At 56.3% G+C, this 57,671-nt stretch carries 44 protein-coding genes and 1 tRNA gene (1 of these 45 running past the window's edge); 25 read left to right on the top strand and 20 right to left on the bottom strand.

Annotated features, from left to right (window positions below; genetic code table 11):
- Together J4D97_RS19780 and J4D97_RS19775 are read left to right on the top strand one after the other, a co-directional pair.
- A protein-coding gene (locus J4D97_RS19780; RefSeq protein WP_185281184.1) for a TVP38/TMEM64 family protein crosses the window boundary here: on the top strand, nucleotides 1-288 show its 3' end. Its footprint begins 435 nt before the window's first position; the window shows 288 of its 723 coding nt (coding positions 436-723); its start codon lies beyond the left edge, outside the window; its stop codon occupies nucleotides 286-288.
- A gap of 113 nt (nucleotides 289-401) precedes the next feature.
- Nucleotides 402-475, top strand: a tRNA-Arg gene (locus J4D97_RS19775).
- A gap of 111 nt (nucleotides 476-586) precedes the next feature.
- Here J4D97_RS19775 and J4D97_RS19770 read toward each other — a convergent pair.
- Entirely contained in the window at nucleotides 587-781 is a 195-nt protein-coding gene (locus J4D97_RS19770) for a hypothetical protein (RefSeq protein ID WP_208309074.1), read from the bottom strand.
- Between the two features lie 181 nt (nucleotides 782-962).
- On the opposite strand from J4D97_RS19770, the gene J4D97_RS19765 reads away from it, so the two are divergent.
- From J4D97_RS19765 to J4D97_RS19750, 4 genes are all read left to right on the top strand, one after another.
- Nucleotides 963-3,431 carry a TonB-dependent receptor gene (locus J4D97_RS19765; RefSeq protein ID WP_208309073.1) on the top strand — a complete coding sequence of 823 codons (2,469 nt, stop codon included), beginning with the start codon at nucleotides 963-965 and terminating at the stop codon, nucleotides 3,429-3,431.
- Nucleotides 3,432-3,449: 18 nt separating this feature from the next.
- On the top strand, nucleotides 3,450-4,724 hold the full coding sequence (locus J4D97_RS19760) for a PepSY-associated TM helix domain-containing protein (protein WP_208309072.1): 1,275 nt from the start codon (nucleotides 3,450-3,452) through the stop codon (nucleotides 4,722-4,724).
- Between the two features lie 172 nt (nucleotides 4,725-4,896).
- Nucleotides 4,897-5,910 (top strand): NAD(P)/FAD-dependent oxidoreductase, encoded by a 1,014-nt coding sequence (locus J4D97_RS19755; RefSeq protein ID WP_208309071.1) that lies wholly within the window; start codon nucleotides 4,897-4,899, stop codon nucleotides 5,908-5,910.
- A 166-nt stretch (nucleotides 5,911-6,076) separates the two neighbouring features.
- Nucleotides 6,077-6,412, top strand: a complete 336-nt coding sequence (locus J4D97_RS19750) for a 2Fe-2S iron-sulfur cluster-binding protein (protein ID WP_185281189.1) — start codon at nucleotides 6,077-6,079, stop codon at nucleotides 6,410-6,412.
- Nucleotides 6,413-6,506: 94 nt separating this feature from the next.
- On the opposite strand, the gene J4D97_RS19745 is transcribed toward J4D97_RS19750, so the two are convergent.
- From J4D97_RS19745 to J4D97_RS19735, 3 genes are all read right to left on the bottom strand, one after another.
- On the bottom strand, nucleotides 6,507-6,956 hold the full coding sequence (locus J4D97_RS19745; protein WP_208309070.1) for a hypothetical protein: 450 nt from the start codon (nucleotides 6,954-6,956) through the stop codon (nucleotides 6,507-6,509).
- Between the two features lie 148 nt (nucleotides 6,957-7,104).
- A complete protein-coding gene (locus J4D97_RS19740; RefSeq protein WP_208309069.1) occupies nucleotides 7,105-13,395 on the bottom strand; it encodes an alpha-2-macroglobulin family protein in 6,291 nt (2,096 codons plus the stop codon).
- A gap of 130 nt (nucleotides 13,396-13,525) precedes the next feature.
- Nucleotides 13,526-14,137 carry a DinB family protein gene (locus tag J4D97_RS19735; protein ID WP_185281192.1) on the bottom strand — a complete coding sequence of 204 codons (612 nt, stop codon included), beginning with the start codon at nucleotides 14,135-14,137 and terminating at the stop codon, nucleotides 13,526-13,528.
- A 145-nt stretch (nucleotides 14,138-14,282) separates the two neighbouring features.
- On the opposite strand from J4D97_RS19735, the gene J4D97_RS19730 reads away from it, so the two are divergent.
- The 7 genes from J4D97_RS19730 (at nucleotide 14,283) to J4D97_RS19700 (ending at nucleotide 22,191) form a co-directional block, all read left to right on the top strand.
- A complete protein-coding gene (locus J4D97_RS19730; RefSeq protein WP_208309068.1) occupies nucleotides 14,283-15,299 on the top strand; it encodes a ComEA family DNA-binding protein in 1,017 nt (338 codons plus the stop codon).
- 77 nt (nucleotides 15,300-15,376) lie between these two features.
- Nucleotides 15,377-16,240: a hypothetical protein gene (locus J4D97_RS19725; RefSeq protein ID WP_208309067.1), complete on the top strand. Its 864-nt coding sequence runs from the start codon at nucleotides 15,377-15,379 to the stop codon at nucleotides 16,238-16,240.
- Nucleotides 16,241-16,503: 263 nt separating this feature from the next.
- Nucleotides 16,504-17,385, top strand: a complete 882-nt coding sequence (locus J4D97_RS19720; protein WP_208309066.1) for an SDR family oxidoreductase — start codon at nucleotides 16,504-16,506, stop codon at nucleotides 17,383-17,385.
- Nucleotides 17,386-17,593: 208 nt separating this feature from the next.
- Entirely contained in the window at nucleotides 17,594-18,172 is a 579-nt protein-coding gene (locus J4D97_RS19715) for a biliverdin-producing heme oxygenase (protein WP_208309065.1), read from the top strand.
- On the top strand, nucleotides 18,154-20,469 hold the full coding sequence (locus J4D97_RS19710) for an ATP-binding protein (RefSeq protein WP_208309064.1): 2,316 nt from the start codon (nucleotides 18,154-18,156) through the stop codon (nucleotides 20,467-20,469). Before J4D97_RS19715 ends, J4D97_RS19710 begins: the two co-directional genes overlap by 19 nt.
- Nucleotides 20,466-20,912 carry a response regulator gene (locus J4D97_RS19705; RefSeq protein ID WP_185281198.1) on the top strand — a complete coding sequence of 149 codons (447 nt, stop codon included), beginning with the start codon at nucleotides 20,466-20,468 and terminating at the stop codon, nucleotides 20,910-20,912. Before J4D97_RS19710 ends, J4D97_RS19705 begins: the two co-directional genes overlap by 4 nt.
- Nucleotides 20,913-20,922: 10 nt before the next feature.
- Nucleotides 20,923-22,191 carry an ATP-binding response regulator gene (locus J4D97_RS19700; protein WP_208309063.1) on the top strand — a complete coding sequence of 423 codons (1,269 nt, stop codon included), beginning with the start codon at nucleotides 20,923-20,925 and terminating at the stop codon, nucleotides 22,189-22,191.
- 97 nt (nucleotides 22,192-22,288) lie between these two features.
- Here the strand turns inward: J4D97_RS19700 and J4D97_RS19695 are convergent, their stop codons facing one another.
- Nucleotides 22,289-23,893: a hypothetical protein gene (locus tag J4D97_RS19695; RefSeq protein WP_208309062.1), complete on the bottom strand. Its 1,605-nt coding sequence runs from the start codon at nucleotides 23,891-23,893 to the stop codon at nucleotides 22,289-22,291.
- Between the two features lie 268 nt (nucleotides 23,894-24,161).
- On the opposite strand from J4D97_RS19695, the gene J4D97_RS19690 reads away from it, so the two are divergent.
- Nucleotides 24,162-24,353: a cold-shock protein gene (locus J4D97_RS19690; RefSeq protein WP_185281201.1), complete on the top strand. Its 192-nt coding sequence runs from the start codon at nucleotides 24,162-24,164 to the stop codon at nucleotides 24,351-24,353.
- A gap of 96 nt (nucleotides 24,354-24,449) precedes the next feature.
- Here J4D97_RS19690 and J4D97_RS19685 read toward each other — a convergent pair whose 3' ends face one another.
- Nucleotides 24,450-24,944: a gliding motility lipoprotein GldH gene (locus J4D97_RS19685; RefSeq protein WP_208309061.1), complete on the bottom strand. Its 495-nt coding sequence runs from the start codon at nucleotides 24,942-24,944 to the stop codon at nucleotides 24,450-24,452.
- Between the two features lie 7 nt (nucleotides 24,945-24,951).
- The gene (gene ricT, locus J4D97_RS19680) at nucleotides 24,952-26,634 is read right to left on the bottom strand and encodes a regulatory iron-sulfur-containing complex subunit RicT (protein WP_208309060.1); all 1,683 of its coding nucleotides are present in this window, start codon (nucleotides 26,632-26,634) and stop codon (nucleotides 24,952-24,954) included.
- A gap of 220 nt (nucleotides 26,635-26,854) precedes the next feature.
- Between ricT and J4D97_RS19675 the strand changes: the two genes are divergently transcribed.
- Entirely contained in the window at nucleotides 26,855-27,319 is a 465-nt protein-coding gene (locus J4D97_RS19675; RefSeq protein ID WP_208309059.1) for a MaoC family dehydratase, read from the top strand.
- A gap of 128 nt (nucleotides 27,320-27,447) precedes the next feature.
- Here the strand turns inward: J4D97_RS19675 and J4D97_RS19670 are convergent, their stop codons facing one another.
- Nucleotides 27,448-28,650, bottom strand: coding sequence for an acetate/propionate family kinase (locus tag J4D97_RS19670; RefSeq protein WP_208309058.1), 1,203 nt, complete (start codon nucleotides 28,648-28,650; stop codon nucleotides 27,448-27,450).
- Between the two features lie 163 nt (nucleotides 28,651-28,813).
- On the opposite strand from J4D97_RS19670, the gene J4D97_RS19665 reads away from it, so the two are divergent.
- Complete coding sequence (locus J4D97_RS19665) at nucleotides 28,814-29,305, top strand: hypothetical protein (RefSeq protein ID WP_208309057.1); 492 nt, start codon at nucleotides 28,814-28,816, stop codon at nucleotides 29,303-29,305.
- Between the two features lie 25 nt (nucleotides 29,306-29,330).
- Here J4D97_RS19665 and J4D97_RS19660 read toward each other — a convergent pair whose 3' ends face one another.
- From J4D97_RS19660 to rsfS, 8 genes are all read right to left on the bottom strand, one after another.
- On the bottom strand, nucleotides 29,331-30,272 hold the full coding sequence (locus J4D97_RS19660) for a DUF808 domain-containing protein (protein ID WP_208309056.1): 942 nt from the start codon (nucleotides 30,270-30,272) through the stop codon (nucleotides 29,331-29,333).
- 192 nt (nucleotides 30,273-30,464) lie between these two features.
- Nucleotides 30,465-32,558: a phosphate acetyltransferase gene (gene pta / locus J4D97_RS19655; protein ID WP_208309055.1), complete on the bottom strand. Its 2,094-nt coding sequence runs from the start codon at nucleotides 32,556-32,558 to the stop codon at nucleotides 30,465-30,467.
- A gap of 323 nt (nucleotides 32,559-32,881) precedes the next feature.
- The gene (locus J4D97_RS19650) at nucleotides 32,882-34,135 is read right to left on the bottom strand and encodes a DUF6600 domain-containing protein (RefSeq protein WP_208309054.1); all 1,254 of its coding nucleotides are present in this window, start codon (nucleotides 34,133-34,135) and stop codon (nucleotides 32,882-32,884) included.
- 125 nt (nucleotides 34,136-34,260) lie between these two features.
- Nucleotides 34,261-35,208 carry a hypothetical protein gene (locus J4D97_RS19645; RefSeq protein ID WP_208309053.1) on the bottom strand — a complete coding sequence of 316 codons (948 nt, stop codon included), beginning with the start codon at nucleotides 35,206-35,208 and terminating at the stop codon, nucleotides 34,261-34,263.
- Entirely contained in the window at nucleotides 35,162-35,947 is a 786-nt protein-coding gene (locus tag J4D97_RS19640) for a UDP-2,3-diacylglucosamine diphosphatase (RefSeq protein ID WP_208309052.1), read from the bottom strand. Before J4D97_RS19640 ends, J4D97_RS19645 begins: the two co-directional genes overlap by 47 nt.
- Complete coding sequence (locus tag J4D97_RS19635) at nucleotides 35,925-36,578, bottom strand: LutC/YkgG family protein (RefSeq protein WP_208309051.1); 654 nt, start codon at nucleotides 36,576-36,578, stop codon at nucleotides 35,925-35,927. Before J4D97_RS19635 ends, J4D97_RS19640 begins: the two co-directional genes overlap by 23 nt.
- 243 nt (nucleotides 36,579-36,821) lie before the next feature.
- Nucleotides 36,822-38,945 carry an ATP-dependent zinc metalloprotease FtsH gene (gene ftsH / locus J4D97_RS19630; protein WP_185281212.1) on the bottom strand — a complete coding sequence of 708 codons (2,124 nt, stop codon included), beginning with the start codon at nucleotides 38,943-38,945 and terminating at the stop codon, nucleotides 36,822-36,824.
- A gap of 77 nt (nucleotides 38,946-39,022) precedes the next feature.
- Complete coding sequence (gene rsfS / locus J4D97_RS19625) at nucleotides 39,023-39,409, bottom strand: ribosome silencing factor (protein WP_185281213.1); 387 nt, start codon at nucleotides 39,407-39,409, stop codon at nucleotides 39,023-39,025.
- 44 nt (nucleotides 39,410-39,453) lie between these two features.
- On the opposite strand from rsfS, the gene J4D97_RS19620 reads away from it, so the two are divergent.
- The 5 genes from J4D97_RS19620 (at nucleotide 39,454) to rlmB (ending at nucleotide 46,391) form a co-directional block, all read left to right on the top strand.
- Nucleotides 39,454-40,215, top strand: coding sequence for a biotin--[acetyl-CoA-carboxylase] ligase (locus J4D97_RS19620; RefSeq protein ID WP_208309050.1), 762 nt, complete (start codon nucleotides 39,454-39,456; stop codon nucleotides 40,213-40,215).
- A 326-nt stretch (nucleotides 40,216-40,541) separates the two neighbouring features.
- Nucleotides 40,542-40,940, top strand: a complete 399-nt coding sequence (locus J4D97_RS19615) for a T9SS type A sorting domain-containing protein (RefSeq protein WP_185281215.1) — start codon at nucleotides 40,542-40,544, stop codon at nucleotides 40,938-40,940.
- Between the two features lie 214 nt (nucleotides 40,941-41,154).
- A complete protein-coding gene (locus J4D97_RS19610) occupies nucleotides 41,155-44,148 on the top strand; it encodes a glycosyltransferase family 117 protein (protein WP_208309049.1) in 2,994 nt (997 codons plus the stop codon).
- A 159-nt stretch (nucleotides 44,149-44,307) separates the two neighbouring features.
- Nucleotides 44,308-45,513: a GWxTD domain-containing protein gene (locus tag J4D97_RS23920; RefSeq protein ID WP_208309048.1), complete on the top strand. Its 1,206-nt coding sequence runs from the start codon at nucleotides 44,308-44,310 to the stop codon at nucleotides 45,511-45,513.
- Nucleotides 45,477-46,391 (top strand): 23S rRNA (guanosine(2251)-2'-O)-methyltransferase RlmB, encoded by a 915-nt coding sequence (gene rlmB, locus J4D97_RS19600; RefSeq protein WP_208309047.1) that lies wholly within the window; start codon nucleotides 45,477-45,479, stop codon nucleotides 46,389-46,391. Before J4D97_RS23920 ends, rlmB begins: the two co-directional genes overlap by 37 nt.
- Before the next feature lie 164 nt (nucleotides 46,392-46,555).
- Here rlmB and J4D97_RS19595 read toward each other — a convergent pair whose 3' ends face one another.
- Together J4D97_RS19595 and J4D97_RS19590 are read right to left on the bottom strand one after the other, a co-directional pair.
- Entirely contained in the window at nucleotides 46,556-47,644 is a 1,089-nt protein-coding gene (locus tag J4D97_RS19595) for a mannose-1-phosphate guanylyltransferase (protein WP_208309046.1), read from the bottom strand.
- Nucleotides 47,645-47,774: 130 nt separating this feature from the next.
- Nucleotides 47,775-48,752, bottom strand: coding sequence for a KpsF/GutQ family sugar-phosphate isomerase (locus J4D97_RS19590; RefSeq protein ID WP_185281220.1), 978 nt, complete (start codon nucleotides 48,750-48,752; stop codon nucleotides 47,775-47,777).
- A gap of 174 nt (nucleotides 48,753-48,926) precedes the next feature.
- Between J4D97_RS19590 and recQ the strand changes: the two genes are divergently transcribed.
- Entirely contained in the window at nucleotides 48,927-51,125 is a 2,199-nt protein-coding gene (gene recQ / locus J4D97_RS19585; RefSeq protein ID WP_208309045.1) for a DNA helicase RecQ, read from the top strand.
- 174 nt (nucleotides 51,126-51,299) lie between these two features.
- Here the strand turns inward: recQ and J4D97_RS19580 are convergent, their stop codons facing one another.
- Nucleotides 51,300-51,722 carry a BrxA/BrxB family bacilliredoxin gene (locus J4D97_RS19580; protein WP_187318832.1) on the bottom strand — a complete coding sequence of 141 codons (423 nt, stop codon included), beginning with the start codon at nucleotides 51,720-51,722 and terminating at the stop codon, nucleotides 51,300-51,302.
- A gap of 178 nt (nucleotides 51,723-51,900) precedes the next feature.
- Between J4D97_RS19580 and J4D97_RS19575 the strand changes: the two genes are divergently transcribed.
- The 3 genes from J4D97_RS19575 to J4D97_RS19565 all read left to right on the top strand — a co-directional run bounded on the left by J4D97_RS19575 (nucleotide 51,901) and on the right by J4D97_RS19565 (nucleotide 55,515).
- Nucleotides 51,901-52,194 carry a hypothetical protein gene (locus J4D97_RS19575; protein WP_187318831.1) on the top strand — a complete coding sequence of 98 codons (294 nt, stop codon included), beginning with the start codon at nucleotides 51,901-51,903 and terminating at the stop codon, nucleotides 52,192-52,194.
- Nucleotides 52,195-52,342: 148 nt separating this feature from the next.
- Nucleotides 52,343-53,401, top strand: coding sequence for a tetratricopeptide repeat protein (locus tag J4D97_RS19570; RefSeq protein ID WP_208309044.1), 1,059 nt, complete (start codon nucleotides 52,343-52,345; stop codon nucleotides 53,399-53,401).
- Nucleotides 53,402-53,514: 113 nt separating this feature from the next.
- Entirely contained in the window at nucleotides 53,515-55,515 is a 2,001-nt protein-coding gene (locus J4D97_RS19565; protein WP_208309043.1) for an OmpA family protein, read from the top strand.
- A gap of 32 nt (nucleotides 55,516-55,547) precedes the next feature.
- On the opposite strand, the gene J4D97_RS19560 is transcribed toward J4D97_RS19565, so the two are convergent.
- Complete coding sequence (locus J4D97_RS19560) at nucleotides 55,548-57,071, bottom strand: hypothetical protein (RefSeq protein WP_208309042.1); 1,524 nt, start codon at nucleotides 57,069-57,071, stop codon at nucleotides 55,548-55,550.
- Nucleotides 57,072-57,671: the final 600 nt, after the last annotated feature.

Raw genomic sequence — 57,671 nt, 5'->3', positions numbered from 1 at the left:
CTACCCTTCGCCCTGATGACGTTCGTGCTGGCTATCCTGGGAGTGGACCGCACCCGATTTTTGGGCGCCAGTGTGTTGGGCATGCTGCCGCGCAGCCTGTTTTTTTACTGGATAGGCACACAGGCGCAGGATGCACTGTCACTACTCCACAATCCTGATACGGGCACCACTGGCAAAATACTGGTGCTGGTGCTGCTGGCTGTAGCTGCACTAGGTCTGTACTACGTTTTCAACCGGGCCGTGCAGCGTGCTTTGGACCGGCAGGTGGAAAAACACGAAAATTATTAAATCTGAAAATCAGTTGCTTGCACATTTTCTTGCGTTTTTTCGTCTTTAAATTGTCACGCGGCTTGTTTTCCGGGAAATTCTGCTGTTATCTTTGCACACCGTAACAGAAAAACGGTCGCGTAGCTCAACTGGATAGAGCACCTGACTACGAATCAGGAGGTTTGGGGTTCGACTCCCTACGCGACCACAAGAAAAGGCCCTCAGAGTAATCTGAGGGCCTTTTTCGTTATACTGTATACTACATCTCCCATACTCCCTACCCGGCTTACTACCTACGCAGACGGCGCTACGGGCGCTTCTAAAGCAGGCTTAGGTAGCACTTTACTTTTGTCTGGGTTTGCATAGGGAAGGTGTAGCGAGTATCCAGGAACAGAATTTCCACGTTGAGGTCCAGCATACAGTTTTGCACCGTTGCTAGTGTGGCTAACAACGATTGTCCGTCCAGCCAGATATGCATTGCCATGGCGCATGCAATCTGCTGCTTGATCATCATAGCTTCTCTAACAAAATTTCTTGTATGCTGCAAGCTGAATGCAATTCACCTGTTTATCAGCATGATGCAGTATAGCCTGACATTGATTGAGACAGTGTACATCTATTTATAATTAGACTAAGTATAAATAAATAAAATCCAGCTTGTAGCTTTGCGGTATCATTCGCCTACCGTTTACTCTATGAGCATACCACTTCCCTCTTTGTGTCGCGCTTTCTGCGTTTTTGTTTTGCTGCTTAGCAGTAGTTTCATCGCTACTGCGCAACAGGGCACCGTTCAAGGCCGCATTACCGATGGCAACGGCCAGCCTACAGCTGGCGTTTCGGTAGGGCTACAAGGCACGTCGCTGGGTATGGCTACTGATACCAACGGAGATTTCCGGATTGGAAACATTGTGCCCGGCACCTACACCCTGGGGGTGCGTATGGTAGGTTTTGTAACGCAGGAGCGCGTGGTAACGGTATCGGCCGACCAGACAGTGACGGCCAACTTCGTGCTGAACCCATTGAACCAGCGCTTGCAGGAGGTAGTGGTAACGGGCGAGCACGACCGTTACAACCGCAAACAAGCATCTGAATCGCTACGCCTGGGCGAACCGCTTATTGAGGCGCCACAGAACATTCAAGTAGTAACCAGCAAACTGCTCGCCGATCAGCAGATTTTTAACCCCACGGAAGGCGTAACGCGCAACGTGAGCGGCGTGATTGCACCTGGCCACTGGAATAATGTGTACGCTCGCATCACCATTCGTGGGTTCAACTCGGGCTTCGGTTCGTTGCGCAACGGCATGAATGTGGGCAACTACTTCGGACCGCTGATGGAAGATATGTCGTTTGTAGACCGGATTGAGTTTGTGAAGGGCCCCGGCGGGTTTTTGATGGCGAATACCGAGCCTGGTGGTTTTTATAACGTGGTCACTAAAACGCCTACCGGCACAGGCCGCAAATCGGTGGGCCTCACGCTGGGCAGCTTCGGCACGTACCGCGCTACCACCGACATCGACGGCAAGCTCAGCAACGATGGCAAGCTGCAATACCGCCTGAACCTGATGGGTCAGACCAGCGACTCTTATGCTGGCTACGAGTTCAACAACCGCGTGGTCCTGGCGCCTTCGCTGCGCTACCTGCTCGACGAGCGTACCACCATCACGGCTCAATACACTTACCAACGCTCGCAGTTTTCGCAAGCCGGCAACTACTTGTTCTCGCCCGACGGCTTCAAATCCGTGTCGCGCAACGTATCGGTATACGACCCGCTGATGGGCAAATCGAACGTGAACGACCACAGCTCTTTCTTCACTGTAGAGCACCGTTTCAATGATAACTGGAAAGTAACGGGCCAGGTTTCCTACCTCTCCTACAAGATGCGCGGCCTGTCGACGTGGGTGGCCGATAGCTCCTTTGTGGCTACCCCTACCCGCTCTAAGCGCCTGATTGGCCCGAATGTACTGCAACGCTCTGTGAGCTCCTACGACGTAGACAACACCAGCACCCTAGGCCAAGTATTTGTGAACGGCAACGTGACGACCGGCCCGGTTCAGCACCGCGTTATTGTGGGCTTCGATGCCTCGAACAAATCGTACGACGCCGATTTCGCCTTGTACGGTACCATGGCCCTTGACCTCAACCGTCTGGACGACCCTACCTACACGCAATACCCTACCTCGGCGCCTGCTACCCTGGGCACTCCCAATCGTTCGCAGAGTCTGAGCCGCAGCGGACCTTATAAAGGATACCTCCGCTACGCCGGCGCTTATGTGCAGGATGAGTTGGGCTTCTTCGATAACCGCCTGCGTCTGACGCTGGCCGCTCGCTACTCTAATAACTACAACGTGCGCTCCCGCGCACAGGACGATGTGGTGACGCCCCGCGTGGGCCTGAGCGCCACAGTGGCCCCCAGCACTTCCGTGTATGCCCTCTACGACCAGTCGTTTATCCCAGTGGCGGGAGTTGATGTCAACAACGTGCCCTTCGACCCGCAGCGCGGCCGCAACACCGAGGTAGGCGTGAAGCGTGACTGGATGGACGGTCGTTTCTCGTCGACCGTGACGGCCTTCAACATCACCAAAACTAATGTGCTGGCACCCGACAACAACCGAGACAATCTGGCCCGCAACCCCAACTCACAGATTCAGGTAGGCGAAGTTCGCTCGCGGGGCGTTGAAGTTGACTTGACTGGTGAGTTGCTACCCGGCCTCAATGTGGTGCTGAACTACGCCTACCTGGACCCGGAGGTAACCAAGGACAACCCGCGCCGCAACACTGCCGGCGACATTGTGGCGCCCAGCAACCAGGGCCGCAAGCTGGGCGGCGCGGCCAAGCACACCAACAACGGCTGGCTCACCTACCGCTTTCAGCAGGGCGCCCTGCGCGGCTTTGGCCTCTCGGGTGGCTACCAGTGGCAGCTCGACCGTTACGCCGGTCTGGGTGGTGTGGGCCTGCTGCTACCCGACAACTATTTCCGGCTGGATGGCGGCATCTCGTGGCAGAACGAGCGCATGAACGTGAACCTGCTGGTGAATAACCTCACCAACCGCTACAACTACAGTGGCGCCAGCTACTACGCGGGCACTGCCCGCACGGGGGCCTTCTACTCCTGGCAGGCCGAGGCACCCACCAATTTCCGCCTGAATATCGGCTACAACTTCTAACCGCTAACCCCTCAGCGCATGACGTCCAAGAAACTCGTCGGTAAGCTGCACCTCTGGCTCGGACTCTCGTCCGGGCTCGTGGTGTTTATTGTGGCCCTCACGGGCTGCATCTATGTGTTTCAGAAGGAGCTTTTTGACGTCCTGCACCAGGATTTGGTGCGCGTAGAGGCGCCCGCCCAGGCCCAGCCGTTGCCGCTGAGCGTGGTGTGGGAGAAAGCGCAAGCGGCCCTTGGACCCGATAAACCGCTGCAAAATGGCACCGCCTACAGCGACCCTACCCGCGCCTGGACGTTTATGACCTACAAGGGCAACGCCGGGCAACCCTACTTCGGGAGCATGATTGAGTACCACCGCACGGTGTACGTGAACCCCTACACCTGCCAGGTGAACGGCGTGCTCGATAATAAGTACGAGTTTTTCCAGGTAGTGAAATGGTTGCATTGGGGCCTCTGGCTAGGCGCTGCCGGCGAATACATTGTGGGGTGGAGCACCCTGATTTTTGTATTCCTGCTCCTTTCGGGGTTGGTGCTGTGGTGGCCCAAAAACAAAGCAGCCCGCAAGCAGCGCTTCACGGTGAAGTGGAATACCACCCGCAAGCGCCTAAACTACGATTTGCACAACACGGTGGGCTTCTATCTTACGCTGGTGGCCCTCATTATTGCTCTCACCGGCCTCACATGGTCGTTCAACTGGATGAAGCAGGGCGTCACCTACCTAGCCACCGGCCAGACCGAACTCCCCGGCGGGCATGGCGGCAAAGGCAAGAAAGGTGGCAAAGAAGGCGGCAAGCCCGACCTCTCGCTAGCGGCCCAACTGGCCCCGCCCCCCACGGCCGTCGATGCGGCCCTGCGCGACGCTTGGCATCGCCTACCCCAGGCCAAAGCTATTTCGACGGGCAAGCCTACTCCCGAACAGCCGGTTGTACTGCGCGCCGCGCTGGGCAACAACCGCTACCAATCCGGCCAACTGACCTACACGGCGGCGGGACACTTCGAGAAAGTGGAAACCTACCGCGAGAAGCCGAAGGGCGAGTTGCTGGTGATGATGAATTATGATATTCACGTGGGTTCAGCCCTTGGGATGCCCGGCAAGATCATCACTTTTCTGGCTAGCTTGCTGATTGCTACCCTACCCGTCACGGGCTTCTACATCTGGTGGGGCAAGCGCCACAAGCAAAAAGCTACACACCGACCCGCTGCCGCAGGCACTGTAGTGGAGCGCCGCCGCATGGCACGCCCTGTACGCCCTGTCTATGCGGCCTCGGCGGCAGTGCGCGCTCCAGCCGAAGCGTAAGGCGGGCAGTGCTATCTTTGCGGCCGGCCCCACGTAGTGAGGGTAGCAAGATGGCATCCGTTGTCGTTTTTCACGTGCAATCTGCTGTTTTCGGCCAACGATTTTCGCTTTCTGTTTGTTAAGATAACGTCCTGAACGGACGCTGTTTGTTCTTCTTTTTTCGCTGTTCCCGATGAGTTCTATTTCCACCGATATCTGCATTATCGGCGCTGGCCCGGTTGGGCTGTTTGCTGTATTTGAAGCTGGCTTGCTGAAGCTGCGCTGCCACGTAGTAGACGCCCTACCCCAGGTAGGCGGGCAGCTCTCCGAGATTTATCCCAAGAAGCCCATCTATGATATCCCCGGCTTCCCGTCGGTGCTGGCCGGCGATTTGGTGCAGAACCTAATGGAGCAGATTGCCCCCTTCCACCCCACCTTCACGCTGGGCGAGCGGGTAGAAAAGTTCGAGAAGCTCGACGATGGCTCTTTCCACCTCACGACCACCGATGGCACCGATATTCACTGCAAGGCCATTGCCATTGCGGGCGGTCTGGGTTCGTTTGAGCCGCGCAAACCGGCCGTGGAGTCACTGGAAAGCTTTGAGGGCGGCAAAGGCGTGTACTACATGGTGCGCGACCCCGAGCACTTCCGCGACAAGCGTCTGGTGATTGCCGGCGGCGGCGACTCGGCCCTCGACTGGACTATCTTCCTGGCCGATGTGGCCAAGGAAGTAACGCTGGTACACCGCGGCACCACCTTCCGCGGCGCTGCCGACTCGGCCGAGAAGGTGAAGAACCTACACGAAGCCGGCAAAGTGCGGCTGGTGCTGAGCAGCAACGTAACGCACGTGCACGGCAACGGTAGCCTCTCGCACGTGACCATCACCGGTAACAACGGCGAGCCGGAGCAGGTGTCGGTTGATGCCTTTGTGCCTTTGTTTGGCCTCACGCCTAAGCTTGGCCCTATTGGCGAGTGGGGATTGGAGATTGAAGACAACGCCGTGAAAGTAGATACCCTAGACTATTCTACCAACGTGCCCGGCATCTTCGCCATCGGCGACATCAACACCTACCCTGGCAAGCTAAAGCTAATTTTGTGCGGCTTCCATGAAGCGGCTCTCATGGCCCAGGGTGCCTACAAACACATCTACCCCGATAAAAAATATGTGTTGAAGTACACCACTGTGAATGGGGTGCCTACGCTGTAAGTGGTGGCTGTCAGCAAATAATTTCGGCTAAACTGTTAAACTCGCAGCGGGCGGCAGGTAGTGCACACGGCAACGTAGGCGCTACCCGCCGCCCGCTGTTACCTTTGTGGGGTAGCTACCCCTGGGATAGCCGCCCCCTACCCTCTGTTTTACAACCGACGCCCTTATGAGTTTAGACGCCACCGAAGTCCGGGTATATGTGGAAGATGCCCCCGGCCAGCGCACCGAGATTGTTGCCCCCACCGATATGGGCCTGAGCCTGATGGAAGTGATGAAGGCTTCCGGCTACGACATTCAGGCCACGTGTGGCGGCATGGCCCTGTGCGGCACCTGCCACGTGGAGGTGCTGGCCGGCCCCGCCCTCCTGGAGCCCAGCGACGACGAGATGTACATGCTGGAATCTTTACCCATCCTCACCGATGCCAGCCGCCTGTCGTGCCAAATCCGCATCACGCCCCGCCTTGATGGGCTGGTGGTACGCCTCATGCCGCAAGACGCGTAGGCGCCCTACCCTACTTGCTTAAAAACGACGAAGGACGAGCCATTGCGGCTCGTCCTTCGTCGTTTTATCATACGTTTATCTACTTGATACGCTGTTATCGGCGGCGCTTGCGTGCGGTGGTATGATGGACCGTTGTTTTGCGCGTGGTGGTTTTCTTACGAGCAGTGCTACTGCGGTGCGCCGAGCTGGTACGCCGACGATGGTACGTGGTGTGGTGTGCGGGAGCGGCGGGTTTTGCTTCCGGCTCAAGAGCGGCCGGGGCTTCTTCTGGCACGGCCGGACCGTGCACTTCGGGCGTAGTGGTGGTTTCCTCGACTTCTTCGGCTGTTTGTAGTGCGGCGGCGCGGCTGCGACGGGTAGGCATCAGCATATCGCGCTCCACCCGCTCACGCGCCGTCAGGTTCTCCTCACCCGGCAGTACCGGCGACACGGGAACAGCAACTTTTCCTTCCAGCACGGGGGCCGACGTTGTTTTTACAGGGCTTTGTGCCAGTACCGGCGCGCTGCATAACAGCAGGCCGGCAAGCATCAGACTCTTATTCATCAGCATCACTTTTGAAATCCTAAGAAGCTACAAAATTACGATGGAATGGCTCCCCGCACAACCCAAAACCCTGCCAAGCACCTCTTCTCTAGCCGAAGCACCGCTTTCATACTCAATTTATTACCCTGCTTTTTGCTCGTTTGATCACCTAGCGTTGCGGTGCAATCTGCACCCGCTGTCCGGTCGAATGAGCCGAAAACTCCGGCGCATACAAGCACTGCAACTGCGACAAACCACCCGAGAAATTGCCCGCCTGCGCGGCCCGCAGGCGGTATTCGAACGTGTGCGTGCCCTTAGGGAAATAGCTGATGAAGAAGTTGGTGGCCGCATCGCGCGGGCTCTCGTAGTAACCCAGCCCCGACTGGTACTGGTAGCCCGAAAGCTGGTTCATCAATTCCAGCCCGGCAGCGCGTTGATCTTTCAGATGCACATACTCCAGGTCGCGGTCGGAGCGTAATACCAAGCGTACCACCAGCACGTCGCCTACCCGCAGGGGCGTGGCAGCAGTGAGGGGCTCCAGCACCGGACCACCCGCCGTGCGCTGCTCCCGGAACAGCTGACGTGTGAGCTGCAAGCCGGTAGCGACGGGCGTAATCTTATCCACCTGCTCGAAATACTGCCAGTACAGCGCGCCCCAGGCCACCCCGGCATCGGGCTTGGTCACGGTCACGCGGCCTTGCGCGGGTTTCACCTCTGTGCCCAGCCACGTATTCTTGAAGTAACCAGTGCCGGCTTCCAGCTTGTTCGGCGTCACCAGCTCGCTGCCTACCGTCACTTGGATGGACTGGGTAGGCGTGAGCCAGTCGGAACCGCGCAGCAGCAGGGCGTAGCAGGCATCGGCGGTAGCGCGGGTGCTTTCCCAGTTGCGAGTTTGCTTCTGCTTGAGCAGCCAGAGCTTCATCTCGTCTACGGCTTGCTGATTTTGAGCTACTTCGTCGTAGGCTTCAATAAGGGCGGCCTGAGTTTCAGTGGGGGCCTGTTGCCAGTAGTAGCCGGCGCGCACGTCTTTCCAGTACATGCCCAGTTCGGGCGAGTGCAGGGCGTTTTCGGTAAGGGCCTTCATCACCTGCTGGGCGGTTTTTGGGTCGCCGGCGCGGTGCAGCGTGAGGGCCGCCAATCCTTGCAAATAGCGGTTTTGCTGGGGCCAATAAGTAACCAGCTGACTTTGGTAGTATGGCGCGGCCGCTTGCATAGCATTAGCCACGGCAGGCTTTTGCCAGAAGCTGCGGGCGTACAACGCCTGCACCTGGATAGGGCTTAGGTGGTTTTCTTTCAGGTTAACGTTTTTCTGCTTGCGCAAATCGGCGTAATCCTCCTGCAACTGCCCATCGAGGTAGGCCAGCGCCCTACTGAGTACTTGCTGCGCCTGCGGATTCTGCGTGGCGTCAAAGGCATTCAGCTTGCGTAGCTTGCCAAACCCGGCCACAATGAGCTGTGTGATATAGCGGTCGGCGGGCATCTTCTCGAACCATGGAAACGCGCCATCGGGTAGCTGCATTTGGGCCAGCTTGGCCAGGGCGCGGGTGGTTTCGGCTTGCAGGCGGGACTCGTCGAACAGCTCGGCGAGGCGACGCATGCGCTCGGTGTCGGTCTGGGCGTCGCGCACCCAGGGCGTTTCTTGCAACAGCAGGGCTTTCAGCTCCTGGTTTTGTTCGAGCTTGCTGGTGAGAGCCTGCTTGTCGCCGCTTTGGGCGGCGCGCTGCCACTCGACCAGCACTGGTTTGATGCGCGGGTTCTGCTTCAGAATACTGGCCGCCAGCAGATTGGCGTAGAGGCGGCTGAACACCTGCTCCGAGCACTCGTAGGGGTACTCCATGAGGTAGGGTAGTGCCTGCACGGCATACCAAGCCGGATTCTGCGTCATTTCCAGCGTGAGCGAGTAGTTACGCCGCGTAGGCGAGGTGGTACTCGTCAGCTTCTGCAAGTCGAACGTTTTGGTGCCCGCGCCGGCTATCGGGAGGGGTAGGCTTTCAGTGATGAGCAAGCGGTTGGGCAATACCGGCAGCGTGTTTTCCTCGCCGTCGGATACGGTTTGATGGTTTTTGGCTTCTCGGCGAGCTTTTCGTCTGCCTTTTAATTCTTCATTCTTACTTTTTAATTCTCCCTGCGCTACCACCCGGTAGGTAATGGCCTCTAGCGGTACCTGCCCCTCGGCGGTTTCAGGGATAATGATGTTCCAACTGAGGGCCATGCTGGCGTTGCCGTTCAGGCTGAACGGCTGCTGCGATGGGCTCACAATCAGTTCTTTCAGCGGCTGTTGGGTGCGAGCATCAAGTAGGAACAACTGTGCGTTACCGCTCGTCGCCTGCTCCGTCAGGTTGCTAATTTTGGCCGACAGCGTGAGCTGATCACCCTGGCGGAAGAAGCGCGGGGCATTAGTGGTTACTTGTAGTTGCTTCTGCGTGACGAGCGTGCGGGCCAGCGTGCCGGTGTGCAGCTGCTGGTCGTGGGCCAGGGTCAGGAGCTGCCAGCGCGTCACGGCTTCGGGCATCTGAAATTCCAGCACGGTTTCGCCTTTATCGTTGGTGCGCAGGTCGGGCAGCCAGAAAGCCGTTTCGCGGAAGTCGGTGCGGGTAGGGATAGTGGAGAGGTCAGAAACAGGTTGGTCCTTTGTGGCAACAGCGCCGGTTATGTTGGTACGCTGCTGTGTGCCGTAGCCTACTACTTCGTTGAGTTGTTGCGCGTCGGCTGTCATGGGTGCCGCGGCAACAGATCTTGCACCTCTTATCCTTATTGTAGTACCATTAGCAGGCGTGTTATACGGTTTGGTATCAATAACCTCCCTTACTGGCTCATGCATACTTTTTAGCTGAATCCGGCCGTACTCCCACCAGTTCAGGTCAGGATAATCACTTTCCTTAATCTGTGGAGCAGCAACTTGATTGTACAGTAAGTCAAGGCTGTGCCGTACTGCGAATTGCCCATTCCAACTCGGTATCGAAAAGAAATAGTCACCCGAGAATTCCAGAGGCTGGAACTGGTGCATCCGAAACATATCCAGCGACTTATCATATAATGTCGCCAACAGTTCCGCTTTCGCCGGTTTGCCATTGGCCTGATGGATGGTGACGCGCCAGGTTTCCTTCTCGCCGGGTTGGAGCTTGTCGCGGAAGGTGGCAATGCTGAAGCGGAGCGGAGCGGGGGGCGTAGATATGTGCACAACGGCATTGTGCTGATATAGCCGGTTGTCGCGCACTTGCAGAACGTGCGCGTAGAGCAGCGTGTTGTTGAGGCCGGCGGGTGTGGGCACCGCTACCCGCCGCTGCTCACCGGCTTGCAGCGTCAGCCACTCGCGGCGCAGTGGTTGGCCTTTGGCTTCTACCTCCAACAGCACGCGGGCGCCGGCTTCGCTGCTGCCTACCAGAAACTCCGCCTTTTGACCGGGCTGTACGCTGTCCTGCAAGCTCACAAACCAATTGGGCATAGGGTAGGGCAATGTAGTAGCGGCGGGGTCGAAGAGCGTGAACATCTGCTCAGTTTGCGCCGGCGGTGCGCCGTTCGGATGGGGCGCGGTGGCGGTCAGCACGTAGCGGCCGGGGGCTTGCTGGGTCAGCTGCTCGCGCAGGTTCAGGGTAGGGCTTTGCTCGGTGTCAAACTCCTGGGTCAGCACGAGCGTACGGGGCCACTTGCTGGCGTCGTCCTCGTTGCCGTACGGGTCGAGCGGGAACTTCTGCTTAAACTCTGACCGGCTTAGGGCTGTGGTATCGGGCTGCTCCCACGAGCGAGGGCGCAGCCCGCGGGTAGGTGGCGTAAGGCGGTAGAGGCGTACTTGCCCACGGGCGGGCACGGCTTCGCCGGCTGCGTTGGTGCTCAGCAGCTGTAAGGGAGGAAGGGCAGTGCGGTTTAGCAGTTCTGGTACGTCGTTGAAGCGCAACGTGAGGGCACTAGTGCCAAGGCTCACCATTTGCTGACCAGTGCGGGTTTCGCCAGCAACGTCGGTCACATCGGCCGTCACGGTGAAGATATAGCCCGGCTGCCAGCGGCAGTTACTCCCCAAACCGGTTGTATCGGCTTGGGCCGTGAAGTCGATAGTAAAACGGCCACTGGCGTCCGTTTGAGTCGTACCGTTGGTAATCTCCACCTCGGCGTGGTCAGTAAGGTAAGGAGGCATACTACGCCCGTTCCGCCCACTGAGGTAGGGCCGATAGAGCGGCCACACTGTGCGTCGCACCACGCGGTACTGCACCGTGGCCCCGTCAATGGCCTGGCCGGCGTAGGCGGTAGCGGTGCCCTGCGTTGTCAACTGCTGGCCTAGCACGGGCGTACTCTGCACCGGCGCAAACGTCACCTGGAAGGTAGGGCGCTTGTAGTCCTCCACCGAGAAATACATGCTGCCGTGGTCGGTTTCCAGGTGCATGTTGCCATTTAGCAGGCCAGTAGGAAGTACAAACGAGCCGTGGAAGGAGCCGAAATCATTGGTCGTAAAGCTCAGCGTTTGCACCGTTTGGTTGTTCACGTCGCGCAGCCGCACCGATATAGGCTTGTTGGTCAGCAGGCGGGTACTAGTGGTTGGCAGTTTGGCTTTTCCTGTCTTGTCCGGCATGTCGGCGGTAGTGCCGAAAGTGGTTTCCGTGAGGATGCCTTTGAAGTACACCGTCTGGCCGGGCCGATAGATGGCGCGGTCGGTGAAGAGTGTCGTCCGATACTGAGGTTGCTGGGCTTCCTGCTGCTGCCGGGCATAATGATAGAAATTGTCCCGCACCAGCAGTGAGTCCTTACCCTGAGTCAACAGCAAAGCATTTATGCCGACGTTACGGTCGTTTTTTATATCTACCGGAATCTGCACTATGCCTTCCGCATCAGTTGACGAGCTGCTGCCGCGCCGCTGTTTTTGCAAGGTTGTTTTCTGGTCGAAATACAGAAAGAAAGGCGTCACCCCTACCCCAGCCAGCGGTAATCCGGTTTGGCGGTGCATTGCCAGCAATTCTAGCCCTTCGCCGTTGGCTGCCTCGCGTCGTACATGGCTCAGTTCGCTCACACTCAATTCTGAGTAAATAGTGGTTACGCCCTCCCGCTCCTGGGTAGGGTTGTCGGCCGTCGTGCTCAGCACCACCAAATAGCGGCCCAGCGGCAGCGCCGGCCCAGCTTGCTCTACCGAGTGATGCTGATAATCCTGCGGACTGGGGAAATCCATCGTCCATGCAGCGGCGGGTGCGGCACCCAGGGCTCTGGCGTAGCGTTTGGCAAAATCTGGCATCTCATACTGCACATCCGCTTGCCGCACAGCCTGCGCCGTGCTGATGCGGTAGGCCTTCGCGTATATGTGCCGCAGATTTCGCTGCTCCACCCGCAGCAGCCATGGCTGATTGGGCAGCACCACTTCCTCGGTTACGAAGCTCAGTTCCTGCCGCTCGATGCGCTGCCGCAACGCCCGCGCCCGTTGCCCCCCGCGTGACTTCGGAAATTGCTTTTCGGCCTGCAATGCTAGCTCGCGGGCTTGCGCCGGCTGGGTTTCTTCCAAATTATCAGCCGCAGCTACCAGGAAGTCCGTGCTAATGGGCAGCGCCCGGTGCGCTTCAGCGTCGCGTAGCAAGGCTGTCCGGTAAAGCGAATCCTTAGTAGCAAACGCGGCGTGCTGCCACACGAAGCGCAGGCGCTGCAAATCCACATCGGCCAAGGCCGCTTGGTTTTTGGTATCGGTGAGGCGGAACTGCGTGAGCTGCTGCAACACCCGTAGCGCGTGAAACTGGCCGTTGAGCGAGTCGGCTTTGGGCGCTTGCAGGGGTAGGCGGGCAAAATCGGCGGCAGGGCTAAGCAGGGCCGGGTTCTTCAACTCGAACTGCTCGGCGGGACGCGTTACGTAGAACTCGTCGTTTTTGAGGCCATCTACGGCGCGGTGGGCCAGTAAGTCGTAGAGGGTAGGGCGTAGGGCACGGCCTTCGGTGTCGCCGCCGCGAATGGCGTAGCCGAGCTTGGCAAGCTGTAATTGCTGCTGACGCTGCGGCTCATCTTCAACCGAAGCTTGGTAGTGCGTGATGATGGCGCTGCCGAGGCGGGCAGCGTCCCAGGTGGCGAGGCTGTCGGTTTGGGCGGCGCCGGGCGTGCGGTCGTAGAGCTGGTAGCGGTGCTCCTGGTAGTAGCTGGCGTAGAGCTGAGCCAGCAAGGAGTGCAAAATAGGCCGGGCCGGAAACCTGGCCGTTTGCAGGTCTTTTTCGACTAAGGCAATGGCCTTTTCGTCGGCGTTTTCCTCTTTTTCTTCCAGGATGCGCAGCTTGTAGAGCAGGGCGCGCAGGTACTCGGGCGTGTCTTGTTGGCGGCGGGCTTGCTGATAAATTTCCTCTACCAGCTTACCAGCCGAGGTGGTTTGGTCTTTCTTCAGCAGCGCATCAATCTGCTGCCATTTCTTTGGGTTGGGGCCATCGGGAGGCGACGTGAGGGCGGAGGAGCCGGCAGTAAACATCAGCAACAGGCCAAGCGTGAGCAGCAGAAAGTAGCGCATAAGGCAGAAACGGAAAGCGGAACAAGTTTATGCATTTCAGATGCAGAACCTGATCGGATTCCATACGGCGCTACTCATTTTGTTTTTGATACAGTAGAACGGCATGCTGAGCTTGCCGTTCTACTGTACCCTATTTGCCGCCTTCTAGCACGCGCTCGGCCTGGGCAATGTGGCGTTGGGCGTGCACCACCAGCAGCTCCAGCTGGTCGGTGAGACGCAGGCGCAGCAACGGGATTACCACGTTGGGGATGCGGATGGAGTTGATGTTGACTTCGCGCGCCTGTTGCAGCAGCGTCAGCAGCTCATCGGCCTGCCGGTTGAACACTTCTATTACCGTGCGCGGCAGGCGGGAGCCGCTGGGCGCGTACTGCTGGGGCGTTTTGGTAGCTTTTTCGCTGGCCGGCACGCGCATGGCCTCGGTGAGGCGGCGTCCTACTAGGCCGCGCTTCACGGTGTCGGCGGGGCGGGAGGTGCGGGTTTGGGCCTGTTGCAGCTTGTGCGCTATCACGGGCAGGTAGAGGCCTCCAATGATGTTGAGATGCTCCAGACACTGCCCCACGCTCCACTTGCCAGGGCCGGGCCGACGGTTCAGCTGGTCGTCGGTGAGGGGCCGAAAATCCTGCGCTACGGTGTCCTGTAAGGCGCGCAGATCGGCCGTGAGCTGGTCGAGGAAGTCGGTGGTGCGGGTAGCGGGCTGGCTCATAGCGGGCGGTGGCCGGAGGCTGGCTCCGGGAAGGAACATCGGAAGAAACAGTAATGATACGGCAGCGGGGGCGTAGAGGCAACTATGCGGGCGGGTTTCCGCGCCTGCATAGTTGCCGCGGCCCGATTTTAGATAATCATTCTCTGGCTATTGCCTTTATGCTCTATCGCTAAGCTACAACTCTATGCCCGGCCTCAAGCCCGCTCCTACCCCACGCAAACGTGCTGCCTGGCTGCCTACACTCGTGCGGCGCTACTTTGGCTTTTCGCGCCGCGAAACCTCTGGCTTTCTGGTCCTGCTATTGCTCCTGCTGGCATGGTTGTTTGTGCCGATGCTGCTGCGGCCCGCCCTACCCCACTACAACCCAGCGGCCGACCAACGCCAACTCGATCAACTGACCACTGAGCTGGCCGCCCGGCGCCAGCCCGAAGCCGCCCGCTACGCCCGCCGCGCCTACCCCAGCCGCTACCCCGTAGTGCCCCAGGTGGCGCTGGCTCCCTTCGATCCTAATGCCCTGACGGCCCGCGACTGGGAAGCCCGCGGCCTGCGCCACTTTCTAGCCGAGCGCCTGGTGCATTTTCGCGACGTAATAGGCGGCTTCAAAGCCAAAGAGCAAATCCAGCGCACCTACGGCCTGCCCGATTCGGTGTACCAGCGGTTGGCGCCCTACATGCAGCTACCCGAAACGCTGCCCGCCCGCGGTGCCTACGCCAACCGGGAAAAAGCCTTCGACCGGAAATTTTCGGAGCGGGCGCCCTACCCTGCCAGCAAGTTTCCGCGCAAGCCTACCCACCTGGCGGCCTTCGATCTGAACACGGCCGATACCACCCAGCTCATGCAGATTCGCGGCATCGGGCGGGGATTGTCGGCGCGAGTGGTGGAGTACCGGGCGCGGCTGGGTGGCTTTGTGCGGGCCGGGCAGTTGGCCGAAATCTATAGCCTGCGCGACGCGCCCGACCTGGTAGATAGCCTGCGCAAATACACCTTCGTGACGGGCAGCTTCGCCCCTACCCCCATCGACATCAACAATGCCCCCTTTGAGCTGCTACAGGCGCACCCCTACGTGGGCAAGCGCCTGGCGCGGGTAGTAGTGGCTTACCGCCAGCAGCACGGCCCCTTCCGCCAGGCCACCGACCTGCGCCAGATTCGCATTTTGGACGAGGCCACGTATGAGAAGCTCTTGCCTTACCTGCGTCTCTAGGTGCAATGGGAGCATCTGCGCTGGCACGGTCTACGTATGCGGGGCAACTATTCTGCCTTTCTGTACCTCACCACGCCATGCGCGACCTTCCTCGCAACGCTTTATTTTCCCTAGGGCTATCCTGTATACTACTAAGCGGGTGCGGTGAAACATCAACTCGCGGCGAGTTTGTGGATGTGAGCCGGCGCTATACCGTGGAGCAGGTAGGGCGGCTGCCGAAAAGCAAAGTGATGGAAAACTCGGGGCTGGCGCCGGCCAACAAGGTAGGCGACCTGTGGACCCACAGCGACGGCGGCAACAGCTCCCGCCTCTACCAGATTACCCGCCAGGGCGACTTGCTGAAAACCCTGGACCTGGCCCCGCTCACCAACATCGACTGGGAAGACCTGGCCCACGACGATGAGCAGCGCCTCTACCTCGGCGACTTCGGCAACAACCAGAACAAGCGCCGCAACCTGGCTATCTACCGGCTCAGCGGCCCTACTTTTCGGCAAGTCGATACCATCCGGTTTGCCTACTCCGATCAGCGGGCGTTTCCGCCCAAGAAAAGCCAGCGCAACTTCGATTGCGAAGCCTTTTATTACTCGCAGGATAGCCTCTACCTATTCACCAAGAACCGCAGCCCTGAGGACCTGTGGGTGAAGCAGTACGTGCTGCCTGCTAGCCCCGGCACCTACGTGGCCCGGCTGGCCGATAGCCTATTGCTCGATACGTGGATTACGGCCGCCGACCTCAGCCCCAATGGCCGCACGGTGGCCCTGCTGGGGCAAGGTCGGGTGTTTCTGTTTCAGCGAGAGCACGGCAAACGATTGTTCGACGGTGCCAAGCAAATGCTGCGCCTACCCATTGACAACCAGGTGGAAGCTCTGTCGTTTCTCAACAATCATGATTTTATCATCAGCAGCGAGAAAGGCCGGCTCTACCAAGTAACGCAGCGGTAGCACCTGCCCCGGTTGGCTGTTTTGCGCCTGTTGCCGTAAGAAACAGGTATGCGCTGTCAAAGCATCTGTCATCCTGAGCATGTGGCGCATCAAGCCAGTGCCAAAGGACCTTCTCACGCCAGAACGACTGACGTACCAACGGCTCGTTCGACTGGCATAAGGTCCTTTGGCACTAGCTTGATGCGCCACATGCTCAGGATGACATGCGTATTCCGTCTGACATCCATCAGCTTCACAAACTCGCAACTCATAATTCCTATATCATGGCATCTACCATTCTGGTTACCGGCGCTACGGGCACCATTGGCACTGAACTGGTAAAAGCACTGGCCAACCGTGGCGTCACGGTTCGGGCGGGCGTACACTCAATTATTAAAGGTGACCGGCTGAAGCACCTCAACCCCGATGTGCAGCTAGTGGAAATAGACTACCACAAGCCCGAAACGCTGGCCGTGGCCCTGACCGGGGCCGAGCGGGTGTTCCTGCTTCCCCCGCCTACCTCCGACCAAGTGGAACTGGCCCGACTCTTCATAGACGCGGCCCAAAAAGCCGGCGTGCGGCAGCTGGTGCAGCTTTCGGCCGCCGGCGCTGGCCGCGACGCGCAAATCGAAATTGACCGCCGCCACCACGAGATAGAGCAACTAGTAGCCGCTAGCGGCCTGACGTACGCCACACTGCGCCCCGAGGGCTTCATGCAAAACTTTGTGGAGCAGCACTGCGCTACCATCCGCGACGAGGGCAAGTTCTATATGCCCTTGGCCGAAGCACAAGTAGCCTACATTGATGTGCGCGACATTGCCGCCGCCGCCGCTACCCTACTCACCTCCGACCCCGCTACCCATGCCGGCCGAGCGTACCACCTCACTGGTCCGGCGGCTCTCACTGGCCAGCAGGTAGCCGAGGCGCTCAGCCAGGGCACCGGTCGGGAAGTAACTTATGTGCCGGTTTCGGATGAAGATGCGCGCACGGCCATGCAGGAGCTGCCCGCCGAGCGGGTAGAGGAATTGCTGGCGCTATATGCTGACTACCGCGCCGGCCACGCCGCCACCGTTACCGATGAGGTAGCCTCCCTTGCCGGCCATGCGCCCCATACTATTCAGCAGTTTGCTAATGATTACAAGGCCCTGTTTCAGCCGGAAGACTAGTTGGTTTTAAATAGGAGTGTCAAGGCGCGTGTCATCCTGAGTAGCGCGAAGGACCTTATCACGTGCGAACAACAGACGTTGCAACGACTTGCTCTACTGTGACAAGGTCCTTCGCGCTGCTCAGGATGACACGCGCCTTGACAACTCGCAACCGGAAACTTTTCAGCTGAGCGGTTACTTTTACTGTTCTTTTCCATCCCATCCGCTTATGTCCGCTACTGCCGAGCATCCTGCTATTCTGTCCCAATTGCGCGTTGAAACCCGGCCGTACCATGATGCGCTGGAGCAAAACACGTTCAATCAGGAGCTGACGGCAGGAACGGTTTCGCAGGCGGCTACGGCGCATTTTCTACGCCGGATGTATGGTTTTTTGCAGCCCTACGAAACCCAGCTGCGGGCACATGCCGCCGCATTTGGGCCAGAATGGCAGCTAGACCAGCGCTACCGTGCCCACCTGATTCTGGAGGATTTGACGCAGACCGATGACGCGTCGGTGCCGGCGCTTTGCCCTACCTTGCCACCGCTGCATACCCGTGCGCAATTGCTGGGCGCTATGTATGTGCTGGAAGGCTCTACCCTGGGCGGACAAGTGATTCGGCGGCAATTGGCCAAGGCCGACATTCCGCTGCAAGCCTATTTTACAGGCTACGCAGAGCGCACAGGGCCAATGTGGAAAAGTTTTTGTCAGCTGCTGACGGCAGCGGCTACCGCCGAGGAGCAGACAGAAATTGTGCCGTCGGCCGTGCTTACCTTTCAACACTTACACGCGTGGATCAGTCAACCGTAAGCTCTACCAGCGAACTTTTGTCGGACATGCCGACTACCCTCACCAACTGTGACCGGGAGCCGATTCATATTCCAGGGTCGGTGCAGCCGTATGGATTTCTGCTGTGCCTGGATGAGCAGACGCAGCACGTGGTGCAGGCCAGCGCAAACACGCAGTCTCTGCTCGGCATTCCAGCTGAGGAGTTGCTAGGTGCGGGCCTGGAGCGGCTGCTCCCCCCCGCGCAGCTAGCAGAGCTAGATGCCCTGTGGCCTACCCTCACGGAAACGCCCAAACTGCTAGGCGTGCAACTACACCACACGTCCGAGCAACCCTTCTACAAGCTCATCGTGCACCGCTACGATGGTCTGCTGTGGGCCGAGTTCGAGCCGGTTGATTCCAACAGCCCCGGCGTAGTGGATTTAACTACCCTGAACACGGCCCTGGGCCAGATGCTGAGTGCCACCACCGTGCTCGACTTCTGCCAGCACGCCGTGGAGCAGGTGCGCAGCATCACGGGGTTCGACCGGGTAGCTATGTACCGCTTTGCAGCCGACGAGAGCGGTGAAGTAGTAGCCGAAGCCATCCGCCCCGACCTAGACCCGTGGCTGGGCCTGCACTACCCCGCTACCGATATTCCGCAGCAGGCGCGGGCCATGTACCTCAAAAATTGGCTGCGCTTCATTCCGGATGCTTCTTACCGGCCGGCACTGCTGGTGCCGGTGCGCAACCCCACCACGGGCCGCCCCCCCGATATGACGCACGCCGTGCTGCGTAGCGTGTCGCCCATCCACCTAGAGTATCTGCATAACATGGGCTCGGCGGCCACCATGACCATTTCCGTCATTCGGGAGGGAAGGCTGTGGGGCATGATTACCTGCCACCACCTTACACCGCATTTGGTGAGCTACGAGCTGCGGGAGCTATGCCTGTTTATCGGCAAAACCTTTTCGGCCATACTTCCTACCAAAGAAAAGCAGGACCAGCAGGCCTATCAGCTGCATCTTCAGAAAACCCAGGCGCGGCTGTTTGAGCAGATGAACAGTTCGGCCGATTTCATAACCGGCTTATATCAGCACACAGCCACGCTGCTGGATGTATTTGCGTGTGGTGGCGCTGCTATTTGCTTTGAGGGCGAGATTGTTACGTTGGGCTCCACTCCTACCCCCAACCAGATACAGGATGTAGTAGCGTGGCTACGACAGCATGCGCCGGAAGATGTTTTCCATACCGATTCCTACGCCCAGCTCAATCCCGACGGGGTAGCTATTCGGAGCACGGCCAGTGGCATTCTGGCCATCACGCTGGCCCAGGCGGCCAACGACTATATCCTGTGGTTTCGGCCCGAGCAACTCCAGACCGTTACGTGGGCTGGCCGCACGCAGAAGGTGGAAACCAAGGCCGACGGTCAGATTTTTCTGTCGCCGCGGCAGTCGTTTGAGGCTTGGAAGCAAACGGTAGAAAACACGGCCGCCGCCTGGTTGCCGTTGGAAATAGAAGCAGCCCAGGAACTGCGCCTGCACATTGCCGATATCCGTCTCAAGATTTTCAACGAGCTGCAAGCCCGCGCTATCAGCCTCAACCGCCTCAATGCCGAGCTGGAACGCAGCAACGACGAGCTGGACTCCTTCGCCTACGTGGCCTCGCACGATCTGAAAGAGCCCTTGCGCGGCATTCACAACTATTCCATTTTTCTACTCGAAGACTACGCCGACCGCCTCGATGCGGAAGGCGTAAGCAAGCTCCAAACGCTGGTGCGGCTCAGCCAGCGCATGGAGGCACTTATTGAGTCGTTGCTGCAAATTTCGCGGGTAGGCCGCCTGGACCTCGTACCCATCCCGACGGATATGAACGAGCTGGTAGGCGGCGTGCTGGAGCTACTGGCTCCTCGCCTGGAACAAACCCACACCACCGTTACGGTAGCTGGCCCGCTCCCTACCATCCTGGCTGACCCAATCCGTTTGGGCGAGGTATTCAATAACTTGATTACCAATGCTATGCGCTATAGCAACGACCCGGAGAAATACGTTACCATCGGGGTAGCCGCGGCCAATGCCTCCTCTGTAGCAGATTTTCCGTCACCGGAGCAGTTTGATGTGTTTTACGTGCGCGACCAAGGCATTGGCATCGACCCAAAGCACCACGAAAATATCTTCAAGATTTTCAAGCGGTTGCACTCGCAGGACAAATATGGCGGCGGCACGGGTGCCGGCCTCGCCATCGCCAAAAAAATGATTGAAAAACATGGTGGCAAATTGTGGGTTGAATCCGTACTTGGACAAGGTGCCACCTTTTATTTCTCTCTTCCCAAAGCTCTATGATAGTTCCCTTCACCCAACCCATCCTGGTGGTGGAAGATAGTCTGGAAGATTTTACGGCGCTGGGACGGGCCTTTCGCAAACATGCCCTCCCCAACCAACTGCTGCGCTGCGAAGACGGCGACCAGGCGCTGGAGTACTTGCAGGGCTACGGCAAGCACCCCGATTGGCCTGCCCATCTGCCGGCTTTCATCTTGCTTGATCTGAACATGCCCGGCACCGATGGCCGGGATGTGCTCGATGTACTCAAGCATGACCCCCGGTTGCTGTCTATTCCGGTGATTGTATTCACCACTTCCGCCAACCGTCGCGACGTGGAGGAGTGCTACCGCCTGGGTGCCAATAGCTACCTCACCAAGCCGATTGAGTACACCGTGCTCGAAGAAAAAGTTGAATTAATTATCCAATATTGGCTACAGTCGTCGCAGTTGCCGCTTTCTATTTAAGCTTCTACCCTTGAAAAAGATTTTACTCATTGATGACAATGAGCAGGACCGGATGCTCTACAAACGCTACCTCGACAAACAGGCTGGGCAGGAGCGTATGACCATTTATGAGGCCGATTCGGGGGAAACAGGCGTGGAGCTATTTGAAACTCACCGCCCCGATTGCGTTCTGCTGGATTATAACTTATTGGATACCGATGGGCTGGAAGTGCTGGCCGAGTTGAAGCAGCGCACGCCGCTTAATACGCTGTGCGTGGTGATGATTACGGGCGGCGGCAGCGAAACCCTGGCCGTGCGCGCCCTCAGCAGTGGCGCCCTCGACTACTTGGTAAAGCAGCAATTCGACCCCGAGTTGCTGTATAAAACAGTTATCCACGCCATTGAGAAAAACGAGTGGCGCCAGTACCAGGCCCAGTATCACGGCCAGTTGCAGGCCGTCAACCAGGACCTGCGCGATTCACTAGCCGAGCTCACGGCCGCCCGCCAGCAGGTAGACGACACCAACGCCCAACTGCTGGCTGCCAACGAGGAGGTGCGCCTGCGCAACCAAGAACTGGCTACCGCCAACCAACAACTGGCCCGCACCAACGCCGACCTCGACAACTTTGTATACGCGGCCTCGCACGATTTGCGGCAGCCCGTGAATAACCTGCGTGGCCTGTTCGACGAGCTACGCCGCGCCGCCACCTTCCACGACCCCGAGGAAGGCGTTCTGCTCCGCCTGATTGACGAATCGTTGCAGAACCTCACCTCTACTATTACCGATCTGGCGGCGGCTGTGCAGGTGGAGCGCCTACCCGGCACGCACGTACAAGAGGAGTTGGATTTGCCTTCGCTCATGGCCGATGTGCTGCAAACCCTGCGCCCGCAGCTGCTAGCCGAACAGGCCACGGTTTCCACTGATTTCGACGCCCTACCCTCGTTGCAGTACGTGCGCAGCAATCTGCGCACCATCTTGCTCAACCTGCTGGCTAATGCGCTCAAGTACCACCACCCCGACCGGCGGCCTATCATTCACCTGCGCACCCAGGTGCTCCACGATGCCTCCGTACTCGAAGTGCGGGACAACGGCCTGGGCATCGACCTGAAGCGCCACGGCGCCGAGTTGTTTCAGCTGTTCCGCCGCTTCCACCCCGATGCGGGCGAAGGCACCGGACTTGGCTTGTTCTTGGTAAACCGCTTGGTGCAGTCGCATGGAGGGCATATTGAGGTGGAAAGCGAAGTAGGGCAAGGCACTACCTTCCGCATCTACCTGCAAAAGCATGAGCATCCTGAATAAGAAGTGTAGGGCTTTCCTATTATCCTACCCTCCTAGCAACAAAAAGGCCTCCCCATTGTGGGGAGGCCTTTTTTAGTGGTGTTCAAATGAGGCGCGCTTAGTTGCGGTTTTCATCATCGTTGTCCCGGCCACGGTTGCGGCGGGGAGCCGAGCCGTAGTCCGAATCGTTGCGCTGGTTGCGGTATTGGTCGCGGCGCTGCTCCCCGTAGTTCTGCTGGTTGCGGTCCTCGGAGCGGTAGTCGCCACGGTCGGGCGAACCCTGCCAGCTGCCGTTCTGGTTGCGGTTCGCGGAGCCGTACTCATCGTTGTAGGAACCGCCCTGCGAGCCATAGCCGCTGTTGCTGTTGCCGCCATAGCTGTTGCGGCCGTTGCCGTAGCCGCCCCGGTCGCGCTCATCCGAGCGGTTGTAGTCGTTGCGGTAGCTGTCGTTGCGCGAGTTGCCGCCGTATTGCTCATCGTTTTGGCGGCCGCCACGCTGCTGGTCGCCGTAGTTATTCGAGCGGCCATAGCCGTTGCCGTAGTTATTACGGTCGGGGCCTTGCTGCGAGCCTTGGTTGTCGTAGCCGCCGCGCGACGAGCGGTAATCTTCATCCTGGTTGCGGTACTCGTTGCCATAGCTGCTGCGGTTGGCATCGTAGCCCCGGTTTTCGCCGTAGTTGCTGCCGCCCATCGAAGAGTTGCCGTAGTCGTTGCTATAGCCGCCGCGACCCTGACGAGAACCGTTGTCGTTCTGGAAGCCGCCTTGGTGGTTGTTGTCGTTGCGATAGTTGCCTTGCTGATTGGATGAATTGTTCATCCAGCCTTGCGAGTTGCCACGGTAGTCATCGTTGCCGCGCTGGTTGTTGCGGTTATTGTCGTCGTTATAGCGATTCTGATTACCGCGATTCTGATTATCGTACGAATCACGACGTTGATTTTCGTTGTTCATAGCATTAGAATTTTGGGTGGAAGAATACGACCGGTTATAAGCTCCCTGGTAGCTACGGTCGTAGTCACTGCCGTAGTGCGGGGCATTGCGTCGGTCGCGGTTGTGGTCGTCTTGGGGATGGTAGCCGCCGGAGCCGTAGTTGCCACCATAGCGCCGGTCTTGTTCATCGTTGTAGTAGTTGCCGCGGGTTTGGGGCTCGCGGTACTGGTTTCCATAGCCACCATTTGTACCGCCGTAGCCCTGGCTGCCAAACTCGCCGCGGCCGGCGCCGCTGTCTTCATTCTCGCGGCGCTCATGGTCGCGGTACATATCGGTGGTACTGTTGCTGGCATCGTCCACATTGCTGTTGCCAGCTACATTGGTTAATGCCTGCTTGCTGCTGTCCGATTTCTTGTCTTTGTCTTTGCCGCTGGCTTGTGCCATGGTAGGCTGCTTCTTGTCTTTGTCCGTCGAAGACTTAGCGTTGTTCTTCGACGATGAAGCCTTCATATCGGCCGGATTAGCTTCCTTATTTTGCTGGTTGCCTTTCTCGCCCGTTACAGCGCCTTTGCCTACGCTCATTTCCGAGTTAGCCAGCGACTGGCTAGACACGGCATTCTTCTCTTTATCGTCGCCGGATTTCATGCCGGGAGTTTCTGGCTGATTGGGATTGTTCGCCAATGTCTGGCTGGCGTCGGCACCCATCTTGGCATCCTGCCCCGTTTTGTTGGTCAGGGAAGTATCGTTCGACGAATTATTATCCTGGTTGTTCTGGTTTTTCTCTTTCGTTTCCATGGTGTGGGGGTGGGTTTGGTGAGAAAATAGGTGGGTGGATGTTTATTTTTATACGCGCCGGTTTCTCTCTGAGTTAAGCTTAGGCCTAGAAAAATCTTGGCTTATCCTCTTCACGAACAGCAAATTCCAGTGTTGTAGCCTACCTCGCTACAGCCAAGCTGCGTCATATTCCGGCCACGATTTCGTCTGCTTCTGGTGCAGCAGCGAATACAGAAATACCCGTAGATTTACCCTCGATTCGCTAACTCAACCATTACCATTGCATCCCATGAAAACGGGTACCGTAAAATTCTTCAACGAAGCCAAAGGCTACGGCTTCATCGTGCAGGATGATACCAACCAGGAAATTTTTGTACACCAAACCGGTCTGATTCACGAAATCCAAGAGAACGACCGAGTTTCTTTCGATGTCATCGACGGCAAGAAAGGCCTGAACGCCGTGAAGGTAGAGCGCATCTAAGCGGCTCACTTTTTGGCTGAGTGCCAACAAAAAGCGCCCCGGCTCACGTGAGCCGGGGCGCTTTTCATTTATGCAGGGTAGGTAGTTAGAAGCGTACTACTGAGCGGTAGGACTTTTTACTACGCGCACGCCTACCGCCATAATATCGGGTAGCTGATCCTGGCGCATATACTGCTCCAGCATCACTTTGTAAGTACCCGGCCGGTGAAACTGCTGCCGGGGCAGCGCCAGAAACTGGTGGTCGAAGATGTCGCCGGCGCCGCTACCCAGTGGCTCGCCGGTTTGCGGGTCCATTAGAATCATCTGGTGCAGGAGCCGCGAAATCTGCTTGCCGTCGGGGCCTATCAGTGTGTGCCGCACATACAGGTTGTAGTAGCCGTACGACGACGTGTTGCGCACATTGAAGTACACATCATACCGTTGCGTAGTATCCTCAATCTGAAACTCGAACGTGGGCTTTTCCTGTACCGCCCACGTGCGGTCATCAAAATCGAGGTTTTTCTCAAACACCTGATCGGGGTTACAGGCTGCCAGTAAGGTTACCAGCACTAGCCCCAATAGCAACGATGGAAAACGAAAATAACGATGCATACAAGAATTAGGAAGCCGCAGGAGGGGTAGGAGGTGTGGGCGCATCGCCGCCGCCTGTGCGGCCGGGCCGGTCGCCGCGCCGACGGTTGCGGTCGTCGCGGTGGCGGGGGTTGCCGTTGGGGCGAGCGGAGGCTTCGCCGCCGTCGGGCGAGGCTGCACGGGGCGGGCGCCGGTCGTTGTTGGAGCGGGGCGGACGTTCCTCGCGAGGGGCACCACCTTCTGGGGTAGGGCGCCCTTCGAGGCTCTGAGGCCGTTCTGCTTTGTCGCCTTTTTCGCCGCGGCCACGGTTGTTGCGGCGGTTCAGCGGCTTGGCAGCCGCGCCACGCGGCCGGCGGCTTTCTTCCGATGCTCCGGCTGCCTCGCCAGCTGAGGGGGTAGGCGCCTCAGTATCGGGTGCGGCCAGCCGGGGTGGCCGGTCGCCGCCACGGGTGCGCTCAGAGCGTTCTGGTCGCTCCGTTCGTTCGGGCCGTTCAGGACGCTCTGCTCTTTCTGGACGCTCTGAGGTAGCCGACCGGGGCGGACGCGCCGGACGGGCTGTGTTTTCCACTTCGCCGGGGCCGCCTTTGCGCTTGCGCTTGCCGCGTTTGGAGGCGGCAATCTTATCGTCGAGGCGGTCGAGGCTACCCTCTACGATGGCCGAGAGGTCGGGCGCTTTGTCTTCCTCGCGCACGGGCGGCAGCAGGTTTTCGGGCTTTTCGCCGCGCTTGTTCATCTCCTGCACTTCGCGCACACGCTCAACAGGCAGCATTACCCAGTTGTTGTCGCCGCGGAAGGCAAACCACATGCGCTTCTTGAAGATGTCGGTCTTCTGCAAAAACGCGTCGCCGCGCTCGGTTTGCAACGGGCGCTGCACCTGCGGAATATCCTTCAGGGCATCGAGGTAGGTGTCTAATTCGTAGTTCAGGCAGCACTTCAGGCGCCCGCACTGACCCGAGAGCTTGGCTGGGTTCAGGCTGAGGTTCTGGTAGCGGGCCGCAGTAGTGCTCACACTCTTGAAGTCGGTGAGCCAGGTGGAGCAGCACAGCTCCCGCCCGCACGAACCGATGCCGCCCAGGCGGCCGGCCTCGTGGCGCAGCGAAATCTGGCGCATCTCCACCCGCACCCGAAACTCGTCGGCCAGACGCTTGATCAGGTCACGGAAATCCACCCGGTCGTCGGCCGAGTAGAAGAAGGTGGCGCGGGTGCGGTCGGCCTGGTACTCCACGTCGGAGAGCTTCATTTTCAGGCGCAGTTCTTCTACCACCGAGCGGGCTCGGAACATGGTACCGGTTTCCAGGTCGCGCACGGCTTCCCAGCGCTCCACGTCGTCGGGCGAGGCAATGCGCAGGATGTTGCGAATCTCCTTGCTGTCGGTGGGTACCTTTTTCTTCTTCATTTGCAGGCGCACCAGCTCGCCCTTCAGCGACACGTGGCCCAGGTGCCAGCCATTGCCGGCCGCTTCTATCACCACGGCATCACCTGTGGTGAGCGGGAGGTAGGAAGCGTTGCGGTAGAAGTCTTTACGACCACCTTTGAAACGGATTTCGACAATGTCGAACCCTTTAAAATCACTGGGCAGGTCTACGTCCTGGAGCCAGTCGAATACGTTTAGTCGGTTGCAGCCGCCAGAACTACAGCTCCCTTTGGAGCCACAGCCCCCAACGGACGTAGTAGAGCAGCCGCCCCCGGAGGAACAGGAAGTGCAAGCCACGGCTAATAATCTATCTATGATGAGGCGGCCTAAAGCCGCACGAAATCGGGTTTCAACAAAGATACAGAATTAGAGGGTACGGGGGTAAGCCGTCTATTTTGGGGTGAACTACGCCGAAAAGTAATCTTGTAACCAGCAGCCTGCCCTACCCCGTACGCACGGCAACTGTGCACAACTGCCTATACTTGCAGCATCAACCTACACTACTCTTTCTCGCACCATGAGCCAACTCACCATCCGTAGCCTCGCCGAACTCCTGCAACACGAAGGGCAGGAGCTGGGCATTTCGGACTACTTCACCATCACCCAGGAGCAGATCAACCAGTTTGCCGCTGCTACCCTCGACCACCAGTGGATTCACGTGGATGCCGAGCGAGCCAAAACGGAGTCGCCGTTTGGGGCACCCATCGCGCACGGCTACCTTACCGTCTCGCTCCTACCCTACTTCTGGAACCAGATTATCGCCATTGAAAACCTGAAGCTCCAGGTGAACTACGAAATAGAGCAGCTGCGCTTCAACCAGCCCGTACTCGTGGATAGCCAAGTGCGTTTGTATGCCAAATTACTATCCGTGAAAGATTTGCGCGGCGTCGCCAAAGCCCGCATTGAGGTAAAGATGGAAATCAAAGGCCAGAAGAAACCCGCGTACAACGGCGTGATTACGTTTTTGTATCATTTCATGTAGCCATCCTTTTTCGTGTCATCCTGAGCGTAGCGAAGGACCTTATCACGTGAGAACGATAGACGTAACAACGACTCGTTCATGCGTGATAAGGTCCTTCGCTACGCTCAGGATGACACGAAAAAGGATGGCTACCCTTCCACCAACGCCGCGCACTGCTGCGCTATTTCCAGCTCCTCGTTGGTGGGCACCACCAACACCTTCACCCGCGACTCAGGCAGATTGATTTCGCGCAGGCCGGGCGCCCGGGTTTGGTTCTTGACTTCGTCGAGCTGAACGCCGAAGAACTCTAGATGCTGGCAAGCCAGTTGGCGCACCAGTGCGTCGTTTTCGCCTACCCCGGCCGTGAACACCAGCGCATCGAGGCCGTTAAGCACAGCGGCGTAGGCACCAATGTATTTGCGGATGCGGTAGGTGTAGAGGTCGTAGGCCAGTTGGGCGCGGGCGTCGCCTTGGTTGAGGGCCGCCGTGATGTCGCGCATGTCGCTGAAGCCGGTGAGGCCCAGCATGCCACTTTCCTTGTTCAGCAAATTGCTGACTTGCGCGGGCGTGTAGTGCAGTTCCTGCAACAGATGGAACACCACCGAGGGGTCGAGGTCGCCGGAGCGGGTGCCCATCACCAAGCCCGCCAACGGCCCAAAGCCCATGCTGGTATCCAACGACTTATTGCCCCGCACGGCGGCCATGCTGCACCCGTTGCCCAGGTGAATGGTGATGAGGCGGGCATCGGGCTTGCCCAAGTAGGCAGTGGCTTGCTCGGCCACGTATTTGTGGCTGGTGCCGTGGAAGCCGTACACCCGGATGCGCTGCTCAGTGTATAAGGCTTCGGGTAGGGCGTAGCGGAAAGCGTATTCGGGTAGGGTTTGGTGAAAAGCCGTATCGAACACCGCCACTTGCCGGGCCTGCGGGAAGATGCGCTCGGCCACCTCAATACCCAGCAGATTGGCGGGGTTGTGCAGGGGCGCCAGCGCAAACAGCCGCCGAATTTCCGCCTTCACTTCTTCATCAATAAACGTGGTAGCAGCAAAGCTTTCCCCGCCGTGTACCACGCGGTGGCCTACTACCCCAATTTCAGCCGGGTCGCGGAGCACGCCGGCGGTAGGGTCCGTCAGCAAGCGCACTACTTCGCGCAGGCCGGCCTCGTGGTCGGGTAGGGCTAGTGTGAGCTGCTGGGTGGTGGAGTCGTTGGCTTCGTTGAACACCTTGTGGGTGATGGTGGCATTGTCGGCCCCGATGCGCTCTACCAGCCCGCTGCACACCGGCTGCTCGGTAGGCCAGCGAAACAGTTGATACTTGATGGAGCTGCTGCCGCAGTTGATAACGAAGATGTTCATGGGTGGTAAAATCACTCTTAAAGTGTATCTGTCGCTGTGCAACGCTAATCTAATAACGACGACTACGTTGCAATCTTTAACTTGCTAACTATTGAATAGAAGTACTACTATTCACCTTGAATTTCAATCAGCACTATTTCTTCCAGCTTGAGAGAACAGACCAATGAAACTAGCGCTCGGTTATTTAACATCTAGTATTTCTATAATATTTATTTCTTGGATTATTGGACTTATTATCAGTGCCTTTATAAAAGAAACGTATTTTTATAAAAACAAATTATCAAATCTAAATTTTATCAGAGATGAAGACACAAACAGAAATATTGGACTCTACATTATCAAGTGGATTATAAAGAACACATTTTTTAAATTTTTTAATCAAAAGCTAAAGCTTAACGGAAGAATTACTGCTTCAGAACTAAAGATTTTACGTTACGAAATGACCAAATCTGAAATAGATCATTTGATTGCCTTCGTATTCGTTTTACCTTTTGTCCTTTTTAAAATATTCAATCAGCAATACTTATTTGCTACAATCCTCATGATTGTAAATACGCTCATGAACTTATACCCTTCTCTGTTACAACAGCAAAACAAAAGAAGAATTGATAAATCAAGGCTACTATCTTTAAAGCAACAAAATACTTACTCCTGATAATAGTAATACATTTATTTAACTATCATATTGCCGATTCTTTCTTATCCTTACCAGGCACTACCTTCTTCACTACCCCTACTATCTTTTCAATAATAAACCCAACAGCCAACCCGAAAATACCGCATGCCAGTACCTTCGCCAGCCAAGCTATTGCTGGTATGTTGGCTAGAGAATGTTCTAGCTCGTGCAGCAAATGGGCGGTGAACGGAATGCCGTGGGCAATAATTTCGGCGCCTACCCACAGCATGGCAGCCGTACCCACGTACCCCAGGATGAGTAGAAACTTCGGCATAAACTTTACCATGCCGCGCCCGATGCTTTGGACAGTAGGACTGTAGTCGCCTTTGGCAAAGTGCACGCCTATGTCATCCATTTTCACGATGAGGCCCACGAAGCCGTATACCCCTACCGTAATAAATACGGCTACGGCCAGCATCACCAGAATCTGGTTTGTGATGGGCTGGCCGGTTACCTGGCTGTAGGCAATGGCCATAATTTCGGCAGACAGAATAATATCGGTGCGTACGGCGCTGGCTACCCGCTGCTTTTCCAGCTCCTCGGGCGTAATAACTTTTACGTCTTCGCTTTCAGGATCTGCCTCGTGGCTTTTGCTGAACATGGAATGCACCTTTTCGTATCCTTCGAAGCACAGATACGCGCCGCCTACCATTAGAATGGGCGTAATGGCCCACGGAGCAAAATAGCCGAGTAGCAAAGCCGCTGGGCTTAAAATCAGCAGCTTGTTAATCAGTGACTTCTTGGCAATCTGAAAGATAATAGACAGCTCGCGGGATGGGTCGAGCCCTACCACATACTTGGGCGTAACGGCCGTATCGTCAATCACGATGCCGGATACTTTGCCGGTTGTCTTGGCTATCTGGGTAGGCACATCATCCAAACTGGCTGCACTGGCCTTCACCAAGGCCGATATATCATCTAGTAAGGCAAAAAATCCGGAGGGCATACAGTGTTGATGGAGGGGTGTAGGTATGTTTTGAGAACGGCGGTAGTATTCTCAATTAAATTTTCTAGAACGTCATGCTGAGCGTAGCCGAAGCATGACGTTCGTTTGCTTTGTGCTTGCACAAGCAGCAGCAAGTTACAGGGAACGGCAGCATTACAGCTATTCCTTTCTGCGCGAGGCCTGCATCAGCCCTTACCCCTGCTGCGCCTGAATAGCCGTAATAATTACGGTATTCAGAATATCATCTACGGTGCAGCCGCGGCTGAGGTCGTTTACGGGTTTGTTGAGGCCCTGCAACACGGGACCGATGGCCAGGGCACCAGTTTCGCGCTGCACGGCTTTGTAGGTGTTGTTGCCGGTGTTGAGGTCGGGGAAGATGAGCACGCTGGCCTGGCCAGCCACCTCGGAGCCGGGCAGCTTCTGGCGGCCCACCAACGGGTCTACGGCGGCGTCGTATTGGATGGGGCCTTCCACTTTCAGGTCGGGGCGTTTTTCGCGGACCAATTGGGTGGCCTTGCGCACTTTGTCTACATCGGCGCCCTCGCCGGATGTGCCCGAGGAGTAGGACAGCATGGCTACCCGCGGCTCGATACCGAAGGCCTTGCTGCTGTCGGCGGAGGCCATGGCAATTTCAGCCAGCTGCTCGGCGGTGGGGTTGGGGTTCACGGCACAGTCGCCGAATACGGCCACGCGGTCGGGTAAGCACATAAAGAACACCGACGACACCACCGACATGCCTGGTTTGGTCTTGATGAACTGCAAGGCCGGCCGAATAGTGTGCTGGGTGGTGTGCACCGCCCCCGACACCATGCCGTCGGCGTGGCCTTTGTACACCATCATCGAGCCGAAGTAGGACACATCGCGGAGCAGGTCGCGGGCCATATCCTGGTTCACGCCCTTGGCCTTGCGTAGCTCGTAGAAGGTCTCCACGTACTCGGGGTAGTGCGGCGACTGCACCGGGTCCACAATCTGAAGGTGGCCCAGCGGTAGGTTCAGGCCCAGGCGCTTCACGGAAGCCGCTACCTCGTCGGGGTTGCCCAAGATGGTAAGGTCTACCACCTCCTGGCGCAGCAGGTGGGCGGCAGCCCGTAGGATACGGTCGTCGTTGCCTTCGGGTAGCACAATGTGCTTGCGCTGGCGCTTGGCCCATTGCAACAAGCGGTACTGAAACATGTGCGGCGTGATGCCCTCGGAGCGGAAGCTCACCATCTTTTCCTCCAGCGCCTCCCTATTCACGTAGCGCTCGAAGGTGTTGATAGCCAACCGAATCTTGCGGGTGTTATCGGGCGTGATGCGCGACTTGATGGCCGCCACGCGCGTGCTAGTTTCGAAGGTACCCGTGGAAACGGCTATAATCGGCACTACCGTTTGCAAACCCTCAATCAGCCGCAACACGGGCGCTTCCGGCTCCGAGCCGGCCGTGAGCACAATACCCGCCACCCGCGGGTAGCTGGCCGATAGGTTGGCCTGCAACGCACAGATAATAATGTCGCCCCGGTCGCCGGGCGTCACAATCAGCACGTTGGGCTTGAGAAAGTTCAGGAAGTTGGGCACTTGCATAGCGCCCGTCACGAAGTTGTCGACTTGGTTGGTCAGCGACTCTTCCCCGAACAGCAGCTTGGCGCCCAGCCCTTCGTAAATCTCGCGCATGGTGGGCTGCGACAACTCTTTCTCAGCCGGTATCACAGCCAAGATTAGTTCGGCGGGCAGTTGGGTTTCCAGCAGTTGGCGCACGTCGTCGAGTTGCTGGGGCGCTACCTTGTTCACGACCACCATCAGCACCTGCACCTCGTTGGTTTCGAAGCTGCGGAGGGTAGTGAGCACGGTATTGATGATCTGGGCGGTCGGTTTATCGTCGCCCGAAAGCACTAAAATAACCGGGGCGCCCAGGTTCTTGGCAATCTGAGCATTGTAGCCAAATTCGAAAGCCGTGCCCGGTCCCACAAAGTCGCTACCCTCCACCACCGTGAAATCGTAATTCTCTTCTATCTGCTTGAATTTGTGAATAATGGTATCGATAATTTCGCCTTGGCCGTTGGTTTCAATCAGCCGCAATACCTCCGGGCGGGTATAGGCATAGGTGTCTTCATAGGCAATGGGCAGCTTGAAATGTTGCAGCACCGTTTGGAGGCGCACGTCCTTCTTCTCCCGTGGGCTTGCATCAATAATGGGCTTGAAGTAGCCCACTTTCTGTGCTTTGCTGAGTAGCATATTCACTAAGCCCAAGGCTATCAGGGATTTGCCGCTATACGGTTCGGCCGTGGCAATGAAGACAGTTTTGGTCATGAACAAGACAGCATGAAAGTGTGAGCAGGAAAGGGTAGTGCCAGATAAGACTGCACCGATCAGGTAGCGCCCGAAGGTATGGCAGCCTCTCTTACGCAACCGACCAAGTCAAGGGTACGGCGTGGTAGCGGCTTAGATGTGTTAGGACTGAAGCGCCAGGCTATGAAGCACCTTTGTGCAGCAGTGTTACTTCAAACGCTGTTTGTCAACTTCAACATATGCCATAGCCCGTAGACCCCGACCTAACCCACTAGAACACCAAAAAGCCCTACCCAGCATTGCACTGGGTAGGGCTTATAGGCTAGAAAAACAGTGTACTCAAACTACCGCACCCGACCGCGGCTACCGCCGCCTTGCCCAAACGAGCGGCCACCCTCGTTTTGCTCGCTACGGCCGGCTGGCAGCTCCTGCATCTGCTGGCGCTGGGGCGCTGCCTGCTGGCGTTGCGGCACTTGCTCTGTCCGCTGCCACTGACCTTGGCTTTCGCGCTGCCGGACGGGCTGACGCTCCGGCTGCATACCACTGCTTTGCCCTACCCGACCACGGCCACCGTAGCCGCTCCACGCGGAGCGCTCAGGGCTACCAGTAGCGGCCTCCCCAAAACGCTCCTGACGCTCTGCCCGTTGCGCGGGGTAGGCGCGGCCAGCATCGGCCAGGGTACGCGGCTGGTTGTAGCTGCTTCTGTCCCGCGAGTCCCGCGTGGCGCCGTACTCGGGGCGGTTGTCGGAGCCGGCACTCACTACCCTACCTCGTTCACGGCTGCGGTAGTCGCCGCGGTTGTCTGCGCCATTGTCAAAGCGACGCTCCACGTTGCGCGGTGCATCGGCGCGGCCGGCGCGAACATCGGGTCGGTAAAAGCCGAGAGAGTTTTGCTGCATCGCCACGCGGCCTGGGCGGTTCACGTTGCTCACGTTGTAGACGTTCACGCGGTTGCGGGTCACGGCCTCCAGCTCGCTCCGGCGCGGGCCGGTCACATACGTGCGGTTGTTCTGCACGTAGGTGTTGTTGATGATGGTAGTATTGTTGATGATGGTGACGTTGCGGGCGGGCCGCACATAGTAGTCGTGCCAGCGCGGGCTCACCACGTACTGCTGCGGTACAAACACCCAGGCCGTATTAGGCACCACATAACGCGGCCCGAAAGACACGTTGATGTTTACGCTGGGTCCCAGCGGTGCCCAGCCGTAGTAGCCGCCGCCGCTGCGCCAGCTCACCCAGGCTGGTCCCCATTCGGTGCCGGGCAGCCAGCTCCAGCCGTAGTAATCGGAATAGCGCCAGCGGCCGTAATGGAAGGGCGCCCAGCCCCAATCGTAATTCGACACCCAGGTGTTGCCGTATTCCGTCATGGCCCAGTAGCCGTTAGTGCTATAGGGTTGGAAGTCGGGGCCGACGTTGGGCAGCCACACATAACCATAATCGGGGTCTTGCACCCAGCGGCCGTAGGGACTCAGCTCGTCGTAGAAGGTTTGGTACGTGACGCTGACGCTGGGCTGCGCCGCAGCCAGCCGAGGAGTCAGCGCACTCAGCACCAACCCCAGCGCCCAAACCAGACCGCTTCTTTTTAGTAAGGTTATCATGGAAATAAGAAGTTAAAGCGTGAGAGCAGCTTGGCTGGGGGCAGGCCGTACGTCCTGTCTCCTACCCTAGTAAGCGCTTATTTCTTAGACAACTCAAATCCTGTACCGTTTAATTGCTATTCCACTTACTTCGGAGCGCCCGCTAGTGTATACACCCGAATTTCTTTTGGCAGCAGCACGTAAGCGTATTGTTCGCTCACCAATACCTGCTGCACATCGGTCGTTGGCAAGGGTAGGGTGCGGTCTGTGAAGTTGTAGAGGTGGAAGAAGTGTAGGGCGTTGTCGGCCACGTAATACAGTTCATCTCCCAGAAATCCTACATAGCTTAATCCTGTGAAGGGCAGTTTTTTGCGGTAGTTGCCCAGGTTATCAAACACCAAAATGCCCCCTACCCTATCCACCAGATATACGTTGTTCTGATACTGCCGCAGGAAACGAAAATCCGGCTTGCTCCTACCCACCAGCAGGTCCATGGGTGTAGTGATGGTAGGCCGCTGCTGGCTGAGGTCGAACTGCTTTAGGGCTATGTTGCTCTCATCGAACAGCCACAGGCGCTCATCGGGCGCGATGGTGGCGACGCGGATAGTGCCATCCAAAAAATCGGCGGTGCGCACCTGCGTGAGCGGGGCCAGAAACCGGTCGAGCAGCAGCAGTTGCTGGCGGTCGTCGTAGAAGGCCAGAATCTTGGTGGTATTCCAGGCTTCAAGTTGGGCAATGTGCCCTGGCAGGGCCGGCGAGTAGGTGTTTAGGGCCTGACCTTCAGCGCCCAGCTGCACAATATTGTTCTGCCGGTCTACCACGTAGAGCGTGCCGCGCCTGTCGAGAGAGGCCACGCCGGTGGTGGCCAGTTTGATGGTACGCACCAGCGCCCAGCCCTCGGCCGCCGAGGCAACGGGGGTAGGCGCAACCGTGGTGGTAGGCACCGGCACCGGCTTGCTGGGCGGCGCCACCGACCCAGCCGCGGGCACGGTGGTTTGCCCTACCCCTAGCAGCGGCAGCACCAGGACAATAGCCAGTAAAAGGCAGCTAATCAGCTTGTTCGAAGTATCGCAAAGCCAGGATTTCGCCATCATATACCGCGTAGGAGCAATAATTGACCCACTCACCAAGATTAATATAGCGGCTGCCGGGGGCTACTTCTACGTCGAGCGGCAGATGGCGGTGGCCGAAAATATAATACTCGTGGTGGTGCTGGTGCTCCAGCTCCCGGCAGTATTGCAGCAGCCACTCCTCGTCGCCCTGGTACACCTCTTCTACCTTGGTATTCTGAATGCGGCTCCGACGGCTCCAGCCATTGGCAATACCGATACCCAGATTGGGGTGGACACGCGCAAACAGCCACTGCGATATGGGCGAAGCAAACACGCGCTTCAGCACCTTATACACGTAATCCTTCGGCCCAAGCCCGTCGCCGTGGCCCATATAAAACTCGTGACCACCAATGCGCTGGCTCACCGGGTGGCGGTGAATGGGAATACCCAACTCCTCCGTAAAATAATCGAACATCCACATGTCGTGGTTGCCGGTGAAGAAGATGATAGGGATGCCTGCATCCGTCAGCTCGGCCAGCTTGCCCTGCAACCGGATAAACCCACGCGGAATGGCATGGCGATACTCAAACCAGAAGTCGAAGATGTCGCCCAGCAGGTAGATGGCGGCGGCATCGGGAGCTACCTTATCCAGCCAACGCACAATCTTGCGTTCCCGCGCCAGAGAGCTGGCTACGGTAGGCGTGCCCAAGTGAAAATCGGAAGCAAAGTACACCCGGCGGCCGGGAGGTAGGGCCAGATCAGGCAGGCGAGGTGGCGTCATCCAGTAAGAACAGCACGAGGCTGCGCGGGCCGTGGGCACCGAGCACCAGCGTTTTTTCAATATCGGCCGTGCGGCTGGGGCCGGTAGTTAGGGAAATCATGGAAGGTAGCTTGTCGCCGTGCTGCTCGCGCACCCGCGCCAGGCCGTCGCCAATATCGGCTACCACCTGCGAAGTGCGGGCCAGCACCAAGTGCTGATCGGGATAGATGCTGAGGCGGCGGCCGCTGGCCGTGGCGGCACTCACTAGAATGCTACCCGTGCGGGCTACCAGCGCCTCGCAAGTGGTCAGGCCCGCATCGGCGTTGCTGATAAAGTCGGTTTCGTCGCCCGTGAAGACGATTCCACCTTGGTGCAGCAACTTTTTCAGCTCCGGCTCCCACACGAACAGGTTATTCAGCTCTTTCTCCTTTTTATAGATAAAAAGCTGATCGAAGAAATGCTCCTCCGACTCGCAGTAGTAAAACTCGCCCCCTATGCGCCGGAAGCTCTCCACGAAGGCAATATCCAGCTCCTCAGCGGGTACCCGCGGGTGCAACGGCATCCCAAAATCGGGCGCGGGCGGCTGTGGGGCCGGCTTTTGCACTGCCTCCCGAATGCGGCGCAACAGAATATCACGAGACGACTCAGCCATGCAACAAAGGTAAGGGCTTCTGTATAGTGTTCTGTCAGCGTGAAGCAATTTGTCTGTCATCCTGAGTAGCGCGAAGGACCTTATCCCCGTTGAACGAGTCGTTCGTACGCTTGTCGTTCTTGTGTGAGAAGTTCCTTCGTTGGGCTCAGGAAGACAGTTTACTTCGGATAAGTGTTTGAATACAAAAAAACCAGTGCCTTCTACAAGACACTGGTTTTCTGCATTTACAAATATACTGATACGCTACACGGGCGTTACAGCGCCACCACTAGGAATATCGGCGGAGCGTGGACCGTTGTCGGTCTTGTCGTCGATGCCGGGTAGGTTCATGTCGGGCAGGTCGTCGCCGAGGGCTATGGGGTGTTCGTCTTTCAGCTCACTTAGCGTTTCGCTGCGGTCGGTGCCGGCCATGTGCGCTTGGTAGCTGGTCTGGGCGCCATAAGGGCGCGGACCAACCAAACGCTCTAGGTCGTCCTGCAACAGCACTTCCTTAGCCAACAGCTCCTGCGCAATGGTTTCCAACTCCGTGTTGCGCTCGGTCAGCAGGTTCTTGGTGCGGGCGTAGGCGGCTTCAATAATGCTGCGTACTTCCTCGTCAATCATCTGCGAGGTAGCTTCCGAGTAGGGTTTCGAGAAACCGTATTCATTCTGCCCCTTCGAGTCGTAGTAGGAAATGTTGCCCAGCTTGGGGTTCATGCCATACATCGTCACGATGGAGTAAGCCATCTTCGTGATGCGCTCCAAGTCGCTGAGCGCGCCGGTCGAAATTTTACCGAAGATCAACTCTTCGGCGGCGCGGCCACCTAGGGCCATACACATTTCGTCGGTCAGCTGCTCAGTATTATACAGGAATTGCTCGCGGGGCAGGTATTGGGCGTAACCCAAAGCTGCTACCCCACGGGGCACAATACTCACCTTCACCAATGGGTCAGCGTGCTCCAGAAACCAACCGGCAACGGCATGGCCGGCCTCGTGGTAGGCCACGATACGCTTCTCATCGGGCGATATAATTTTATTTCTCTTCTCCAAGCCACCAATCACGCGGTCGATGGCGTCGGTGAAGTCCTGCATGCCTACATTCTTCTTGTCGCGGCGGGCGGCAATAAGGGCAGCTTCGTTGCAGACGTTGGCAATTTCAGCACCGGCAAAACCAGGCGTCTGGGCAGCCAGCTTCTTCGCTTCTACGTCGTCATTCAATGTAATCGGCTTCAAGTGCACATTGAAAATCTGCGTGCGGCCGTTAATGTCTGGCTTGTCAATGCTGATCTGACGGTCGAAACGACCGGGACGCAGCAGGGCCGAGTCTAGCGTATCGGGGCGGTTGGTGGCTGCCAGGATAATAACACCTGAGTCAGTACCGAAGCCGTCCATCTCTACCAGCAGCGAGTTAAGCGTGTTTTCGCGCTCGTCGTTGCCGCCGGGTACGTTGCCACGCGAGCGGCTACGGCCAATGGCGTCAATCTCGTCGATGAAGATGATACAGGGCGCTTTGGCTTTGGCTTGCTTGAATAGGTCGCGCACACGGGCAGCGCCTACCCCTACAAACATCTCCACAAAGTCGGAACCTGACAGGGAGAAGAAAGGCACGTCGGCTTCGCCAGCTACAGCTTTAGCCAGCAGGGTTTTACCCGTACCGGGAGGACCTACTAGCAGCGCGCCTTTCGGAATCTTACCACCAAGCACTGTGAACTTGGAAGGGTTGCGCAGAAATTCTACGATTTCCTCTACTTCTTCCTTGGCTTCCTCTAGGCCAGCCACGTCTTTAAACGTCACTTTCACCTTGTCGCCGCCTTCAAACAGGGCTGCGCGCGATTTACCAATGTTGAAAATCTGACCACCGGGACCACCAGCTCCGCTCATGCGGCGCATCAGGAACCAGAAACCCACGAAAAGCAGAATCAAAACACCCCAAGTGCTGATGTACTGGCCATAGCCCTGATCGGTCTCAATGTCCAGTCCGATTTTTTTCTGACCGGCCGGCAAGTCAGCCTGTAGCTTGTCCAAATCGTCTTTAAACGACTTGCCGTCCACTACCGGAAAGTAGTACTGCGGCGCATTGGCACTGGAGGCACCCAGTCCCGGCCGACTACGCGAATCGCGGTTGGCCACGTTCTTCTGGGCAGCCTCGCGCGTTAGCGTCACCTGCACCAGCTTGTCGTTGAGCAGGGTAATTTTACTTACTTCGCCAGCTGCCAACAGCTGCTCGAAGCGTTGTTGATTGATTTTGGTAGCGGAATTGGTGCCGGTGAAGTAGACCACCCCAAGGATGAACACCACCAGCCCCAGCAACACCCACAACTGCATTCCCGGCCGCGGCGCGGGGGAAGGAAGCGTAGGTTTTTTCTTTTTGGGCGTTGGATCAGGCATGAACTAGAAATGCTAAAGCGAAAAACATAGGCGGAACACGCCGCCAGCGCTAAATGTTCGGGGTAGCAGCACGTAACTTACTGAGCGGCGGCTTCTTCCTCCACGTAGGTAATTTCGGCGTCGCCCCACAACTCTTCCAGCGCGTAGAACTGGCGCCGGTCGCGCAGGAAAATGTGTACTACTACGTCTACGTAATCCAGCAGCACCCACTCACGGTTGGTGCGACCTTCCATTTGCCAGGGCTGCTGGCCAGTTACTTTCTCTACTTCCTCTTCTACGGAACGCGCCAGCGCGTCTAGTTGCGTGTCAGACGAAGCGGAGCAAATCACGAAATAATCAGCTACGGCATTCTTCAACTCTTGCAGGTTGAGCACGACGATGTCGACGCCTTTCTTGTCCTGCATGCCGCGCACTACAATATCTGCCAATATGTCCGAATCCTGCCGAACCGGGGTACTTTTCATCAAGGTATTATTAGGTTTGAACGTCACAACATACGAATAAAGACGTGGAGGAACTTGCCCCCCAAACGCTTTTCACGGGTCAACAGCTGCTTTGGCTGCCCGAATGCGCATCCACAAACACGGAAGCCCATAATCTTGTAGTCAAAAACAGCGCCACCGACGGCTGTACTATCATTACCGACAATCAGACCGCTGGCCGGGGACAACGCGGCAACCGCTGGGAGGCGGCGGCCGGCGAAAACCTGACGCTTTCGGTGGTCTGGCGCCCCACGTTTCTGGCCGCTACCGATCAGTTTCAGCTGAGCCGGGCCGTAGCCCTTGCCGTGCACGACTGGGCTGGTACCCTACTCGGGCCAGACCCAGCCCTACGCCTCAAGTGGCCGAACGATCTGTATTTCGGTACGCAAAAGCTGGGGGGGATACTGATTGAGAACACGCTCAGCGGCGCAAAGATTCAGCATAGTATTATAGGAATTGGCTTAAATATCAATCAACAGCATTTTGCAGTGCCTACTGCTACCTCAATGGCCTTGCTTACGGGTAGGCCACACGCGCGGCCCGCGCTAGCTGCCCGGCTCTTGGAAAGCTTGGAAGCACGCTACCTGCAACTACGCGCCGGGCACGTAGCACAACAACAGCAGGACTACCTGCATGTGCTGTATCGCTACCAGCAACCAGCCTTATATGAGGTGGCAGGACAAGCAGTAAGCGGCCGGATTGAAGGAGTCGACCCTACCGGTCGCCTATTGGTTCGCATCGACCACGAGCTGCGAGCGTTTGGGTTACAGGAAATTGTCTATCGATAAAGTACTGTGTGCTTCTGATAGAGTAATTGACGTGGTAGGGTAGAAAATACTTTATTCTATTCCAAAAATTGTGAAGCACTACCGCACATTTGCGGTGTTTATATCTGAATTGTCGATTATTTTAGGGAGTTCATCTAAAATTTAGATTTTATCTGTCATAATGCGCAACCTTTCGGCTACAATTAGCATCTAAGACAGTAACAAGCCTACTGAATAAGGCGTAACGCTGGTCTGGCGTGCTTGTTGTATTACTCATTTCAGTAAAATCCATCTTTTTCATTTCAACCGACAATTCCTACCCGTCGGTTTCAACCCTGCCCGATGCCATGAACACTTTTACACGACTTTTTTTGGTTGGCTTGTTTATGAGCGTGCGGCTAACGCTGCTAGCGATGCCCGTTACCGCGCAGTCGTCGGTGACGCCGCCTGCTGCCACTACTAGCGCCAACGAAAGCGCCCGTTCCCTGACTTCTACCCTTAGCCTCTACCCCAACCCGGCTCGCGGCATGGTGATGGTTTCCATCACGCAAAAAGCTGGTCAGGAATATAAGTTACGTCTGAGCAACATTCTAGGCCGTGAGGTACGCACAGTTGCGTTGCAGCCTGCGCCCGGCGAGATTTCAATGCCCGTAAACCTGTCGGACCTACCCGCCGGCATGTATTTTTACAGCTTGCTGATGAACGAGAAAGTAGTGAGCACCAAACGATTAGTCCTTCAAAACTAAGTTGCTATCCTTTCTTCTACATATTTAAAAAGCAGTCGGCACCCCGACTGCTTTTTTTATGCCCTACACATTCTAAGGCTCTCTCCGAACGTTAGCCAACACACGGCCCGATTTATTGTCTATTTTTGGCGCTTCGCTACGCTGACTCCTTTAGCTTAACCTTTTTAGTGCTGTGGCGGATGGGGGGTCACCTCCATCTTACTTTTACTTCTGTATGCGTTCGTATTCTCGATTGAATAATGTAGCCGGCTGGGTGGTGTTTGGCCTCTCGCTGCTGGTGTACCTGCTCACCTTAGAGCCCACGGCCTCGTTCTGGGACTGCGGCGAGTTCATCGCCTGCTCCTACAAGCTGCTCGTGCCCCACCCCCCCGGCGCCCCTACCTTCCTGCTGTTGGGCCGCCTCGTCTCGCTGCTCAGCTTCGGCGACGTGACCAAAGTAGCGGTGCTCGTCAACGGCCTCTCGGCCTTGAGCAGCGCCTTCACCATCCTGTTTCTGTTCTGGTCCATCACGCTGCTGGCCAAAAAGCTCGTGCTGCGCCGCCCCGGCCTGCACGACGACCGCGGCCTGGAGCCTACCCTGGGCCAGACGCTGCTCATCCTGGGCGCCGGGGCCGTGGGCGCCCTCTCGTTTGCCTTCTCCGACTCGTTCTGGTTCAACGCCGAGGAAGCCGAGGTCTATGCCATGTCGGCGCTGGGCACGGCCACGGTGGTGTGGCTGATGCTCAAGTGGGAAAACCGCGCCGACGAGGCCGATAGTGACAAGTGGCTGGTGCTGCTGGCCTATGTCATCGGCCTGAGCATCGGCGTGCACCTGCTGAACCTGCTGGCCATCCCCGCCCTGGGCTTTCTCTACTACTTCCGCCGCCAGCCAACCCCCACCTGGACTGGGGGCATCGCCACGCTGGTTATCAGCTTTGTGCTGGTGGGCGCCATTCTGGTGGGCATCATTCCGGGCCTGCCCACGCTGGCGGGCAACTTCGAGGTATTCTTCATCAACACCCTGGGGCTGCCCTTCAACTCGGGCATCGTGCTGTTTATGCTGCTGCTGGTGGGGCTGATCTGGGTAGGCTTTCGCCAGAGCTTCGTGCGCCGCAGTCAGCTGCTGAACACGTTCATGCTCTGCTTCGTGTTCATTCTGATCGGCTACAGCTCCTACCTGATCGTGCCGATTCGCAGCTCCTACCACCCCACCATCAACGAAAACGACCCCGAGGATGTGCTCAGCTTCGTGAGCTACCTAAAGCGCGAGCAGTATGGCGACCGGCCCCTGCTCTACGGTCCACAGTTCAATGCGCAGGCAGTTAGCCAGCAGGATGGCGCCCCGCGCTACGTACGTCAGGGCGATAAGTACGTTGTGGCCGAGCACCGGCAGGAACTGATTTACCGCGACGAGGACAAGATGCTGCTGCCGCGCCTCTACAGCAACGACCCGCGCCATATTCAGGAATACCAGAAGTGGGTGGATCTACGCGAAGGCGTGAAGCCCACGATGGGCCAGAACTTGTCGTTCTTGTTCCGCTACCAGATGGGGCACATGTTCTGGCGCTACTTCCTGTGGAACTACGCCGGCCGCGAGAGCGACGTGCAGCAGGCCGGCACCTTGTGGCCCATCGAAACGAGCCAGGGCCTGCCCGAGCGCGTAGCCGAGAGCAAGGCGCGCAACCAGTTCTTCGCCATTCCGCTCATCTTAGGGTTGCTGGGCCTGTTCTACCAGGCCCGCCGCGACTCGAAGAACGCCTTGATCGTGGGCCTGCTGTTCGTCTTCACGGGCCTGGCTATCGTGGTCTACCTGAACCAGCCGCCCATTGAGCCCCGCGAGCGGGACTACACCTTCACGGGCGCCACTTATGCCTTTGCCATCTGGATCGGGCTGGGCGTGCTGGCCCTGGCCGACTTGCTGGGTAAAGTCATCAAAGCCGACACGGCCCGCGCCGGCGTGGTGACGCTGCTGGGGCTGCTGGCGCCGGGCCTGCTCGTGGCCCAGGGCTGGGACGACCACGACCGCTCGGGCCGCTACAACTCCGTGGACTCGGCCCGGAACCTGCTCAACAGCTGCGCGCCGAACGCCATTTTGTTCACCAACGGCGACAACGACACCTTCCCGCTGTGGTACGCCCAGGAGGTAGAGGGCGTCCGTACCGATGTGCGCGTGGCCGTACTCAGCTACCTGAACACGGACTGGTACATTGCCCAGATGAAGCGCCGCAGCTATCTGAGCCAGCCCCTACCCATCTCGCTGGATAGCTCGCGCTACGCCCAGGGTACCAACGACTACCTGCCGTACGCCGAGAACCCAAGCGTAGGGGAAGTCAACCTGAAAGATTTCATCCAGCTAGTAGGGCAAAACAGTGACTTGCTGAAGGTCAGCTACGGCGAGGGCGGGCCTACCCTACTGTCTTTCCCCTCGCCTACTTTCTACCTACCCGTAGACACGACGGCAGTGCTGCAAAGCGGCATTATCCCCGCCGACCGCCGCAATCAGCTGGTAGGAAAAATGGAATTCACTGTCGGCAAGCGGGCTATCGAAAAGAAAAGTCTGGTGATTCTGGACATGCTCGCTACCAACAACTGGAAGCGGCCTATCTATTTCTCCAGCACCGTAGTGCCGTCGGATATGCTGGGCTTGCAGCCGTATTTTCAGTTAGAGGGCATGGCTTACCGCATCCTACCTCTACGCGACCCTAACTATTCGCCGAAGAGCAATGATGATGGCTACGTAGAGAAAACGCTGATGTACAACAAGCTGATGAACCAGTTTCAGTACCGAGGCCTCGACAACGCTAGTATTTTCTACGACGAAAACAATCTGCGTTTCCCGGCCAACTACCGCGACAAGTTTGTGCGCCTCGCCAATGCCTACCTCGCCAATGGCGATACGGCTACCGCTAAGAAAGTAGTAGACAAATGCTTGGCAGTGATGCCCGATAAGGCGATTCCGTACGACTACTACACGCCGCAACTGGTGCCCGCGCTGGTAGCAGTAGGCGAGCGGCCCAAGGCCAACCAGATTATGGACGTTATGACCAGTCGGGCGGAGCGGAGCGTAGCGTATTACACCACGCACAACAGCGCCCTGTTTGATCAGGAAGTAAGCCAGGCCTTGATCACGCTGCAAAGCATCTACTTCGCGGCCCAGCAGGTAGGTGACCAGCAACGCGCCAGCAAAGCCATGCAAACCCTGGGGCCATATCTGCAAGGCGGCAGGTAGTATGCTGATTGCTTGACCAGTAAAAATGCAGACAGCCGGTTTCTCTTGCAGAAGCCGGCTGTCTGCATTTTTACTGATTGTGCTAATACAGCAGAGGATGCCTTTACCGCCGCTTCTTACGTATCCAGTAGTTTATCGCCGTTCTATAATCTGTTTAGTGTGAAGCTCTTTCTGCTTTGTCTGCTGAGTCTGCTACCAATTTGCACGCAGGCCGTTCTTCCACCGCGCCACGATTTCAGCGGCCAGTACCGCCCCAACTGTCCGCAGGCTGATACCCGACGCGAGGCGGACAGCCTGCGGCTATACGTCCGATTTCCGGGGGGGACGCTGCCTGCTGGTCAGTCGCTGTACGTAGCGGTGTGGGCCAGCTACGATGCCAAACAGCCTCTATGGCGGGACTCGGTGCGGCATTTGGCCCGGCAGCTGCGCCAGCGTCCCAACGGCACTTTGCTAGAAGTAAGCCTACCGGTGGCGCGTTTGCAGGCCAATCAGGTTATCAGCGTGCAGCCAGCTCCTACACCCTCCCCCGATGCCAGCAACGAGGCATGGCTGCTGCTCACTGCCAGTCGTTTAACGCGACCTTATGTACTGGTAGACTCGCTGGGCGACCCACTCCTGAGGCGCTACGTGCGCACAAGCGAAACATTCGGTTTAGCTTATTATGGGTTGGAGCGCCCGTTCAAGATCAAGCAATATGACGCAACATTTGCGGCGGCTCTTCCGCCCATGACCAATCCTGCATCAAAACTAACACAGCCCCGCACGCTCACTATCAGTGACACGGTGAATCTTCGGCCGGGCCAATTGGTACGACTAGCCCGACAAGGCATTTATGCCTTGCAAGGTGAAACACAGGAGCCAGCACTAGGCCTGCTGGCCGAAAATAACGCGTATCCGGAAATTACTACCGCGCCAGAGCTGATCGAGCCGCTTATCTACCTCACTACTTCGGCTGAACGCAAGCAGCTCTACGCGGCCACCGATCCGAAACGGGCCACCGATTTATTCTGGCTGAACATTGCGGGCAATAATCAAAATACGGCTAGGCAGATGATTCGTACCTATTACGGTAGGGTAGCGGAAGCAAACCGCCTTTTTTCAGCGCATAAAGCTGGCTGGATGACTGACCGCGGGATGCTATATCTGGTATTGGGGCCGCCAGATGCCGTGTATCGGGCGGGCACGGAAGAACGTTGGGTGTACCACGCGCCAGCAATTGCCAGCGGCACATATGTGTTCCGCGCCAAACCCAGTACCTTTGCTCCCGACAACTATGATTTGGTGCGCCGCCCTGAGTATGAAATGCTTTGGTACGCCGCCGTGGACCAATGGAGAAAAGGACTGACCGCCCAAGCCGCCCGGTAACCGAGCGCCGCACCTTCTACGACGAAAATAACCGTCCTGTACCCCGCCGCGACAACCGCGACGAACGCCCCCGTGAGCCCCGCGCCGATGGCGATAAGCCTCGCTACCCTCACCGTCCGGCTGCCGACCGTAGCATTGAGATGCTGTTTGGCTTGCGTCCTATTTTGGAGGCGCTAAACGCCGGTCGCACGCTGGAGAAAATCTTCTTGCTGCGCACCACCAAAAACAGCATCACGCAGGATATTTCGGCTTTGGCTAAGGCCGCAAATATTCCGGTGGCCATGGTGCCGCTGGAAAAGCTCGACGGCCTGACGCGCAAAAATCACCAGGGCGCCGTGGCCTTTGTTTCGCCTATTGACTATGCCCCGCTGGATAATATTGTGGCGCGGCTGTTTGAGGAAGGCAAAACCCCGCTGCTACTGATTCTAGACCGCATTACCGATGTGCGCAACTTCGGCTCCATCGCTCGCAATGCCGAGTGTATGGGTGCCCACGCCATTGTAGTGCCCAGCCGCGGCGCTGCCCAGATCAACGGCGATGCGCTCAAAACCTCGGCCGGTGCCCTCAACCTGATTCCGGTGTGCCGCGAGCCAAACCTAAAGGACACCATCCGTTTCCTTCACGATTCGGGCATTCAGGTAGTAGGCTGCACCGAAAAGGCTGAAGACAGCCTGGAAACAGGCGCCGTAGACCTCACCGGCCCCGTAGCCATTCTGATGGGTAGCGAAGAAGACGGCATCTCTCCTGAGTACCTCCGTCTTGCCGACCACACCCTGCGCATTCCTATGGCCGGGCAAATCAGTTCTCTTAATGTGTCCGTCGCCAGCGGTATTATGCTGTTTGAAGTGCTGCGGCAACGGTTGGCAGTTAAAAGTTAGAAACTAAGAATTAAAAAGCGTCTGTCATCCTGAGCAGAGCGAAGGACCTTCTCACATTTAAACGAGTCGTTATTACGACGGTCGTTCTAGCGTGAGAAGGTCCTTTACTCTACTCAGGATGACAGACGCTTTTTAATTCTTAATTCTTAACTCTTAATTTTTAATTAATTATACCCTGCACCCTTCTTCGACTTCACATCAGCTACGAAGTCTTTAACGCGCTGTTCCTCGGTGCGCTTGCAGATAAGTAGCACGTTGTCATACTCAGCTACAATGTAGCCATCAAGGCCCTGCACCACTACCAGGCGCTCAGACGGGGTTTTGATAACGCACTCCTGGGTGTCATAGAGAATCACGTCGCCGTCGATAACGTTGTTGCGCTCATCGCGCTTGCCGATGCGGTGCAGCGAATCCCAGGTACCCAGGTCGCTCCAGCCAAAGTCGGCGGGTAGGACGTACACGTTGTCTGCTTTTTCCATCACGCCGTAGTCGATGCTGATGTTGCGGCAACGGGAATACGCCTCCGAGATGAAGTCATTTTCCTGAGTCGTACCTAGTTGGGTAGCGCCCTCGTCAAACACTTCTGAAATATCGCTCAGATATTGACGGAAAGCGTGTAGAATCACATCGGCCCGCCATACAAACAGGCCGGAATTCCAAAGGAAGTCGCCGCTGCTTACGAACATCTGAGCCAACTCCAGATTCGGCTTCTCCGTGAAGGTTTTCACTTTGAACAAGCCGCCAGGTAGAGAATTATCGGCATCATCCATATACTGAATATAGCCGTATCCCGTGTCGGGGCGCGAGGGCTGGATACCCAGCGTAATCAGGACGTCGTTGGAGCGGGCCGCGTCGACAGCTTGGCGGATAACGCGCCGAAACTCCTCCTCATTCACCACGGCATGGTCGGCCGGCGATACGATAATCGTTGCTTGGGGGTCGCGCTGGGCAATGCGGTAGCTGGCGTAGGCAATGCACGGGGCCGTATTCCGGCCAATTGGCTCGCCAAGGATCTGGTCGGAAGGCAACTGAGGCAAATGCTCCTGCACCAAGTCGTGATAGTCCCGGTTGGTTACCACAAACACGTTTTCAATTGGGCATATTTCAGCGAAACGGTCGATGGTCAGTTGCAGCATGGAGCGCCCGATGCCCATCACATCATGAAATTGCTTGGGATGGTGCGTGCGGCTAAATGGCCAAAACCGGCTGCCAATGCCGCCGGCCATTACAACGAGGTAAGTATTCTGCGCCATATAATCTGATGCGGAGTGTCGTAGATAAGAAAAGTTCAAACGTAGAGGTGCAAATATCCTATTTTATTTATCAAGTACTACACAATACCAAATTAATTATACTTTAATAATGATAGAGCACAAAACATAGTTATACCAAACCCTCCCGCAGTAAATCGTGCAAATGGATAAATCCGCTGAACTGCTCTCTATTCAGGACTACCAGTTGCGTGATATTACGTTGTTGCATACGGTTGAGTGCTTCCACTGCAAAGTCCTCTACATCCACGGTTACCGGGTTGAGCGTCATAATATCCCGGGCACGAATAGCATCCAGATCATCAAAGTTGGTTAGCATCCGGCGCAAATCGCCGTCAGTGATAATACCTTGCAACTCGTCGGTAGCGGGGTGTAGTACGGCGGTTGCGCCCAAACGTTTGCCTGAAATTTCCAGAATAATTTCCTTGAGCGGCGCTTCTGTGCTCACGCGTGGCTTGGCGTTTTGCACGGAAATGTCGCCTACCTTCAGATACAACTTCTTGCCTAGCGTCCCCCCAGGGTGTAAGGTGGCAAAGTCTTGAGAGGTGAATTGCCTACCATCCAGCAGACACATGGCCAGCGCATCGCCAACGGCAAGCGCTACGGTAGTACTGGTGGTAGGTGCTAGGTTCAGCGGGCAGGCCTCGCGCTCTATGGGCGCGTGCAACACATAATCGGCCTGCTGGGCTAGGTAGGAGTCGGCATTGCTTACTAGTGCCACCAATGGCACGCCCCGGCGCTTGAGTAGCGGCACCAGCACTTTTATCTCAGGTGTGTCGCCGCTTTTGCTGATGGCCACCACAAAATCCTGCGGCTGGATCATGCCTAGGTCGCCGTGAATGGCATCGGCGGCGTGCATGAATAAGGCAGGAGTACCCGTCGAATTTAGGGTAGCCACTATTTTGCTGGCAATGTGGGCACTCTTGCCAATACCCGTTACTACTACTCTACCGGGCGAGACGAGTATAGCGGCTACGCATTGTGCAAAATCGGGAGCAGTTGTCAGGCTATCGGCTACCCGGCGGATAGCTTCTGCTTCTTGCAACAGCACTTTTTTTGCAACGGAGTTGATATCGTTCTGCGCTTTCAATCTAAATTTGATATTACGTAACGGTTAAGAAGCCGCTGGCAGTAGTTGGAAATACGTTTTCCTTTCGCTTCAGCATCTCCAACCGCTATTGCAAAATTCCTTAGATTGAGAGTTCAACCTAGTGTGAGGTGAGGCTCTCATCTACCATCCCCAAATCGAGAAGTGAGGAAGTCTATGCCAGCCGTTAAACAAATTCCTCTGCCGGAGGCTGATCTGAAAGGCAAGTTAAAGGAAGTTTTTGGGTACGGACAGTTCCGTGGCACCCAGGAAGCGGTTATCCAGAATGTCATTGAGGGTAAGAATACCTTTGTGATTATGCCTACAGGCGCGGGCAAAAGCCTGTGCTATCAGCTCCCCGCGCTGGTGTTACCGGGCACGGCTATTGTTATTTCGCCGCTTATCGCCCTGATGAAAAATCAGGTGGATCAGCTGAACGCGTTTGGCGTAAATGCAGCCTTTCTGAACTCGACGCTTTCTAAATCGGAAATGAACCGGGTGAAGAAGGATGTGATTACCGGTGACGTGCGTCTGCTGTACGTGGCGCCTGAGTCGCTGACCAAGGACGAAACTATTGAGTTCCTGAATAAAGCCACTATCTCCTTCGTGGCTATTGACGAGGCGCACTGCATCTCGGAATGGGGCCATGACTTCCGTCCCGAGTACCGCAAGATTCGCGGTATCATTGATAACCTGGGCGCCAATGTGCCCATTATTGCCCTCACGGCCACGGCCACGCCCAAGGTGCAGCTGGACATCCAGAAGAACCTGCAAATGGACGATGCTTCGGTGTTCAAAACCTCGTTCAACCGCACTAATCTCTATTACGAGGTGCGGCCCAAGCACAACACCAAAAAGCAGCTGATTCAGTACGTGAAGCAGCACAAGGGCAAAGCCGGCATTGTGTATTGCTTGAGCCGTAAGAAGGTAGAGGAAATTGCGGAGCTGCTGAAAGTGAACGACGTGAAGGCCCTACCCTACCATGCCGGCCTCGACCCACATGTGCGTATGGCCAACCAGGATGCTTTCCTGAACGAAGAAGCCGACGTGATTGTGGCGACCATTGCTTTCGGTATGGGTATCGATAAGCCCGATGTGCGCTTCGTGATTCACTACGACACGCCCAAGAGTATTGAGGGCTACTATCAGGAAACCGGCCGCGGCGGCCGCGACGGCCTGGAGGGCAACTGCCTGATGTTCTACAGCTACGATGATATCGTGAAGCTGGAGAAGTTCAACAAAGACAAGCCCGTAACGGAGCGCGACAATGGCAAGCTGCTACTCCAGGAAATGGCTAACTACGCCGACTCGGCCGTATGCCGCCGCCGACAGTTGCTGCACTACTTCGGCGAGACGTTCGACAAAGACTGCGGCTTCTGCGACAATTGCCGCCACCCCAAAGAACGTTTCGAAGCCAAGGACGAAATGCTGATGGCCTTAAAAGCCGTGGTGCAAACCAACGAGCGGTTTGGCCTAGACCACATCGGTACGGTACTGATGGGCATGAAAAACGCCCACATAGAGAGCTACGGCCACAATAAGCTGCCCGTGTATGGTCAGGGTAAAGACCACGATGCGCAGTTTTGGCACTCCTTGTTGCGGCAAGCGCTGCTTAACGGCTTCTTACAGAAGGACATCGAGAGCTTTGGTGTTGTAAAAATTACAGCCAAAGGACTTGACTTTATCGAAAATCCTTACGCTATTAAGCTCACCAAAGACCACAACTACGAGGAAGAGGTGCAGCAGGAAGAAGAAAAAGAAGGGGAACAGCAGGCCGCCGGTCACGACGAGACGCTGTTTGACATGCTGAAAGCATTGCGGAAGAAGACTGCCCAGCAGAAAAACCTGCCGCCCTACGTGCTATTCCAGGACCCATCGTTGAAGGAGATGGCTACCACCTTCCCAACCAAGATGGACGACTTGGCCCACATTGGCGGGGTAGGCATGGGCAAAGCGCAGAAGTTTGGTGCGCCGTTCCTGGCCCTCATCAAGAAGTATGTAGAGGAAAACGATATTGAAACGGCTGCCGATGTGGTGGTGAAATCGGCCGTTAACAAGTCGAAAATCAAGATTTACATCATTCAGCAAATCGATAAAAAGATGGACCTGGAGGAAATTGCCGCCTCCAAGGGCCTCGATATGCGTGAGCTGATGGAGGAAATTGAGCACATCTGCTACTCCGGCACCAAGCTCAACCTCGACTACTATATTAATAATGTATTGGACGAGGAGCGTCAGGACGAGATTTACGACTACTTCATGCAGTCGAACACCGACAACATTGCCGTCGCACTAAAAGAACTCGGCACCGACGATTACACCGAGGAAGACCTGCGCTTGATGCGGATTAAGTTCTTGAGTGAGGTAGCCAACTAGGCTCACGGATTCTTTCGGATTAGACGGATGGGTCGGATTTTGTAGACGATTTCTGTAAAGACAAAAGGACTTGCCATATTGGCAAGTCCTTTTGTCTTTAAGAGAGTACGGTTGACAATCAGGAAAATCGTCTACAAAATCCGACCCATCCGTCTAATCCGAAAGAATCCGTGATTAGCAGTACTCCTCGAAAGCGCCTTGCAGGTTGTTGGCGATGCGCATCATGTCGTTGCCTTCGATGTGGTAGCGCTCAATCATGTGCACCAGCTCGCCATCTTTGAACAGGGCGATGCAGGGCGACGAGGGAGGGTAGGGTAACAGGTGCTCGCGCACTTTATTCACCGCGTCGGCTTCCATACCGGCAAATACAGTTACCAAACGGTCGGGCTTTTTATCGGCGCTGGCTACGGCTAGCTTCAGAGCAGGGCGGGCTTTGCCAGCGGCGCAACCACATACCGAGTTCACGGCCACCAGCACAGTGCCTTGGTCGGGATTGAGGGCGGCGTCTACTTCTTCGGGGGTCATCAGTTGCTCGAAGCCAGCCTCTACGAGGTCTTGGCGGATAGGAGCTACCATGTATTCAGGATACGTTGCCATTGCGTGAAATGGGCTAAATGAAATAAAATCAACGATTGACTCTCAGCAGAGTACCGCAAAAATACGGAAACTCCGCTATGCAAGAGACATTTGCTGTCACAACCACAAAGAAGACGCCACGGTTTACCAAACCTTGTTTTTCTGCGTAAACAAGAAAAAACTACAGCTCTCCTCCCGTATGAATCGCACGCAATTCACCGCTACCCTCACCCAATCGGAGCCACCAACCGGCCTTACCCCTTTGCTTGAAGCCCTGTGGTATGCCGGGCGCGATGAGTGGCACCGCGCCCACGCCATTGCGCAAGACCACGAGGATGACCCAACATACAACTGGCTCCACGCCTGCCTCCACCGCCAAGAAGGCGACCAGACAAACGCTGCCTATTGGTACCGTCGGGCTGGGCGACCAGTACATACGGGTTCGTTGCGGGCTGAGTGGGAGGAACTGGTACGCACACAACTGCCCCAATAACTGGCCTGGCTTTGCCCGCAAATTTGGTCTAGTAATTTTGTTCTGCCTCGAATAAATTATACTAATAAACGAATCTTCAGGCAGTTAGCGTAACGCTACACAATAGAAGTTATATTTATTCCGCGTTGGTACGGTCCGGCGGAAAAGTATGCGAAAGATAGTTGCGTTCACCTTTACCCTGTTGTGTGCCGGCGCGGCTCATGCACAGGTAGACACTGTACGAGCCACTACCCTCCCACCCGACCAACTGGCGGAGAAGCTCTACAATAGCGGTGTAGCCAAGTACAACCAGAAAAGCTACCGCGCCGCTCTCCTCGATTTTGACAAGGCCCTGGTTGCCAAGCCTGAGTTTGCCAAGGCGTATTACAACCGCGCCACCACGCACTACGAGCTGCAAGAGTATCAGCCCGCCGTGCAGGACTATGACCACGCCATTCAGTTGGAGCCTACCGGCACCTCCTATTTCGGTCGGGCGCAGGCCCGCGAGGCGCTGAAGCTACGCGACGAGGCCGAGCAGGACTATACGAAAGCCACCGAGCTACAAGCCGGCTACGCGCCCGCCTGGTACTACCGGGGCGCATTGCGCTTCGAAAAGGCTGATTACCAGGCCGCCCGCACCGATTTTGACCAAGCCATCAAGGCCGATCCTACCTACGCCTACGCCTACCATGATCGGGGTAGTACTCAGCGCCAGCTCGGAAATTATCCGGCTGCCATTCAGGACTACACCAAAGCTTTAGCGCTTCAGCCTGATTTGCTGCCAGCCTTGCTCAACCGCGCGGCGACCCGCCGCCGCGCTGGCGACTTGAAAAGCGCATTGGTTGATTATAATGAGTATCTGAATAAAAAAACGGATAACGCCGTGGCCTATTCCAACCGGGGTGCTACCCGCTACGAAGCCGGCGACTACCAAGGCGCTGCCGACGACTTCAGCAAGGCCGTGGCGTTGCAGGCCGACTATGCATTTGCCTGGAACAACCGTGCCGCCGCCTACCTCAAGCTGGAAGAGTATAAAAAGGCTGCGGCTGACGCCAACAAGGCCATTTCGCTGAATCCGCAATATGCCGAAGCCTACCTCAACCGTGGCCACGCCCGCGAAATGCTACGCGATGCCAGCGGCGCTTGCCAGGATTGGCGCAAGGCCGCTGAATTAGGCTTGGAAATTGGCAAGACATACGCAGCCAACTCGGGCTGCAACGGTGATTAATAAGTGAACGGCTGATTTTAGTGACGATGCAACAATCTTTACGCTTTCATGCACCTACTTCCGCAAACAGCTGGGGGAAACTGGCGCTGGCTTTTTGTGGCTTTCTATTCACGTTGACTACGCAAGCGCAAAGCGTGGAATTCAGTAAAGACCGTTTCGGAAATGATAGGGAAGGATTGAAGGCCGCCCAACGCGAGTTGAAGGAAGGCGACGAATGGTACGATATGGACCCTTCGCGCTACGAGCTAGCCCTGCCACACTACCTTGCTGCCCAGAAGTTCAACCCTGATAATGCCCAGCTCAACCTAAAAATCGGGGACTGCTACCTGCATTCAGGCTTCAAGCCGAAGGCACTGGCCTATTTGCAGAAGGCGTATAAGCTCAACCCTGATGTGGACCCGACCATTCACTACCTACTTGGGCGGGGCCTGCACCTGAATGCGCGTTGGCCGGAGGCCATTAAAGAATATAAAGCAGCTCAGCCCAATGCCAGTAGCAAGGACAAGGCAGCTTGGGCAGCAGATATTCAGAAGAAAATAAAAGAGTGCGAAAACGGGCAGCAATTCTTACGCAAGCCCGCACGCGTGTTTATTGATAATGCCGGCGCCGGCGTCAACTCCCCTTACCCCGACTACGGTCCGGTGATTTCGGCCGATGAATCGGTTATTCTGTTCACGTCGCGCCGCGCTACCTCTACAGGTGGCCAGAAGGACCCCGAAACAGGTGGTTTCTTCGAAGATATTTACCAAAGCACACGCCTACCCGATGGTCAATGGAGTCAGGCCATGAACCTGAGTGCACCTATTAATACCGATGGTCATGATGCAACCGTGGGACTTGCTCCCGATGGGCAGCGCCTGCTGGTATATGTAGAGGACAATGGTGGTGACCTACACGAAAGCGAGTTGCACGGTACCGAGTGGCGCAAGCCGCAAACGCTGGGCACGCGCATTAACAGCCGTGGGCACGAATCGTCGGCGGCCTACTCGCCCGATGGTCGCACGCTCTATTTCGTAACAGACAAGGAAGGCGGACTAGGTGGGCGCGATATTTACCGCATTCAGCCCGAAGGCCGTGGCCCCGCGCAAAATCTCGGCCCTAATATTAATACGCCCTACGGCGAAGAGGGCGTCTACCTACACCCCGATGGCAAGACCATGTACTTTTCCTCCGAGGGTCATAACTCGATGGGCGGCTACGACATCTTCAAATCGGTATACGAAAAAGGGCAGTGGAGCAAGCCCGAAAATCTGGGCTGGCCGATTAATACGCCCGACGATGACGTGTTTTTCGTAATTTCCGCTTCCGGGCGCCACGGTTACTACTCTTCTTTCCGGGAAGATGGACTAGGCTCCAAAGACATCTATCAAATTACATTTCTCGGCCCAGAAAAGGCACCTGTGCTTAACCAGGAGGACCAGCTGCTGGCTTCGCGGGCTCAGCCGGTAAAGGAAACGCTACTGGCCGCGGCCGTACCCATTGCCACAGCACAGGTTACCATTCTAAAAGGTACCGTAACGGATGATATGACTCACCAGCCTGTTGAGGCTACGATTGAGGTAGTAGATAACGTACTCAATCAGACCATTGCCGCCTTCCGGGCCAATGCGCAGTCGGGCCGCTACCTAGTGTCGTTGCCTTCGGGCGTGAACTACGGTATTGTGGTTCGCCAGGATGGCTACCTGTTCCATTCCGAAAACTTTGATGTGCCAGCTGGTGCTGCTTACGCTGAGGTCGTAAAAGATATTGCTCTCAAAAAGGCAGACCTTGGCGTGAAGGTGGTGCTGAATAATATTTTCTTCGATTTCAACAAAGCCACACTCCGTCCCGAAAGCACTGCGGAGCTGGAGCGTCTGCAAAAGTTGCTGGCCGAAGCCCCCACCCTCCACCTGGAAATATCCGGCCATACTGACAACGTAGGCAAAGCCGATTATAACCAGGACCTGAGCCAGCGTCGCGCCAAAGCCGTGGTAGACTACCTTACTCAACATGGTGTAGCTGCCACCCGCCTCACCGCCGCCGGCTACGGCGATACCCAGCCCGTAGCTCCTAATACAACGGATGCAGGCCGGCAGCTCAACCGGCGCACCGAATTTAAAATAACAGGAAAATAAAAAGGTGGGCCTGCTTAAGCAGGCCCACCTTTTTATTTCTTCAGTTTTCGTTGCGGATCTACATCATGCCATTGGCGCAGAATGTCCAATGTGAGTAGCCACAAGTCTTCGTAGGGAATAACCTCAATCTCTGAGAAGGCCTCGCCGGGCTGCGCTACTTCGCGCAAGCGCTCTAATAAGGATTGCCCTTTTTTAGTACTATTCTTCAAGCTGAAGTCTTCTTTTACCACTAACAACAGCATCCGCAGGAAAAGCTGGCTGCGTAGGGTAGCCGCATCACGCAGGTGACGCTGCTGGTACTTTCGTAGCCCCTCCAGTCGAGCAAGCAGCGCATCAGTTTCATGATTGCGCAGATAGTACAGAAACTGCAGAATTAGGATAGCAATGTTGTATCCCTGCTTATCTCGACTGAAATCAGGTACCGATTGTACAAACCGGGCGAAGTGCATAGCCCGTAAAGGCGAGCTTTCCGGAAAAACAAAGTGCAGATAGGCTTCAAACAAGTCCCAGCGCTGCTGAGCTGCTACTCGCTGTTTGCGGTAGTAAGGGTTTTTGTGTGCAGCAGCCAGCAACTCCCGCGCCTGGGAGTACTTTCCTGCGTGCATGGCCAGCAGGAAGTAGTGCTCCATGAAATAAAACCAGTTGCCCGAAGAATAGTGAATATCAAGCAAAAACTTCTCCGCCAGCTTCAACCCTTTATGCACCTGTCGGCTTCGCAGATGTGCATATACACTCATGAAATTATTAAACCGCTTATCAAAGCGCTTCTGATTGATCTTTCCCCGCTCCCATTGCCGGTTTACTTCGGCTGTATACTTGATGATGTTGTTGTAGTCACCGGTTAATTCGTACTCACTTATTTTACTGAAATACAATGAATTAAATGTATTAAAGCTTTTGGCTTTCTTATATAAACCTTCAAGCTCAGCTATATATCTGGACATTTTCTCTAATAGGACCCGGCGTGTTTGCACATTATGCGCCGATGACATCCTAATATCCCAGTAGATATGTTCTGCGAGTTCTTCTAAATCAGAAATTTCCTGAAGCCTCTTCAACTTCACCGAAATCGAAGCAAAACGCGTAGGCTGACGCCTATCTACATATAGCGTACGTAATGCCCGCGCACTGAGTATACTATATGTTGTAAACTCAGCCTCCACAGCAATACGCAAGCATTTGCGCATCATCTTCTCAGATAGCGTATACTCTCCCTCCAGCTTAAGAATATTTGCTTGGTGAAAAAGCTGAATACATTGCGTTTCGTAATTCCTAGAAACTGGAAAACGCGGATCGTTATGGTCAAGAAAGTATAGATTATTCAGTAATTTTTGCTGAACACGCGATTTGAGTTTACGATAGGAGGCGTAAGTGCTTTCTGTCGCATTACCATATAACTCCTTTATAATTCTTGAAGAGGTTGCTTCTGGTTCTTTTTCTAGCAAATAAACAAGAGCACTCTCCTTACTTCCCTTCCTATCTGCCAAGTTCAATAGAGGTGACATAGATATTTTTCTATCTGTCACAATTTTAACAAGATTATTCAAGTCATCCATTACAAAAACGCATCTTACGATGTATTATATAAGAAAAATAATACAATCAAGCAATATAAAACTAGTCACAATTAAATCAATTATAACCTTTCAAGCTAACTTAACCGTATCTTTTTTTACGAGGTTGTAATCTATATTCTATATATATCAATAATGTCACATTTTTGCGATTGCAAATCACGTCTTATTTAAGAAAAAAATATAAAAATCAATATTTCATATAAATAATGCAAAAAATACTAATAAAATAGCTAGTCCTAATAAGACTATACCCTTCCTTTATCAGGGGTGGAAATCGCTACAACTTTGTGTCGTTCAATTACTTGAGTCACACACAAAACAAAAAATAGCCATGTTCCAGCTCCTCGCTATCGCTCTTTTTCAGGTTGCTTCTTTCACTAGCATGACGTTTCATACTAGTGATAATTCATTGGTTAAATCAGAGAGCAGAATTACTGGCAGCGGTGGCTGGGGCAATAGCGATGTAGCACGCACTGGCAGCGGTGGCTGGGGCAATAGCGACGTAGCACGCACTGGCAGCGGTGGCTGGGGCAATAGCGACGTAGCACGCACTGGCAGCGGTGGCTGGGGCAATAGCGA

This window comes from Hymenobacter defluvii (genome assembly GCF_017589435.1).
GTDB lineage: Bacteria > Bacteroidota > Bacteroidia > Cytophagales > Hymenobacteraceae > Hymenobacter > Hymenobacter profundi.
This window is presented reverse-complemented; position numbering and strand designations above follow the sequence as displayed.

Coding starts and splice junctions, on each gene's coding strand:
- J4D97_RS19640 (WP_208309052.1), bottom strand. CDS start 35,947: ATGACGCCACCTCGCCTGCCTGATCTGGCCCTACCTCCCGGCCGCCGG.
- J4D97_RS19570 (WP_208309044.1), top strand. CDS start 52,343: ATGCGAAAGATAGTTGCGTTCACCTTTACCCTGTTGTGTGCCGGCGCG.
- J4D97_RS19760 (WP_208309072.1), top strand. CDS start 3,450: ATGACGTCCAAGAAACTCGTCGGTAAGCTGCACCTCTGGCTCGGACTC.
- rsfS (WP_185281213.1), bottom strand. CDS start 39,409: ATGAAAAGTACCCCGGTTCGGCAGGATTCGGACATATTGGCAGATATT.
- J4D97_RS19740 (WP_208309069.1), bottom strand. CDS start 13,395: ATGCGCTACTTTCTGCTGCTCACGCTTGGCCTGTTGCTGATGTTTACT.
- J4D97_RS19580 (WP_187318832.1), bottom strand. CDS start 51,722: ATGGCAACGTATCCTGAATACATGGTAGCTCCTATCCGCCAAGACCTC.
- J4D97_RS19730 (WP_208309068.1), top strand. CDS start 14,283: ATGCCCGGCCTCAAGCCCGCTCCTACCCCACGCAAACGTGCTGCCTGG.
- J4D97_RS19595 (WP_208309046.1), bottom strand. CDS start 47,644: ATGGCGCAGAATACTTACCTCGTTGTAATGGCCGGCGGCATTGGCAGC.
- J4D97_RS19720 (WP_208309066.1), top strand. CDS start 16,504: ATGGCATCTACCATTCTGGTTACCGGCGCTACGGGCACCATTGGCACT.
- J4D97_RS19685 (WP_208309061.1), bottom strand. CDS start 24,944: ATGCATCGTTATTTTCGTTTTCCATCGTTGCTATTGGGGCTAGTGCTG.
- pta (WP_208309055.1), bottom strand. CDS start 32,558: ATGACCAAAACTGTCTTCATTGCCACGGCCGAACCGTATAGCGGCAAA.
- J4D97_RS19690 (WP_185281201.1), top strand. CDS start 24,162: ATGAAAACGGGTACCGTAAAATTCTTCAACGAAGCCAAAGGCTACGGC.
- J4D97_RS19735 (WP_185281192.1), bottom strand. CDS start 14,137: ATGTTCCTTCCCGGAGCCAGCCTCCGGCCACCGCCCGCTATGAGCCAG.
- J4D97_RS19695 (WP_208309062.1), bottom strand. CDS start 23,893: ATGGAAACGAAAGAGAAAAACCAGAACAACCAGGATAATAATTCGTCG.
- recQ (WP_208309045.1), top strand. CDS start 48,927: ATGCCAGCCGTTAAACAAATTCCTCTGCCGGAGGCTGATCTGAAAGGC.
- J4D97_RS19745 (WP_208309070.1), bottom strand. CDS start 6,956: ATGAATAAGAGTCTGATGCTTGCCGGCCTGCTGTTATGCAGCGCGCCG.
- J4D97_RS19750 (WP_185281189.1), top strand. CDS start 6,077: ATGAGTTTAGACGCCACCGAAGTCCGGGTATATGTGGAAGATGCCCCC.
- J4D97_RS19645 (WP_208309053.1), bottom strand. CDS start 35,208: ATGATGGCGAAATCCTGGCTTTGCGATACTTCGAACAAGCTGATTAGC.
- J4D97_RS19650 (WP_208309054.1), bottom strand. CDS start 34,135: ATGATAACCTTACTAAAAAGAAGCGGTCTGGTTTGGGCGCTGGGGTTG.
- J4D97_RS19635 (WP_208309051.1), bottom strand. CDS start 36,578: ATGGCTGAGTCGTCTCGTGATATTCTGTTGCGCCGCATTCGGGAGGCA.
- J4D97_RS19715 (WP_208309065.1), top strand. CDS start 17,594: ATGTCCGCTACTGCCGAGCATCCTGCTATTCTGTCCCAATTGCGCGTT.
- J4D97_RS19770 (WP_208309074.1), bottom strand. CDS start 781: ATGATGATCAAGCAGCAGATTGCATGCGCCATGGCAATGCATATCTGG.
- J4D97_RS19615 (WP_185281215.1), top strand. CDS start 40,542: ATGAACACTTTTACACGACTTTTTTTGGTTGGCTTGTTTATGAGCGTG.
- J4D97_RS19575 (WP_187318831.1), top strand. CDS start 51,901: ATGAATCGCACGCAATTCACCGCTACCCTCACCCAATCGGAGCCACCA.
- rlmB (WP_208309047.1), top strand. CDS start 45,477: ATGGAGAAAAGGACTGACCGCCCAAGCCGCCCGGTAACCGAGCGCCGC.
- J4D97_RS19725 (WP_208309067.1), top strand. CDS start 15,377: ATGCGCGACCTTCCTCGCAACGCTTTATTTTCCCTAGGGCTATCCTGT.
- J4D97_RS19705 (WP_185281198.1), top strand. CDS start 20,466: ATGATAGTTCCCTTCACCCAACCCATCCTGGTGGTGGAAGATAGTCTG.
- J4D97_RS19765 (WP_208309073.1), top strand. CDS start 963: ATGAGCATACCACTTCCCTCTTTGTGTCGCGCTTTCTGCGTTTTTGTT.
- J4D97_RS19560 (WP_208309042.1), bottom strand. CDS start 57,071: ATGGATGACTTGAATAATCTTGTTAAAATTGTGACAGATAGAAAAATA.
- ftsH (WP_185281212.1), bottom strand. CDS start 38,945: ATGCCTGATCCAACGCCCAAAAAGAAAAAACCTACGCTTCCTTCCCCC.
- J4D97_RS19670 (WP_208309058.1), bottom strand. CDS start 28,650: ATGAACATCTTCGTTATCAACTGCGGCAGCAGCTCCATCAAGTATCAA.
- J4D97_RS19665 (WP_208309057.1), top strand. CDS start 28,814: ATGAAACTAGCGCTCGGTTATTTAACATCTAGTATTTCTATAATATTT.
- J4D97_RS19755 (WP_208309071.1), top strand. CDS start 4,897: ATGAGTTCTATTTCCACCGATATCTGCATTATCGGCGCTGGCCCGGTT.
- J4D97_RS19660 (WP_208309056.1), bottom strand. CDS start 30,272: ATGCCCTCCGGATTTTTTGCCTTACTAGATGATATATCGGCCTTGGTG.
- J4D97_RS19610 (WP_208309049.1), top strand. CDS start 41,155: ATGCGTTCGTATTCTCGATTGAATAATGTAGCCGGCTGGGTGGTGTTT.
- J4D97_RS19675 (WP_208309059.1), top strand. CDS start 26,855: ATGAGCCAACTCACCATCCGTAGCCTCGCCGAACTCCTGCAACACGAA.